45 protein-coding genes and 1 tRNA gene (2 of these 46 only partly in view) are annotated in these 57,671 nt (G+C 65.1%); 30 read left to right on the top strand and 16 right to left on the bottom strand.

Annotation, left to right across the window (positions count from 1 at the left end):
• The 8 genes in view from DBO33_RS34335 to DBO33_RS34370 are tightly spaced (at most 8 nt apart) and all read left to right on the top strand, a layout consistent with a single transcriptional unit that may run on beyond the window.
• Positions 1–1,316: the 3' portion of an AMP-binding protein gene (locus DBO33_RS34335; protein ID WP_107658747.1), read on the top strand. It extends 172 nt beyond the left edge of the window; the window shows 1,316 of its 1,488 coding nt (coding positions 173–1,488); its start codon lies off the left edge, out of view; the stop codon is at positions 1,314–1,316.
• A complete protein-coding gene (locus tag DBO33_RS34340; RefSeq protein ID WP_107658748.1) occupies positions 1,309–1,569 on the top strand; it encodes an acyl carrier protein in 261 nt (86 codons plus the stop codon). Before DBO33_RS34335 ends, DBO33_RS34340 begins: the two co-directional genes overlap by 8 nt.
• A 1-nt stretch (position 1,570) precedes the next feature.
• Positions 1,571–2,185 (top strand): GNAT family N-acetyltransferase, encoded by a 615-nt coding sequence (locus tag DBO33_RS34345; RefSeq protein WP_107658749.1) that lies wholly within the window; start codon positions 1,571–1,573, stop codon positions 2,183–2,185.
• Positions 2,182–3,222 (top strand): C45 family autoproteolytic acyltransferase/hydolase, encoded by a 1,041-nt coding sequence (locus DBO33_RS34350; RefSeq protein ID WP_107658750.1) that lies wholly within the window; start codon positions 2,182–2,184, stop codon positions 3,220–3,222. Before DBO33_RS34345 ends, DBO33_RS34350 begins: the two co-directional genes overlap by 4 nt.
• 8 nt (positions 3,223–3,230) lie before the next feature.
• Entirely contained in the window at positions 3,231–4,406 is a 1,176-nt protein-coding gene (locus DBO33_RS34355) for an acyl-CoA dehydrogenase family protein (protein WP_107658751.1), read from the top strand.
• Entirely contained in the window at positions 4,403–8,122 is a 3,720-nt protein-coding gene (locus DBO33_RS34360) for a type I polyketide synthase (RefSeq protein WP_107658752.1), read from the top strand. Before DBO33_RS34355 ends, DBO33_RS34360 begins: the two co-directional genes overlap by 4 nt.
• 2 nt (positions 8,123–8,124) lie before the next feature.
• Positions 8,125–9,129, top strand: coding sequence for an AurF N-oxygenase family protein (locus DBO33_RS34365; RefSeq protein ID WP_234391204.1), 1,005 nt, complete (start codon positions 8,125–8,127; stop codon positions 9,127–9,129).
• A complete protein-coding gene (locus tag DBO33_RS34370; RefSeq protein ID WP_107658754.1) occupies positions 9,126–10,343 on the top strand; it encodes a CynX/NimT family MFS transporter in 1,218 nt (405 codons plus the stop codon). The genes DBO33_RS34365 and DBO33_RS34370 overlap by 4 nt, the downstream gene beginning before the upstream one ends.
• Before the next feature lie 50 nt (positions 10,344–10,393).
• Here the strand turns inward: DBO33_RS34370 and DBO33_RS34375 are convergent, their stop codons facing one another.
• Positions 10,394–11,329, bottom strand: coding sequence for an alpha/beta hydrolase family protein (locus DBO33_RS34375; RefSeq protein WP_107658755.1), 936 nt, complete (start codon positions 11,327–11,329; stop codon positions 10,394–10,396).
• 162 nt (positions 11,330–11,491) lie between these two features.
• On the opposite strand from DBO33_RS34375, the gene DBO33_RS34380 reads away from it, so the two are divergent.
• The gene (locus DBO33_RS34380; protein ID WP_107658756.1) at positions 11,492–12,049 is read left to right on the top strand and encodes a TetR/AcrR family transcriptional regulator; all 558 of its coding nucleotides are present in this window, start codon (positions 11,492–11,494) and stop codon (positions 12,047–12,049) included.
• Between the two features lie 65 nt (positions 12,050–12,114).
• On the opposite strand, the gene DBO33_RS43235 is transcribed toward DBO33_RS34380, so the two are convergent.
• Entirely contained in the window at positions 12,115–12,360 is a 246-nt protein-coding gene (locus tag DBO33_RS43235; protein ID WP_159080667.1) for a hypothetical protein, read from the bottom strand.
• Positions 12,361–12,804: 444 nt separating this feature from the next.
• Positions 12,805–13,218: a hypothetical protein gene (locus DBO33_RS34390; protein WP_159080668.1), complete on the bottom strand. Its 414-nt coding sequence runs from the start codon at positions 13,216–13,218 to the stop codon at positions 12,805–12,807.
• Positions 13,219–13,639: 421 nt separating this feature from the next.
• Here DBO33_RS34390 and DBO33_RS34395 point away from each other — a divergent pair, with 421 nt between their 5' ends.
• Both DBO33_RS34395 and DBO33_RS34400 read left to right on the top strand, forming a co-directional pair.
• Positions 13,640–14,008: a hypothetical protein gene (locus DBO33_RS34395; protein WP_159080669.1), complete on the top strand. Its 369-nt coding sequence runs from the start codon at positions 13,640–13,642 to the stop codon at positions 14,006–14,008.
• 267 nt (positions 14,009–14,275) lie between these two features.
• The gene (locus DBO33_RS34400; RefSeq protein ID WP_234391205.1) at positions 14,276–14,809 is read left to right on the top strand and encodes a hypothetical protein; all 534 of its coding nucleotides are present in this window, start codon (positions 14,276–14,278) and stop codon (positions 14,807–14,809) included.
• Positions 14,810–14,895: 86 nt separating this feature from the next.
• On the opposite strand, the gene DBO33_RS34405 is transcribed toward DBO33_RS34400, so the two are convergent.
• The gene (locus tag DBO33_RS34405; protein WP_159080670.1) at positions 14,896–15,948 is read right to left on the bottom strand and encodes a DUF4236 domain-containing protein; all 1,053 of its coding nucleotides are present in this window, start codon (positions 15,946–15,948) and stop codon (positions 14,896–14,898) included.
• A gap of 253 nt (positions 15,949–16,201) precedes the next feature.
• On the opposite strand from DBO33_RS34405, the gene DBO33_RS34410 reads away from it, so the two are divergent.
• The 3 genes from DBO33_RS34410 (at position 16,202) to DBO33_RS34420 (ending at position 19,425) form a co-directional block, all read left to right on the top strand.
• On the top strand, positions 16,202–17,086 hold the full coding sequence (locus tag DBO33_RS34410) for a hypothetical protein (RefSeq protein WP_107658761.1): 885 nt from the start codon (positions 16,202–16,204) through the stop codon (positions 17,084–17,086).
• 201 nt (positions 17,087–17,287) lie between these two features.
• Positions 17,288–17,650, top strand: coding sequence for an RDD family protein (locus DBO33_RS34415; protein WP_159080671.1), 363 nt, complete (start codon positions 17,288–17,290; stop codon positions 17,648–17,650).
• Between the two features lie 161 nt (positions 17,651–17,811).
• Positions 17,812–19,425, top strand: a complete 1,614-nt coding sequence (locus tag DBO33_RS34420; protein WP_199856843.1) for a peptide ABC transporter substrate-binding protein — start codon at positions 17,812–17,814, stop codon at positions 19,423–19,425.
• 49 nt (positions 19,426–19,474) lie between these two features.
• Here the strand turns inward: DBO33_RS34420 and DBO33_RS34425 are convergent, their stop codons facing one another.
• From DBO33_RS34425 to DBO33_RS34465, 9 genes are all read right to left on the bottom strand, one after another.
• On the bottom strand, positions 19,475–20,749 hold the full coding sequence (locus tag DBO33_RS34425) for a serine hydrolase domain-containing protein (protein ID WP_107658764.1): 1,275 nt from the start codon (positions 20,747–20,749) through the stop codon (positions 19,475–19,477).
• A gap of 105 nt (positions 20,750–20,854) precedes the next feature.
• Positions 20,855–21,175, bottom strand: coding sequence for a MerR family transcriptional regulator (locus DBO33_RS34430; RefSeq protein ID WP_234391206.1), 321 nt, complete (start codon positions 21,173–21,175; stop codon positions 20,855–20,857).
• Positions 21,176–21,184: 9 nt separating this feature from the next.
• On the bottom strand, positions 21,185–21,559 hold the full coding sequence (locus tag DBO33_RS34435; RefSeq protein WP_107658766.1) for a DUF1048 domain-containing protein: 375 nt from the start codon (positions 21,557–21,559) through the stop codon (positions 21,185–21,187).
• Complete coding sequence (locus tag DBO33_RS34440; protein WP_107658767.1) at positions 21,556–21,888, bottom strand: PadR family transcriptional regulator; 333 nt, start codon at positions 21,886–21,888, stop codon at positions 21,556–21,558. The genes DBO33_RS34435 and DBO33_RS34440 overlap by 4 nt, the downstream gene beginning before the upstream one ends.
• A 128-nt stretch (positions 21,889–22,016) precedes the next feature.
• Entirely contained in the window at positions 22,017–22,421 is a 405-nt protein-coding gene (locus DBO33_RS34445; RefSeq protein WP_107658768.1) for a hypothetical protein, read from the bottom strand.
• Between the two features lie 442 nt (positions 22,422–22,863).
• Positions 22,864–23,919, bottom strand: a complete 1,056-nt coding sequence (locus DBO33_RS34450; protein ID WP_107660842.1) for an alpha-hydroxy-acid oxidizing protein — start codon at positions 23,917–23,919, stop codon at positions 22,864–22,866.
• Positions 23,920–24,322: 403 nt separating this feature from the next.
• Positions 24,323–26,386: a CocE/NonD family hydrolase gene (locus DBO33_RS34455; RefSeq protein ID WP_234391207.1), complete on the bottom strand. Its 2,064-nt coding sequence runs from the start codon at positions 26,384–26,386 to the stop codon at positions 24,323–24,325.
• A gap of 221 nt (positions 26,387–26,607) precedes the next feature.
• Positions 26,608–27,360 (bottom strand): transporter substrate-binding domain-containing protein, encoded by a 753-nt coding sequence (locus DBO33_RS34460; protein WP_199856844.1) that lies wholly within the window; start codon positions 27,358–27,360, stop codon positions 26,608–26,610.
• Between the two features lie 147 nt (positions 27,361–27,507).
• The gene (locus tag DBO33_RS34465) at positions 27,508–28,404 is read right to left on the bottom strand and encodes an aminoglycoside phosphotransferase family protein (protein ID WP_107658770.1); all 897 of its coding nucleotides are present in this window, start codon (positions 28,402–28,404) and stop codon (positions 27,508–27,510) included.
• Between the two features lie 224 nt (positions 28,405–28,628).
• On the opposite strand from DBO33_RS34465, the gene DBO33_RS43240 reads away from it, so the two are divergent.
• The 7 genes from DBO33_RS43240 to DBO33_RS34495 all read left to right on the top strand — a co-directional run bounded on the left by DBO33_RS43240 (position 28,629) and on the right by DBO33_RS34495 (position 34,783).
• A complete protein-coding gene (locus tag DBO33_RS43240) occupies positions 28,629–28,868 on the top strand; it encodes a hypothetical protein (RefSeq protein ID WP_159080672.1) in 240 nt (79 codons plus the stop codon).
• Complete coding sequence (locus DBO33_RS34470; protein ID WP_159080673.1) at positions 28,861–30,219, top strand: RNA polymerase sigma factor; 1,359 nt, start codon at positions 28,861–28,863, stop codon at positions 30,217–30,219. The genes DBO33_RS43240 and DBO33_RS34470 overlap by 8 nt, the downstream gene beginning before the upstream one ends.
• Positions 30,220–30,356: 137 nt before the next feature.
• A complete protein-coding gene (locus tag DBO33_RS34475; RefSeq protein ID WP_159080674.1) occupies positions 30,357–31,424 on the top strand; it encodes a hypothetical protein in 1,068 nt (355 codons plus the stop codon).
• 369 nt (positions 31,425–31,793) lie between these two features.
• On the top strand, positions 31,794–32,606 hold the full coding sequence (locus DBO33_RS34480) for an SAM-dependent methyltransferase (protein WP_234391208.1): 813 nt from the start codon (positions 31,794–31,796) through the stop codon (positions 32,604–32,606).
• Positions 32,607–32,714: 108 nt separating this feature from the next.
• A complete protein-coding gene (locus DBO33_RS34485) occupies positions 32,715–33,194 on the top strand; it encodes a hypothetical protein (RefSeq protein ID WP_107658774.1) in 480 nt (159 codons plus the stop codon).
• Between the two features lie 15 nt (positions 33,195–33,209).
• Positions 33,210–33,947, top strand: coding sequence for an ABC transporter ATP-binding protein (locus DBO33_RS34490; RefSeq protein ID WP_107658775.1), 738 nt, complete (start codon positions 33,210–33,212; stop codon positions 33,945–33,947).
• Positions 33,944–34,783 carry an ABC transporter permease gene (locus DBO33_RS34495; protein ID WP_107658776.1) on the top strand — a complete coding sequence of 280 codons (840 nt, stop codon included), beginning with the start codon at positions 33,944–33,946 and terminating at the stop codon, positions 34,781–34,783. The genes DBO33_RS34490 and DBO33_RS34495 overlap by 4 nt, the downstream gene beginning before the upstream one ends.
• 13 nt (positions 34,784–34,796) lie before the next feature.
• Here DBO33_RS34495 and DBO33_RS34500 read toward each other — a convergent pair whose 3' ends face one another.
• Complete coding sequence (locus DBO33_RS34500; RefSeq protein ID WP_159080675.1) at positions 34,797–36,131, bottom strand: cytochrome P450; 1,335 nt, start codon at positions 36,129–36,131, stop codon at positions 34,797–34,799.
• A 1,316-nt stretch (positions 36,132–37,447) separates the two neighbouring features.
• On the opposite strand from DBO33_RS34500, the gene DBO33_RS34505 reads away from it, so the two are divergent.
• Entirely contained in the window at positions 37,448–39,355 is a 1,908-nt protein-coding gene (locus DBO33_RS34505; protein ID WP_107658778.1) for a M61 family metallopeptidase, read from the top strand.
• A 180-nt stretch (positions 39,356–39,535) separates the two neighbouring features.
• On the opposite strand, the gene DBO33_RS34510 is transcribed toward DBO33_RS34505, so the two are convergent.
• Positions 39,536–40,312 (bottom strand): hypothetical protein, encoded by a 777-nt coding sequence (locus DBO33_RS34510; RefSeq protein WP_159080676.1) that lies wholly within the window; start codon positions 40,310–40,312, stop codon positions 39,536–39,538.
• 525 nt (positions 40,313–40,837) lie between these two features.
• Here DBO33_RS34510 and DBO33_RS34515 point away from each other — a divergent pair.
• From DBO33_RS34515 to DBO33_RS34545, 7 genes are all read left to right on the top strand, one after another.
• Positions 40,838–49,306, top strand: coding sequence for a type I polyketide synthase (locus DBO33_RS34515; RefSeq protein WP_107658780.1), 8,469 nt, complete (start codon positions 40,838–40,840; stop codon positions 49,304–49,306).
• A gap of 35 nt (positions 49,307–49,341) precedes the next feature.
• Positions 49,342–50,910 carry an NAD(P)/FAD-dependent oxidoreductase gene (locus tag DBO33_RS34520; RefSeq protein WP_159080677.1) on the top strand — a complete coding sequence of 523 codons (1,569 nt, stop codon included), beginning with the start codon at positions 49,342–49,344 and terminating at the stop codon, positions 50,908–50,910.
• A 335-nt stretch (positions 50,911–51,245) separates the two neighbouring features.
• Positions 51,246–51,722, top strand: coding sequence for a PaaI family thioesterase (locus DBO33_RS34525; protein ID WP_107658782.1), 477 nt, complete (start codon positions 51,246–51,248; stop codon positions 51,720–51,722).
• A gap of 14 nt (positions 51,723–51,736) precedes the next feature.
• Entirely contained in the window at positions 51,737–52,582 is an 846-nt protein-coding gene (locus tag DBO33_RS34530; protein WP_199856845.1) for an SDR family oxidoreductase, read from the top strand.
• 28 nt (positions 52,583–52,610) lie between these two features.
• Positions 52,611–53,975, top strand: a complete 1,365-nt coding sequence (locus DBO33_RS34535; RefSeq protein WP_234391209.1) for a cytochrome P450 — start codon at positions 52,611–52,613, stop codon at positions 53,973–53,975.
• Between the two features lie 223 nt (positions 53,976–54,198).
• A complete protein-coding gene (locus tag DBO33_RS34540; RefSeq protein ID WP_107658784.1) occupies positions 54,199–54,804 on the top strand; it encodes a hypothetical protein in 606 nt (201 codons plus the stop codon).
• 3 nt (positions 54,805–54,807) lie between these two features.
• On the top strand, positions 54,808–56,040 hold the full coding sequence (locus DBO33_RS34545) for a DUF6545 domain-containing protein (RefSeq protein WP_107658785.1): 1,233 nt from the start codon (positions 54,808–54,810) through the stop codon (positions 56,038–56,040).
• Positions 56,041–56,122: 82 nt separating this feature from the next.
• Here DBO33_RS34545 and DBO33_RS34550 read toward each other — a convergent pair.
• A tRNA-Ala gene (locus DBO33_RS34550) sits at positions 56,123–56,195 on the bottom strand.
• Positions 56,196–56,317: 122 nt separating this feature from the next.
• On the opposite strand from DBO33_RS34550, the gene DBO33_RS34555 reads away from it, so the two are divergent.
• A protein-coding gene (locus tag DBO33_RS34555) for a DUF222 domain-containing protein (protein WP_107658786.1) crosses the window boundary here: on the top strand, positions 56,318–57,671 show its 5' portion. Its footprint extends 104 nt past the window's final position; only the first 1,354 of its 1,458 coding nucleotides appear in the window; its start codon is at positions 56,318–56,320; its stop codon lies beyond the right edge, outside the window.

Genomic DNA, 57,671 nt, shown 5'->3' on the forward strand with positions numbered 1-57,671 from the left:
GCATCCTCGCCGCGAACTGTCTGGAGTGGGTGCTGCTCGATCTCGCCGCGCTGCGGTGCAAAGCGGTGACCGCGGGGCTGGAGCCCGGCAAGTTCGAGCCCGACGAGGCGCTGCTCGCCCGCTACGACCTGAAGCTGCTGTTCACCGATCAGCCGTCCACCGCCGCCGGTGTCCGGCCGATCAGCGAGGCTCGCGTGCTCGCCGAACAACCGGCCGACCCCCGGCCCGAGGTCCGGTACGACAGCGCGGAGGCGACGACCCTCAAGTTCACCTCGGGCAGCACCGGCGTGCCGAAAGGCTTGGCGGCCAGCGTCGGCAGCATCGACAGCTCACTGCGCGCCGTCCAGGCCATGTTCGCGCACGGCCCCGGCGACCACCTGTTCTGCTTTCTGCCGCTGGCCCTGTTGCAGCAGCGGTACTGGATCTATTCGGCGCTGTGTTTCGGCCACGACGTCACGGTGAGCACCTATGAAGCCGCTTTCACGGCGATGCGGCAGGTGCGGCCCACCGTCGTGATGGGCGTGCCGGGCTTCTACGAGACCGTGAAACGGCATCTGGCGGCCCAGAGCGATCCGCAGGTCGCGGCCAAGGAGATGTTCGGCGACCGAATCCGCTACCTGTGGACCGGTTCCGCACCGGCCGGCCCGGACATGCTGCGGTTCTTCACGAACCTGAGCCTGCCCATCTACGAGGGCTACGGCATGAACGAGACCTGCATCGTCGCCAAGAACTATCCGGGCGCGAGCAAGGAAGGCAGCGTCGGACGCGTCGTGCCCGGCAAGGAGGTGCTGTTCGACGCCGACGGTGTCATCAGTGTGCGCAGCGACTTTCCGGTGGCGCGGCGGTACGAGTACGGCGCGACCGCGCATTCGATGGGCGCGTTCGCCGCGGATGGCACGGTCCGGACCGGCGATATCGGCTACCTGGACGAGGACGGCTTTCTGTATATCCAGGGGCGCGCCGACGACGTGATCGTGCTGGCGAACGGGAAGAAGATCATCGTCCGGCCGATCGAAGAACGCATGGCCGCGAGTCCGGCGATCGAGCACTGCGTGCTGTTCTGCCCGGCGCAGACCCAGCTCGTCGCGGTCGTCTCGCCGACCAGCGAACCCGCCGATGACGCGGCGATCGCCGAACACCTCGAGCGCACCAACCAGGAGCTCGAACGCGATGAGCGCATCGCCAGAGTGGTGATCGCGCAACCTCGGTTCAGCATCGAAAACGGACTGCTCAGTTCGCAATACAAACCGAAGCGTCGGCAGATCCTCGAGCAGTATCGACGGGAAATCGGCGAGAAAGGACGAACACATGCCTGATCTGGAAAAGGCCGTGCACGACAACTTCCGGAAGGTGATCGCGTCGAACAACGCACCCGGTGCACTCGATCCGGATCTCGACATGGTCGACGACTACGGGCTCACCTCGCTGAACAAGGTCCTGTTCCTGACCGCGGTCTGCGACGACACGGGCATCTCGCTGGCGAGCTTCACCGAGGAGGACGTGGCCGCCATGCGCACCCTGCGCGATGTGACGGCCGCGCTGTCCCGGCACTCCGAAAGTGCGGTCTGACATGGGATGGGCTGAGCTGGCGCCCGCGCGGCTGGAGAACGACCACGTCCTGCTCCGGCCGATCGAGCCGACGGACCGGGCGGCTTTGTGCGCGATCGCGCTCGATCCGGATATCTGGCGGTACTTCGTCTCGCTGGTGGAGACCGAAGCCGACTTCGACGCGTTCTTCGATGCGGCACTGGACGATCAGCTGGCCGGGCGCCGAGTGGTCTTCTACATCATGGACAAGGCCAGCGGCCGGGCCGCGGGCAGCATGAGCTACGGGAACATGGCCGAGCGGGACGGCAGGCTCGAGATCGGCTGGTCCTGGCTCGGCCGGGACTTCCGCGGCAGCGGGCTCAACCGGTGGGCGAAGTACCTGCTCCTGGAACACGCCTTCGAGCGACTCGGCGCGGAACGGGTGGAGTTCAAGACCGACGTACTCAATGAGCAGGCCCGCCGAGGTCTGCGCAATATCGGAGCTGTCGAGGAGGGCGTCCTGCGCAGCTTCAATCCGATGCCCGGGGGTCGGCGCCGAGACGCCATCTTCTACAGCGTGCTGCGTGGCGAATGGCCCGGCGTCAAAAGCAAACTGGCGGCATATCCGAAGGTGCAATTGGCGGGCGCCGTCGAATGAGCGCGGTCCTGCGGACTCCGTTCGTCCGAGCCGAGGGTGATTCCTTCGCCCTCGGCTATCAACACGGCCAGGCCAGAGCCGCCGACCTGCGGGCCTTCCTGGACGACGGATTGTGCCGGCTGAACCGGATCCTGCCCGAGCCGGTGTCGCTGCGGGAGTTACGGCCGACGATCGACGCCTACCTGGCCGAGATCTCCGCTGCGACACCGGATCTGGCCGAGGAGATCCGCGGGCTCGCCGCCGGCGCGGACATCGACCCGTACGAGGCGGCGTTGCTGCAACTACGCCGGGAAATTCTCGGGTACCAGAAGATTCCGACCGCCGGGGACTGCACCACCTACGCGCTGGCCGGTGCCGAACCCGTGCTGGCGCAGACCGTCGATCTCAACGGCAATCTGGACGATCAGATCAGTGTGTTGGAGATCGCGCGGGCCGGGACATCCCGGCGCGTCCTCGTGCTCAGCTTCGGCGGCCTGCTCGGCTACCTCGGTCTCAACAGCGACGGGCTTGCGGTCGGGTTGAATCTCGTGCTCGGTGGCACGTGGCATCCGGGTGTGCCGCCCTACCTCGCCATCCGGCATCTGCTCGACAACGCGGGCTCCGTCGAGGAAGCGGTGCGCGTATTGCGGAAGCTGCCGCTGGCGAGTTCGCGCAACATCGTATTGTGCGACAAGGACACTGCCGCCTATGTCGAGGTGCTCGACTCGGATTTCCGGGTCGATTACGGCCTGAATACCGCGCACACCAATCATTTCCTGCATCCCGACCTCGCGCCCCGGGACGAGATCAACGTGTTCGCCCGCAATTCGTCGGTCCGCAGGCTCGAGCAGTGCCGGACCCGGCTCGCCACCGTGCCCGCCGATCCGGAAGACCATTTCGCCGTGCTGTCCGCACCGCCGATCAACGTCACGGACAACGGTGACATTCGTCGCGAACGCACCGTCGCCGCCGTCGTGCTGTGTCCGGGTCGCGGTCGCCTGCATCTGCGGCCGGGTGACCCCGCGGTGAACGCCACCGAAATCTTCACGCTGTCCTAGGAGCAACGATGAGCTTCGATGCGGGCATCCTCGCCCTCCCCTTCTACGAGCCGCGACATGTGCAGCGCGCGAGGCAGATCGAGAGCTGGTGCGCCGAGCACAGTGAGTTGTGGGACGACCCGGCCGACCCTGATGCGACCGGGCTGAGAATCCTTCGGGCGCTGGGTGAACACGGCTGGCTGGAGGCGCTGGATCCCGCTGCGGGACCGGAAGGCTCGGCGGCAGGCGACTGCCGCTCGCTGTGCCTGCTGCGCGAGGCGCTGGCCTACGCCGACGATCTCGCCGACTTCGCCTTCTCGATCCAGGCCCTGGCCGCGACGCCGATCGTGCGGCACGGCACCGAAGAACAGCAGCGGCGTTATCTGGCGCCGATGGCGAAGGGCACCCTGTGCGGCGCGTTCGCTATCTCCGAACCGGAGGTCGGTTCGGACGTCGCGGCGATCGGCCTGAAGGCCGAGCGGGTGCGCGATGGTTATGTGCTGAACGGCAAGAAGGCTTGGATCGCCAATGGTGGTATCGCGGATCTGTTCTGCGTCATCGCGCGGACCGGCGAGGGCCCAGGCGCACTGGGCTTGACGGCGTTCCTGGTGCCTGCGAACACCCCGGGACTGACGGTGGGGCAACGGGTTCCGCTGATCGCCCCCCGTTCCTTCGCCGATCTCGAGTTCGTGGACTGCCACCTGCCGCAAGACACCGTGCTCGGCAGGCCGGGCGGCGGTTTCGTGATCGCGATGGAAGTACTCGAACGGTTTCGGATGACCGTGGGCGCCGCGGCGATCGGGTTCGCGCGCCGGGCCACCGACGCCGCGCTGACCCACGCGAAGAACCGGTCGATGTACGGCGCTCGGCAGTTCGACCTGCAACTCGTGAAGGCGACGTTCGCGGAGATCGAGGTGGAGTTGAACGCCGCGGCCTTGCTGGTGGCCCGCGCCGCATGGGAGGCCGACCGCGGCGATCCGGCGGCGGCGAAACACTCCAGCATCGCCAAGCTGTACGCCACCGAACACGCGCAACACATCGTGGACGCCTGCGTGCAGGTCTTCGGTGCCGCGGGACTGGTCGCCGACAGCGTGCCGGAGCGGCTGTACCGGCAGATTCGGTCGCTGCGCATCTACGAGGGCACCTCCGAGGTGCAGAAGCTGATCATCGCGGGCTCGCTGGGCGGCCGGGGGCGGGCGAAATGAGCGCGTTCCTGTCGCGGCCGCCCCGCCGCTCGGCGCGGGTGCGGCTGTTCTGCTTCCCGCACTCCGGCGGCGGCGCATCGGTTTTCCGTGGCTGGCAACAGGAGCTGCCGGGTTGGGTGGACGTGCTACCGGTGCTGCTGCCCGGACGGGAGGAACGCGCGGACGAGCCGCCGCTGGCCGATCTGGACGCGTTGACCGACGCGGTGGTCGACGCGCTCCGTCCACATCTCGACGCGCCCTTCGCGCTGTTCGGGCACAGCCTGGGCGGCCTGCTGGCATATCGGGTGGCGCTGCGGCTGCACCGCGACGGCGCACCCGCCCCGGTCGCGCTGCTGGTAGCAGGTCTGGCGGCACCGCACCGGCTCACGCCGGACCCCATGCACGAACTGCCCGACGACGAGCTGCTCGACCGGATCTTCGAGATGGGCGGCACCCCAGCGGAATTGCGCGATGAGCGCGATCTGCTGCGCGCGGCGCTGCCTGCGTTGCGCGCGGATGTCACGATGTTCTCCACCTACCAGCATCGGTCCGCCGCGCCGGTGGAGTGTCCGGTCGTGGTGTTCAGCGGCCGGGACGACACTATGGCCGCACCGGACGATGCCGACGCATGGGGTGAACTCGCCGACGAGACCGTGCGAACGCGCGTATTGCCGGGCGGCCACTTCTTCGTCCGGACCCATCGCCGCGAGTTGACCAGGATGATCACTGCCGAGTTGCGCCGCGTCCTGCCGCCGGTCGACCGGCCACGGTCGGCCGGCGTCCCGGAGCCCGCCCGACGCGGGCGCATCGAACCGGTAGCCGTCGTAGGGATCGGCTGCCGTTTACCGGGAGCCGATGACCCGCAAGCACTGTGGCGGTTGCTGGTCGACGGCGTGGACGCGGTGACCGAGGTGCCGGATCGGCGCACCGAGCATCCCGCCGTGTTCGGCCGGCTGCCCGCGGTGCCGTCCGGATTCCGCCGCTTCGGTGGATTCCTCGACGACGTCGAGGGTTTCGATGCCGCCTTCTTCGGTATCTCCCCCCGAGAGGCCGACCGGATGGACCCGCAGCAACGACTGCTGCTGGAGGTGGCCTGGGAAGCCTTGGAGGACGCCGGGATTCCGCCGACCGCGCTGGCGGGCACGCGCACCGGTGTGTTCGTCGGGCAGATGGGCCGGGACTACTGGGAATTGCAGGCTCGGCAGAGTTCGCTCGACCTGCACGCACTGACCGGCGGCGGGCTGTCCTCATTCCTGTCCGGCCGCATCTCGTTCGCGCTGGATCTGCGTGGCCCGAGCGTCTCGGTCGACACGGCGTGCTCGTCATCGCTCACCGCGGTGCATTTGGCCTGGCAGAGCTTGCAACTCGGCGATTCGGACCTGGCGCTGGCGGCCGGGGCGAATCTGGTGCTGCTGCCCGAGCTGGCCGCCATCTACGAGCAGGTCGGGTTGATGTCGCGGCGGGGCCGCTGCCGGTTCGGCGACGCCGCCGGTGACGGCTTCGTCCGTTCCGAGGGCGTCGGCGTGGTGGTGCTCAAACCGCTGGCGCAGGCCCGCGCCGACGGGGATCGCGTCTATGCGGTGATCGCGGGCAGTGCGAGCAATAACGATGGCAGCGGCGGTGGTTCGCTGGTCGCCCCGGCCCAGGAGGCGCAGGAACGGCTGCTGCGCGACGCACTGGACCGGGCGGGCATCGATCCCGCTGCGGTGGATTATGTGGAAGCCCATGGCACCGGCACCAATACCGGTGACGCCATCGAGTTGCGGGCGCTGTCGCGCGTATTCGCCGGAACGCGGCCAGCGGAGCGGCCCTGCCTGGTCGGCTCGGGGAAGACCAATATCGGCCACCCCGAGGGGGCGGCCGGCATCTCGGGGTTCATCAAAACGGTGCTGAGCCTGCATCATCGGCTGATTCCGGCGAATCCATTGCTTACCGAGCCGCATCCGGTGCTACTGGAGCCGGACACGCCGCTGCGGATGCCGACCGAACCTGTTGCGTGGCCCGAGGATTCGGCTCCGGTCGCCGGTGTCACGTCGTTCGGCCTGTCCGGAACCAACGTGCACGTCGTGCTCACCGCGCCGCCTGTCGATTCGATACCGGACGACGACGATGAGCCGCAGCCCTTGGTGCTGCCCCTGTCTGCGCGCGATCGTGCTGCGGCGCAGGTGCTTACGGCCGCCTACGCGGACCGGCTCGACGGTGCGGATCCGGTCACTGCGCGACAGGTATGTGCCGTCGCCGCGCGTGGCCGGGCTCATCACGAATGGCGGTCTGCGGTGGCCGCGCCGGACGGCGACGGGCTGGCCGAGGCGTTACGAGCCCAGCTGCCCGATGAGGTCACGCAGCGGCCAACCGGTGGAGTCCGTGTCGCCTTCGTCTTTCCTGGACACGGCAGCCAGTGGGTCGGCATGGGCTGCGAACTGCTGAACACCTCGGCTGCCTTCCGCACCACAGTCGAAAACTGCGACGCCGCAATCCAATCCGCGGCCGGTTGGTCACTGTTGAAAGTGCTCGCCGACGACGACGGAGCGGAGCTGGCGAAGACCGCCGTGATCCAACCGGCCGTGTGGGCCATGCAGGTCGCCTTGGCGCAGCATTGGCGCTCCTGGGGCATCGCACCTGATGTGGTCATCGGTCACAGCTTCGGCGAAGTGGCCGCCGCCACGGTTGCCGGGGCCATCGATCTGCCTGTCGCCGCCGAACTCATCTGTCGCCGAGGCGAACTCACGTCGCAGGCGGACGGCCTGGGTGGCATGGTCGCCGTGGCACTGCCGGCCGACGAGGCGGAGGCGGCGTCCGCTCGTTACGGCGATCGGCTCGTGGTGGCCGCGCGCAACAGCCCACGGCTGACCGTCCTGTCCGGCGAAAGCGATGCGCTGGACGGGTTACTCGCCGATCTGCGGGACACCGGGGTGCGCGCCGGGCGGGTACGGATCAACTTCGCCTCGCACAGCCGGTTCATGGATCCGCTGCAACCGCAGTTGATCACCGCGTTAGCCGGGCTGCGGGCCGAACCGGTGACCGTGCCGTTGCGGTCCACCGTCACCGGTGAACGCATGACCGGCCCGGATCTCGACGCACGGTACTGGGCCGACAACCTGCGGTCCACCGTTCGGTTCGCCGACGCGATCACCGCCGAAAACGCCCTGGGGCCAACAGTTTTCCTCGAGATCAGCCCGCATTCGGTGCTGGTGCAGGCCATCGAGCAATGCCTCGGCGACAGTGCCTCCGGTACGGCAGTGGCCGGATTACGCAGGGAGACCTCCGAAACCGCCCGCCTCGCGGAGATCGCCGCCCGCCTCTACACCGCCGGTGTCGATCCGGACTGGACCGGGATCTATCCGACGTTCAGCATTCCGGACGAGATGCCCACCTACCCGTGGCAGCGGCGGCGTACCTGGTTCACGCCTGCCGAGTCGGTGGCTGACCCACCGGTCTACTCGCCGCCTCCCCCCTCGGCACCGGAGATCCCCGCCGGTGGCGGCCTGCTGGACAGGCTGACCGCCGAACTCGGTGCGGTACTCGGCCTTCCGGCGCAACGGATTCCACGCCGACGTCCATTGCGCGACGTCGGATGTGACTCGCTGGCCGCCGTCGAGATCCGTGCCAGGCTGGAACAACGGTGGGGAACCGAGATTTCGTCGAGCGCGGTGCTCGCCGCCAGCGTCGAAGACCTCGCCGACGCGATCACCGCTGACCACCCGGATGCGGGTGGCCGCAGAGAAATGGAGGGATAGCCGTGACTGTGCCGCAATATCCCGGAGGCGGTCCTGCCACGCCGTCGCTACCGGAGCACGACCCCGACGACCCGGTCGAGAACGCGGTGATCAGCAGGCTCACCGGCATCTGGCATCGGCGCGCGATGGTGAAGCGCCCCGAGCCCGACCTCGATGAGCTGTTCGAACCGGCCCGACCCGACTATCCGGAGGGTCTCGTCCCGTTCCGGGAGCATCCGACCTACCGTGCGCTGGACCCCGGCATCAAGGCGCGCATGCTCGGCTGGGGCTGGGTGGCTTTCAACAAACACATCATGGACACCGAACAGCACGTGGTGAATCCGACCTTCGCCCTGGTCATCGAGGACACCTTCGACACCGGCCTCGACATGGACATGCTCACCACCGCCATGACGCAGGCGATGCTCGACGAGCAGTACCACACCCTCATGCACCTCAATGCCAGTTCGGTGATGCGGCGCCGCCGCGGCTGGCGGATGCCCGAGACGGCACTACCGCTCGGGCACAAGGCCGCTCGGCTCCGCCAGCGCATGGCCAGGAGCGAGCAGGGCTGGCAGCGCGATCTCAGCGCCCTCGCCTTCGCCACGGTCGCCGAGATCTCGATCAACTCCTACCTCGATCTGATCGCCGAGGACGACGAGATCCAGCCGATCAACAAGGTCACCGCGACCATGCACAACCGTGACGAGTACTGCCACTCCTCGATCGCCGACGAGGTGGCCAAGGCCGTCTACCACCGGCTCGGTCCGGCGCAACGCGCTCTGTTCCGCGAGGCGATGGTCGACGGGCTGGAGGCGTTCGCCGCGAACAACTTCCCCACCTGGCATCGCATCGTCGATCTGGTCGGCGTCGAGGGCGGGCACGAGATGCTGCGGGAGGTCGAGCACGACACGTCGACCAAGCGGTTGCTGTCCAATTTCAGTGGGCTGCACAAGTTCTGCAGCGAGCTGGACATTCTCGAGGAACTCACGTTCGACTGGTCCACGGTGACGATCGAGGGACAGTGAGGGCCGAATCAGAGGATGACACAACGGCGCTCGCGGCCACATCCGCCGTGGCGGTGCCGATCTGGTTGGTGGCGGTCGGCGTCTCGCTGGTCGCGCTGAATCTGCGGCCGCCCATCACGGCGATCGCGACGCTGATGCCGCAGGTGCAGCAGCAGGAGGGCTTCAACAGCACCGTGGCCAGCCTGCTGGTGGCGGTGCCGATCGCCTGCTGGGTGGGCTTTTCCGGCCTCACGCCACGGATCGGGCGCGAGCTGGGGCTCAACCGCACGATCGGCTTCGCGCTGCTGGTATTGCTGGCGGGCTTCGGGATTCGGCTGCTGCCCGGCGTGGTGGCGCTGTTCGCGGGGACCGCGATCATCGGTCTGGCCATCACCGTGGGCAACGTGCTGGTTCCGGCCGCGATCAAGCGCGATCACCCGGGGCATGTCGGACTGCTGACCGGGCTCTACACCATGTCCCTGTACACCGGGGCGGCCGCGGCCTCCGGAATCACGCTGCCGCTACAGGACGTCACCGGCCTCGGCTGGCGTGCGACGCTGGGTTTGTGGGCGGTGCCGGTTGTCGTCGCCTGGTTGGTATGGCTGCCGCAGTTGCGCGTCCGCAGCGACGTCGGCGCCGGTCCTGCGCCCGAGGGCGCGCCGCGTAGCCTGTGGTTGCAGCCGCTGGCCTGGGCGGTGACGATCTTCTTCGCTATGCCCGCGTTGCTGTTCTACACCGTATCCGCTTGGCTACCAACGATTCTCGTGGATGCGGGCATGGACGCTTCGTGGGCGGGCGGCATGCTCTCGGTGGCCAATTTGGTTGCCGTTCCCTCGGCGCTCGCCATGTCCATTGTGGTGAACCGGAGCGAACGACAGGTCTGGGCTGCGACGTCGACGGGGGTGGTGTTGGCCATCTCCTTTGTCGGACTGTTGATTTCGCCGACCGGCGGGGCGATCGTGTGGATGGTTCTGCTCGGCGCGGGGTTGGGCGCGGGCACCGCGATCGGGTATTCGCTGCCGCTGCTGCGGTCGCGTGATGCGCAGACGACGGCGAAGCTGACTGCGATGAGCCAGATCGCCGGGTTCGCGCTGTGTGCGGTCGGTCCGGTGCTGGCCGGTGCGCTGCACGATCTGACCCATGCCTGGACCGCTGTGCTGGTGTTGTTGGTGGTGCTGGCAATCGTGCAGATCGTGTCAGGGGCTCGGGCGGGAACACCGCGTTTCGTGTCATGAACCTTGGTGTCGAGAGTCCCTTGGAAGTTTCGCGATAACTCGGTGACGTCTTACTTGTTGTCGATCTTTCCGATCGGGTCGGCGGCCGCCGCTAGATCGGACTGCACCTGCTTCCACGCGGTGTCATCGATGCCGAGGGCACTGCGGAGGTAGGCCCAGGACGCCGTGCGAATCAGCGCGACGCGCTCGGGGCTTTCGTCGGTGGTGTCCTTGGCGTTGTAGGCGTGGACTCCGCCGAGCGAGTGGTCGCCACCGAACACAGTGAGCAGGCTCTGCGCGCCAGGGCTGTAGGTGTACACGTCGGTGAACCAGTCGGGGCCGCGGGTCGAGAGGTGGGATTGGTCGTTGTCGCCCGCGATCACGAGGGTCGGCGTGGTCAGTGCGTCGAAGTCTGGGTGCATGAAGGGGAAGTTCTGCGCGGCGAACGGCGTCAAGTCGTCGCCGGCCAGGCCGGTCGTAGCAAGCAGCACACCGGCTTTGACGCGGTTGTCGGTCAGGTCGGGGCCAGGTTGTCCATCCGCGCCGACAACGCGTGCGCCGAGCAGCATGCCGACGGTCTGTCCACCCCAGGAGTGTCCGGCGACCGCGATGCGCTCGCGGTCGATGCGATCGCCGAGACCTGGCACAGCGGCGACGACATGATCGAGTTCATCGAGCACGCGCCCGACGTCCTGGACTCGGATGCGCCAGATCTCCGAATACCGCGGGTCGGCGGGGGTGAGGCCGAGGGTGCGTGAGTCGAGGAACGTGGGCTGCAGGACGACGAACCCGTTGCCTGCCCAGAAATCGACCAGCGGGTCGTACCCGGACATCGACTCGCCGAAGCCGTGCGCGAGCACGATGACCGGGAGGTCCGCGCCGACGGCGGGCGCCGACACGCGCACCTGGAGGTCGTCGCCGCGCTGCGGTGCGGACAGGACGACCGGCTTGACGCTGATGATCGGCGTGGTCAGCGCGGGGACGGCGCTCGTGGCAGGTGTGGACATGGGGATGTTTCCTTCGATCGGCGATGAATGCCGCGGCCGGGCTGCGGCAGCTTCCGACGGCATGGCACACCGGATAAGGTGTTAATCGGAACGCTGCTCCGAATATACGGAGCGGTGTTCCGCTTAGCAAGAGCGACTTGAAACCCTGCGAAAGGAGGCGGTGTGGAGTCGACCGCCAAACGCGCGGACGCCCGGCGCAACGAGAAGGCGCTGCTCGATGCCGCGGCATCGGTCTTCGTCACCGACGGAGTGGACGCACCGGTACGCCGGATCGCTGCCGCGGCGGGCGTCGGCATGGGCACGATCTACCGCCACTTCCCCACCCGCGCCGATCTTGTCGTCGCGGTCTATCGGCACCAGGTCGATGCCTGCGCCGACGCCGGCCCCACGCTGCTCGCGTCAGCGGCGTCACCGTTCACCGCGCTGCGTCAGTGGGTGGACCTTTTCGCGGACTTCCTGGTCACCAAGCACGGGCTCGCCGCGGCGATGCGGAACGACCCCGATACTTTCACCGCGTTGCACGCACTGTTTCTCGATCGCCTCGTGCCGGTGCTCGACGACCTGCTCGCCGCCGCGCGAAACGCGGGCGAGGTCACTGCGGAATTCACCGCCTACCAGCTACTTCGAGCGATCGGCGACATCTGCGCCGGCGCGGAGATGGTCGACGCTCAGTATGACCCGCGCCTCACCATTCGACTGCTACTAGATGGATGCCGGTAGGGACGAGGCGGGGCATCCCACCCGCTCGAACTCGGCGGTGGTCAAGCGGGCGCCTGCGACCGGATCTACGGTTTGTCCGGACCGATCCGGCGCGGCTTGATCATGCGCCGCGTGCCTGCGGCCGGAGCATCGTCGTCGGCTCGTTTCCGCCGCAGTGCGCCGAGATCGATGACACTCGCGTCCTGTTCGGCTAGGCCCTGATCGCCCTCCGGAGCGGAGTGCCACGTCGAGTCCGGGCCGATCGGCCACGCCCCCGTCTCACGCTGCAATTCCGATCGCATCACGGGCCTGGTCGGGGCGGAATCGTGCACGGAACCGCCTTCCGAACGCCACGTTTTACGCGGGCGCTCGCTCGCGTCCTCCGTCATCCGCCGCGGACGATGCGGCAGCCGAATGAGTTTCGACGCGCCGTCTCCCGCTTCGGAGCGACCGGTCTCACCCGTCTTCATACCTTCCAGCTTCCTGTGCACCCGTTCCACCGCATCGAATCTGTTCTCACCCGGCCCCGGCGAGGAGCCGCGACCAGGCACTTCCCGCTCCGACATCGAGCTACCAGCCGACGAATGCCGTGGCACTCGTCAGCGCCACTGTCGCCGGTACCCCGAGCTGATCTCTGAACTTTGTCCTGATTGCATAGCTCACACCCGTATTCTCCCTCAGAACCGTCGCCCGCGTTTCCTGCCCTGTCCCCAGTGCCTATGCAACCGGGCCGGCGCGACCTTCGCCCGGTAAGCGGCCACCGCGATCAGCGCTCGTTACGGCACCAGCAGATACCACTCCGCGAACGTGCCCCGAATGGGCCAGGAGACCGCCATTACCTTGGCCGGCCCCATCCCCACCCACAGATCGGTCGTTTCGGTATCACCCTGCGCCGCGTCGGTCCGGACGTAGACATCCTGAGTGCGCAGACCCGCCGAACCCACCCAACCCAGCTTCACTCGGTTGCCGCACGGCCCACCCAGATAACCCCGCGGCGTCACATGCGCCAGCACATGACCGGGACGAGCCGGGGCAGCCTCCAGCGCGATATCGATCGCGCCCGCACAGAGCTTCGCGTCACCGAACGAGTAGAGCGTGCTGCCGATCGTCGTGAACTGCGGCAATGGATCCGCCTGTGCCGGGGCCCCCGCCACCCAGGCAACCAACGCCCCGATCACCGCCGACACCATCCCCGCCACCATTCGCCGCGCCCACATCAGTCGATACCCCTTCCCACATAACACCATTCGTGGCAGCGCCACTCACCTCAGCCGGAAACCCCGATCGCACACCGTCGCGTATCGGGGTTGTTTCACGAGTCAGCGTAGCGAAACAACCGACTGGTGGCGGCAAGTTAAGCCCCAGCTAATCCTTTCTGAAGTTCAACTCCGCCAACAGAATTCGCTGGATCCTGACGATCGATGGATCCCCCGAGTATCAGGGGCAGGACAACTCGGGACTTTCTCCGACGTCGCGCCTTTCCTAATGTTGTCGCCAACCCGTCGACAGCACCGGTGCCGAGTCGGCGAACTCGATCCCGGGTTTGAACAGATGTCGCCCCAAGCGTTTCGCGGACGCGCCGGTCCGCCATGTCACCCATTGAAAGGAATCATGCGAAACTCCGTATTGGTTGCCCCGCTTTTCGCGACCGCCCTCATGTTGGCTGGGACGAGTACCGCAGCGGCCGAAACCACCGCCAATGCCGTGGGCGGCGCCGAGCAGATCACGGTGTCGGTGAATTCCGACGAGAAGTACTGGGTCGGGCTGGTGCAGGTCGACGGGCACCATCAGGACTTCGTGCTCGGGCCGGGCGGCGATGGGATTGTCGGCCCGTCGTACGTCATCAAGAATGTGCGACCAGGTAGTCACCACGTGGTGATCACCGTCGGCATCAACGGTGGTTTCGGAGATACGATGCTCGACCGGAATATCGAAGTCACCAAAGCGGACGCTCCGCCGACAGGTTCCGCAGGTCGATGATCGGTTAGTTCACTTCCACCCGTTTCGAAGGCTCATGCGCATCGCGTATGAGCCTTTGCGCATGCCACGAATGTCATCCGGATGTCGGTGGAGCAGTCCTCCGATAGGAGGACGCGGCCGGAACGTCTCGGGCTTTACGTTTGATTCCGGACAGGACGGGCCCGAAATGCCGCCCGCGGCACCACGATTGCCGAGCTGCCGAATACATACATCAGACAGGTGGAGACCGAAATGCCGGACGTTATTCGTGACAATCCGGTCGCGACCATGATTGTGATATCCGAGGTCGGGCTGTGGGTATTGCTGGCGGCGGGAATGATCGCGCGATACCTGTTGCGGTTGCGGTCGGTGGGCGCGGCCTTGCTGTGGGGAATTCCGCTGCTCGACGTAGCCCTGATCGTCGCCGCCGCCGTCGATCTACACCGCGGCGCCCAACCGGGCCTGATCCACGGACTCGCCGGGGTGTACCTCGGTGTCAGCGTCGCCTTCGGTCCCGCGATCGTGCGCTGGGCGGACGTGCGTTTCGCACACCGATTCGCCGGAGGTCCGGCGCCGGTAAAGCCGGCGAAAGGAACACCCGAAAAGGTGGCGGCCCTGTGGAAAGAGTGGAATCGCGCCGTACTCGCCGCGGCAATCGCCTCGGCGGCGCTGGGCTTGATCATCGTCACCGTCGCAGAAGGCGAGCAGGCCACCAGCCTGTGGTGGTGGGTCGGCCGCTCCTGGACCGTCGTCGGCCTGTGGCTGGTATTCGGTCCCCTGTGGGAAGAAATGTCCTCACCCCGCAAAGCGAAGCAGTCGTAATCTGTCGCCGAACTTGCGCAGACTTTCCCTGAACTCGTTGTAAGACAACGGTATTCAACGCGGCGATGCGGTCGCTCCAGGCCGTATCAGCAGGGCCGGCGTGTGAGCACGGCCGCGAACCACTCTGCTACCTCGGGGCGCGAGCAATCGATGATCCAGTGCAAACCGTGTGGACTGGTCAACGTCAGGTGCCCGTACTCCATGATCGGCAGAAGGGGGTTGTGGCGGTATCGACGATCGGGGCCGCCGCGTACGTTGACGAACTGCCACGTTGTATCGACCTGAATCCCGTCGCGGGGTGGAGGCTCGGGTTCGATCACCCACTTTCGGTGGCACTCCACGTGCAGATGCCGGTAGTCGACATCGCTCCAGCTGTCAGCGGAACGGACGAGGATTCGATCGGGCAGGAACAGGAGTGCTTGGCGATCGTGGGAGATCGTCGGTACGGCGATATTCGTGGCGAGGATGCGGGGCGGTTTCAGGCTGCGCGTCACCGTCTTGCGGCTGATCTGAGTCTCGGCGCCGCCGCTGACCTTGTATCCGTAAGTGCCTGCGACAGAGACAGATGCCTCGACGCGCCATGCTCCGCCGAGCGCGACGAATGAGCGGTAGCCGTCGGTGAGTTCGTTGAACCAGTCCGAGATGGGGCCGGTCACCTCATAAGCCACGGTGACCGTCCGATTATGGCGGTCCCACCACCACAGCCACACCAAGCCGGGGACGCCGGCGGCGAGCACGGTGATCGGCATCCACAGCAGTTTCGATGTTGCGGCGACACCAGCGGTCAACACCAGGGCGATTGCGCCCCAGGGCAATAGCGCGTTGTAGCGACTGGCGGCGCTCAACTGGTCGAGCAGTACGCCAGGTCCGGTCGGCACCAGTTGAGTTGCGTCGAAACCGGTTTCGTCGGCCGCGTCCATTCCGCGGAGTTGCGCAGGCGTCACATCAGCTTTTGCACGAGGCGGCGAGGACAGCATCCGCCGGTAGTGGAGGCCATGTGCACTGATATGCACGTAGGTCCCCCGCGGCCCGCTGCCGACCCGGAACCCCCGAACACCAACGCTGGCACCGACACCGGACTTGGAGACGTTGATCCGGAACGGACCCGCGTTCACCGACTTGCGCGAATAGAACCCCACCGGTACCCCCGATCCCGTAGCGCGTTGTCCAGATTCTATGCCGCCGACCAGCCTGCGCGGCTCGCAAAGAGCACGATCCGTTGCGCCCGCGAGCGGTCAGCTGAACCAAGTACGGGCGGCGCTGAAGTCGGGGATGCGTGCGTCCACTCCTTGACTTCAGTGCGTGAGACTGACACCATTAGTCAGATAAGCTGACTAATATCGCAGCAGAATCCTCGGCGACGGCGTCGCCATCAGCAAGGGATGATCGACCATGGGGTGGTCAGAATGGCAAGAGACCAGCGTCGCGTGGCACATGCAGCCCAGGGAGATCACCGCAGCCGGCGATGAAGACGTACTCCGCGTCATAATCCGAGACAAGAACGACGACTTGCACGAGGCGGTCTACCTCGGCAACAGCTACTGGGCGTCGAACGAGAACATCGGCCAACCCGGCGGCACGAGCCTGTCCGGAGTACCGGCCTTGGCCTGCATCCCCGATCGGCGCGACCTGTTCGTCAATGGCGGGTTCTCGCTGCGGCACCGCTCGTCCACCAGGCCGCAGTCGTGGACCCGATGGGAAGACCTCGGGCCGGTTTTCCCACTGCCCGCAGGCATCGGCGCGGGCCCCGCAGTGTGCCGGAGTCGTTGGCGGATGGACATCTTCGCGCTGTCGGCCACCGGCCCGCCGTTCGAAATGCTGCACATGTACTACGACGACAACCACGGATTCATGGGCTGGGAATCCCTCGGCGGCGAGTGGTACGACGCACCCGACGGCGGGTTCCGCACCCCGGCGGCGACCACGTGGGGCCCCGATCGGATCGACGTTTTCGCCGTCGGCCGGGACAACGAAATCCACCACCAGTGGACCGAGAACGCCGGCGTCGACTGGTCCGGTTGGTACGCGATCGGCGGCGTCACCGAGCACGGTCTCGCGGCATGCTCCTGGGGTCCGGGCCGCATCGACCTGTTCCACCGAGGCACGGACGCGTCGATCTATCACGCATGGTTGGACGCGGACGAGGCCGGCTGGAGCGGCTGGGAGGACATGGGCGGAGTCACCGATCACGCAGTGGCACTCGGCAGTCGCGGCCGCGGTCGTTTGGACCTGCTGCACATCGGCACCGACGACAAGATCTACCTCAAGGAATTCTGAGCGTCTCTGCAAACCGACGTGCAGCGATCATCTGTCCAGCCACTGGTTTTCACTGCTGCAATCGGACCACCGAACACCGGCACAATGTGTCGAATGAGCGCACCGTATACCGAGCCCTCCGTGTCCCCCGCACGAGCCGCCCAGCGACCGCACGGGTGGCTGCCGGAACAGGCGAGGGACAACCGGCTGGCAGTGGCGGCGATGACCGACGGCTTCCTAGCCCTTCTCGGCGGTATCGCGTTGGTGCAGAAGGTTTTTCCCCCTACTGACGGTGTCGCCGCGTTTCTGGCTACGTTCATTCCCTGTGTGCTGGCAGCGTCATTCGTCAACCATGTCTTCGGCACGCTGCTGTTTCGCGGCAGTGTCGCCAAACTGCTGTTCGGTATGCGCGTGCTGCGCTGGAAGGACGGCCGCCGCCCGCGCTTCTGGCAGACGCTGGGGCGGTGGTTGTTCGGCTTCGTGGTCATCGTTTTTCAGTTCGTCCTGGAAGGCGCGAGCGTGGGGCAGGCATGTGGTCTGCGCACCGTACGCAGACGCGACGAGAGGGTTGCGATGCCGCAATGATGGCCCTGGACGATCACGGCTGCGGTGGCCGCAAGACGACATGAACTAAACCTTCACTCCAGCCCCGGGTGCGGATTTCGAGGACAACGACGCACGAAATAGCTACTGTCCGACGTTATTACGGGGGCCGCGTTCGATTCGGCCACTCGAGGACGGAGAGTGTGTTGAGATCCACCAGATGGACTGCGTTACTGGCGGCTGTCGTATTGGCGACCGGGCTGGGCCTGACGGCCTGTTCCTCCGATGGAGGTGATGCGGCGGAGGGTGTGGTCACCGTCAACGGTGGTGAGCCGCAACATCCGCTCGTTCCGACCAATACCAATGAGAACCAGGGCGGCCGCGTGGTCGACCGTTTGTTCGCCGGCCTGAAGTACTACGACCCCGACGGCGTGGCGCACAACGAGGTGGCGCAGTCGATCGAGTCGACCGACCGGCAGCACTATCGGATCACTCTCGCGCCGGACTGGAAGTTCACCGACGGCTCCCCGGTGACGGCGAAGTCGTTCGTCGACGCCTGGAACTATGGCGCGCTGAGCACCAATGCCCAGTTGCAGAGCTGGATATTCGCCTCGATCGTCGGCTACGACGAGGTGTCGGCGGCTCCGCCCAAGGCGCAGACGATGTCGGGGCTGAAGGTGATCGACGATCGCACATTCACGGTCGATCTCACCCGCCCGTCGATCGATTTCGAACTCTCGCTGGGATTCACCCCGTTCCGTCCGCTGCCCGCGGTGGCGTACCAGGACATGAAGGCGTTCGGCGAGCGCCCGATCGGCAACGGCCCGTACAAATTCGCGGGTCCGGATGCCTGGCAGCACAATGTGCAGATCGATCTGGTGCCGAATCCGGATTACCGCGGTAAGCGGCCGGCGAAGAACAAGGGCCTGCGGTTCGTGATGTACCAGTCCTTCGATACCGCCTACGCCGATCTGCTGGCCGGCAACCTCGACCTGCTCGACACCATCCCCGACAACGCGCTGACCAGCTTCAAGAACGATCTCGGTGACCGCGCCATCCAGAAGAAGACCGCGCGCTACGAGCACATCGGATTCCAGCCCACCGTGCCGCATTTCGCCGGCGAAGAAGGTGTGCTGCGCCGCAAGGCGATATCGCTGGCCATCAACCGGCCGCAGATCTCCGAGGCCATCTGGCACGGCACCAAAGTCCCGGCGCGCGACTTCACCTCCGCCAGCTTGCCCGGTTATAACGACAATCTCCCCGGGGTGGAACTGCTGTCGTACAACCCGGACGAGGCCAAGAAATTGTGGGCGCAGGCCAACGCCATCGCGCCGTGGACCGGCCGGCTCGAGATCGCCTACAACTCCGACGGCGGCCACCAGGCTTGGATCGAAGCGGTCGCCAACAGCGTCAAGAACACCCTCGGGGTGGAGGCGATCGGCGCACCGTATCCGACGTTCAAGCCGTTGCGCGACGCGATCACCAGCAAGTCCATCCGCACCGCGTTCCGTAACGCCTGGCAGGGCGATTATCCGACGATGCTGAACTTCTTGATCCCGCAGTATGTCTCCGATTCGGCAAGTAACGACATCGGTTACGTCAACCCCGAATTCGACAAGCACATCACCGCCGCGCTGGCCGACCCCACCCCGGAGGAGTCCTACGCACACATCGCAAAGGCGCAGGCCATCCTGTTCCAGGACATGCCCGACGTTCCGGTGTTCAACGACAACAACAACGCCGGACATTCGGACAAGGTGCGGCAGGCGAAGCTGACCTGGAATGGTCTTTTCGCTTACGAGGCTGTCGAAAAGTAGTCGTCGGTTGGGTGGGGCCGCAAACGCGACCCCACCTGAACGGCCGACCTCAACCGAGGCAGGATCGCACGGCCTCGGCCAGGCTCGATGCCCGCGGGTCGTCGGGTCGGAAGTTCCACAGGTTGGTGACGTAGCCGAAGCCGACACCGGCATCGGGGACCGCGAAGCCGATCGATCCGCCCGAGCCGGGGTGGCCGAACGACCCAGGGCCGGCCATCGGCATGGGTGGGCAATCGCGCCAGAACCCGAGCGACATGTTGAACGAACGGTTCGCCGGGATGTTCAACTCGGGCGGCAGTCCGTGCATCCGCGACTTGTCGGTCTGGACGGCTGTCGCCCGTTCGACGGTTGCCGGATCGAGCAACCGCACGCCGTCGACCTCGCTGACCGTGGCGGCATACATCCGAGCCACCGAGTGCGCGTCCGCAATTCCGTTCGCCGCCGGGAACTCCGCCGCGCGCCAGGCCCGCGTGGTGTAGTACGCGGACGCGGGGTCGGCCGCGTTGTCCAACGCGCCGCCGAGCGAACCGGCGCGCATTTGCACCGAGTCCGGACCCCAAGCGGAAGTGACCCATGCGGTGACCGTGTCCTTGTCGAGCCCGGAAGCCTCGGCCATTCCCGCGAGCAGCTCCTCCAGACTGAACGGAGCGGCGTACTCGATCCGGGCCACGTGCTGCTCTTGTTCCTCGGGCAGCCCGATCCAGGCGCGCAGTCCGAGCGGCGCCGCGACCTCGTCGGCGAAGAACGTGCCGAGCGACTTGCCGGAGATCCGGCGCACCACTTCCCCGACCAGGAACCCGAAAGTGACGCCGTGATAGGTGTGTTCGGTACCAGGCTGCCACAACGGCGGCTGCGCCTCGAGGGCACGGATGACCGGATCCCATTCGCAGGCCTGCTCAAACGTCAACGGGCCGTCGACAACCGGCAGACCGGCTTGGTGAGACAGCAACCAGCGCACCGGAATCCGCTCCTTGCCCGCATTGCCGAACTCCGGCCAGTACTGGACTACCGGCGCGTCCAGGTCCAGTTCACCGCGCGCCGCCAGGATATGGGCACAGATCGCGGTAGCGCCCTTCGTGGTTGATGCGACCTGAACGATGGTGTTCTCGTCCCACGGGCGGTTCACTTGCTGATCGGCGAGGCCGTCCCACAGGTCGACGACGCGGCGGCCGTTCACGTAGACGCAGCACGCCGCACCCGCGACGCCGTGGTTTGCGTCGAAGGTCGCCCGGAACGCGTCGGCTACCTTTCCCCACCCGTCCTCGACACCGTTCTCGCGGGCGAGGTTTCCTTGCCCTGATGTTCTGTTCGTCGTGCCTACCATTGTTGAAATCCATTTCTAGAGAACTGAAGAATGCTGGAGCATTTTGGGCCGTATAAGACTGGGGCACAACATGATTGCGCACCCCCGGTGATGTGCCGGGCAGACCTACCGAGATTCGAGCACGCGCTCGATGCCGGAGAGGTAATCGAGGAGATCGCCGATTTCGGCGAGGGGTACGCCCGCCCCGGCCAGCGTTCGTACCTGCACCAGCCGTAGTAGTTCGGCAGATCGGTACCGACGAAGTCCCGAGATGTCACATGCCGGTTCGTCGACCAGCCGACGCTGGTGATAGTCCTGCACTGTCATCACCGTGACACCGGCGAATGCCGCCGCTTGGTCGATCGTGAAGCCTTCCCGCATATTCGGCGTCTTGCTGGGCTTCTGCTGACTGTGGACGTGGACAGCCGCGGCCTGCCGTGTCGTCATCGACCAGCCCTAACTTCCTTCTCCGGTGCCTTCATCCGTAGCGCGCTCGATAGCACTGATCAGCCGTGCCCGTTCCCGCTTTCGCCACGAATACTCCTCGTAGTTCCGCGCGAATGTCTCGATGAACTCGACCGGGTCCTCCCCCACGACATCGCGGACCGGAACTCCAGCCGCCGCGCTCTGCTCGAACAGATCGGCAAGGTCCTCGAGCATCGAAACCCCGCCTCCCACACCGAAATGCATCAGGTATCGCTCGAGCGCGTCGACGGCTGTGCGATAGCCCGCGGGAAGCTGCTCCTTGCGTGCCTTGTACTGCCACCACCGCCGTTTTTCGCCGATGTCGCCGACCACTTTTGTGATGAGCTTGGAGACGACCATGGTCATCTGCCTCCTTCTACCTGAAGCTGTTCGAGCCGTTGTGCGAGAAAATCCCAGGTCCTGCGGAACTCGTCCAGGTATTCGCGCCCCTGGGTGTTGAGGGAGTACACCTTTCGTGGCGGCCCCTTCTCCGATGCGACCTTTTCCACGTCCACCAGGCCCTTTTTCTCGATCCTGACGAGCAGGGCATAGATGGTGCCCTCGGCGATATCGGCGAACCCCTGTTCCCGCAGCCATGCCGTGATCTCGTAGCCGTACGCGGCCCGCACCGACAAAATCGCCAGGACGATGCCCTCCAATGTGCCCTTGAGCATCTCGGTCATCTGCTTGCCCACGGATCACCTCCCACTATTCAGTGTTACTAGCTACCGGTAGATAGTAACACTGAATAGTGGTGTGGCAAGGTCTCCTCGGAGGTTCGATGACCGTCCGGCGGTGCCGCTGTTGCGCAACTAGGCGGCGGTCAGGCGACGTCGAGGGCCGCGGTGATCTTGCGAGCCATCGCAACCACCGCGGGGCTGGGCTCGCCCTTACCGGACCCGACAGCGGCCTCGACCGCAACCAGCACGGTGCCGCGGAAGTTGTCTGCCTCACTTGCATCCTGCTTGCCGAGCAGGCTCACCGCCGCGGTCAGCGCAGGCAGCACCTGATCAGCCAGCTCGGCAACCGACTTACCCGGCAGGTGAATGTCTTTCGACTTGGCCGAAAGCACATGCCCGACCAGACCCGTCGCCGAGGTCAGCGCAATAGAAGCCTGCGCATTGCCCTTATGCGGCGCACCGGCAGCCGCCAGCAACGCCACCGCCCCATAAGCAGCAGTCCGCACAGTGGCCTTGTCCTGATCGGTCAGGGTGATGATGTTCGACATGTCGTGTACTCCTCGAAATCGGTTGTGGCAGAGACCGAAACCTTGTCGTTCCCGGTCGCTGTGTTCGATGTACACACTGTCGCCGCACCAACTGACACGGCCCTGACATCCACCTGACACCCCCGCTGACACGGCGATCGACCATCTACCCGCGTCGTGGATCACCGCCTAGACATGCTGGATTCGCGCCTACGTGCCGGAGTCGAAGTACTCGGCCACAGCGGGTGCGATGCACCTGCCGTTCAGCGGAGAAAGGTCTCCCTCGACGCTGCGCGACATCGACCAGCAGGTCAGCCAGCCGCTAAGCGTCGTTCCGGAAGCCGGCCAGTCCGGGCCCTAGGCTCTATTCACCGCATAATCTGCGGTGAATAGAGCCGCTATTCACCGCACCGTCGACGGTAGCGCCCCGCCCGCTGACTACCTCGGAAGACCGCTAGCCGGTTCACCGCCCGGTAGGCAGGATTATCTCGGGGCTGAGGTCGGCGATGGTGGGGTAACCGTCGAGGCCCATGAGCAGGTCCGTTTCCTGTAGGAGTGCGTTCAGGACGTTGACGATGCCGTCGGTACCGCCGCATGCGAGGCCGTAGATGTAGGGGCGGCCGATGCCGACTGCGGTCGCGCCGAGGGCGAGGGCCTTGATGATGTCGGCGCCGGATCGGATGCCGGAGTCGAACAGGACGGGCAGCCCGTCGGCGGCCGCGACGACGGCGGGCAGAAGATCGATCGCCGCGAGGCCGCCATTGGCTTGTCTGCCACCGTGATTGGAGCAGTAGATGGCGTCGGCTCCCCCATCTTTGGCGCGCCGGACGTCTTCGGGGTGGCCGATGCCTTTGAGGATCAACGGCAGCTCGGTCAGTGAGCGCAGCCAGGGCAGGTCGTCCCAGGTGAGACGGTTGCCGAAAATTGTGTTCCAGGTGTCCAAGGCAACCGAGGGATTGTCGTCGGGTGCGGTCGGCAGCAGCCGCTGGAACACCGGATCGGTGAGGTAGTTCGCGAGACACTCGCTGCGTAACCGGGGAGAGTCGGTGAGCGACGGGTCACGCGGGCGCCAACCGGTGTGCCAGCAGTCCAGGGTCACCACCAGCGCCCGGAAGCCGGCCTTCTCGGCGCGCTGCACCAGGCTTTGCGCCAAGTCGCGATCGGTCGGGGTGTAAAGCTGGAATATGCCGGGGGTGTCGCCGAAATGCGCGGCGACGGTTTCGAGCGGGTCGACGGCCATGGTGGACGCCATCATCGGCACTCCCGTGCGGGCCGCGGCCTGAGCGGTCGCGACTTCGCCGTGTCCTTGTGGATCGCACAGACCGATCACACCGACCGGGGCCAGGAACAGCGGGGTCGGCAGGCTCATGCCGCACAATTCGACCGACAGCTCACGGTGTTCGCTCGCGCGCAGCATCCGAGGCAGCACACCGATGCGCTGGAACGCGGCCACGTTGTTGGCTTGGGTGGATTCATCGCCGGATCCGTGCGAAACATACGACCAGATATCGGCCGCCATCGTTGTGCGCGCTTCCTCTTCGAGTTGGGTGTAATCCGCGAAATTCGTCACGCCGTTCCCTTCTCACTCGGTGCGCCAATACAGTCGTTACGATGCACGGTCGTTCAATCGAGGCCGTCAGGTCGACGCAGATAGCGCGCATCTGCGTCAAGGCGATCACCAATGCCTTTACTGTCGGGCCCGCCCAATACGTTGCCTTCCACCGAATGACCGCCGGAACGGATGACCAATTTCGATCGAAGCCTAAACCGAGCACGCTGAATACAGTCCGACCTGCAGCGGCCTGCCGTAAGCAAAATCGACGGGGGGTGCTAGCGCTTCACCTCGAGTCGTCCGATCCTGGTCTGTGCCGAGGGCAGTCTTCGACCAGCAATCGCCCTACCCGCACCGAAGAATGCCCGGCTCACCACGGCGCACCGCTGACCGGAACGTTGATGAAGCTCGGCTCGTCGGGATTCAGCTCGATGTGCTGCGGACGTAATTGACTCTCTGCGAGGAAAGGGGTGAGCGCCATGCCCTTGGGGACGTTGCTCGCAAAGACGTCCACCCGTAGGCGGTGTCCGGGTTGCAGAACGGCGTCGGTCGGTGTCAAACCGATGTCGATGATGGTGGGTTGGCCGGGAACCAGCGGCTGACGACTTTCCATCGTGAGCTTCGGATACGGCACCGTGAGATCACCGTTGGCAGCGTATTGATTCCGCTCGGGGTCGAGGGCGCGTAGCGAGGCGGTGAGTTGCCCGGTGGCGAGCACGGTGGAACGGCCGTCCGGCGCAACGTCATTGAGGGTGGCGCTCCAGTAACCGTCGGTGGCGTCGAGGACGGTGTTCAGGTGCACGGCAGTCGGTCCGGAAACGAGAGTGGGTTCGGATACGGGGGCCGTGGTGAAGGTCAGGCCGTTGAGTTCGTGGGGTCGTGCGTCTTTCGTGCATCCCGACAGCAGCACCGATACGCCCGCAGTACCTACCGCGGTGTCGTTCGAGCACAAGCTCGTGATTCCTGGTTCGACCGTGACCCGTTGCGGGGCAGCGGCATTCGTGGATATGAGCGATCCGTCGTACACGCTGGTGGCACTCGTTCCACTCGGCGTGCCGCTCAAGTACATGCGCCGGTGTTCGACCCCCGGACGCGGATAGACATCGGTCGTCGACCAGGCGCCGCCGAATTGCTCGGTGGTGATCGGGCCATAGGTGTCGATGCCGTTGTCGATTCCCTTGAGCCACTTGTCGAACCAGGCGCGCTGCAGTACGTCCAGGCGCGGCGGGTGCCCCGGCTGACCGGAGTCGATGCCTGGATTGAGGTGATACGTGTTACCCATCAGCAGCTGTTTCTGACCGGGCGGTACCGAGATGCGCTGGTATATAGACGTTTGGGTGTTGGTGAATACGTCGTGCCAGCCACCGACCACGAAGGTAGGGATCCGGATCCGTTCCGGTTCGGCACGCATGCCCGCACGCAGCGCACTGTTCTCATCGAGAACCGCCGCCACGCTCGGCGGCATCGCGCCGACATCGAAGGTGGTCAGCGCACCGATCAGCAAGTCGAAGAAGGTGAACGGGCTGGCGACCCGGTCCGCCAGCCACTTCCAGTCGAACCTGCCCTGCGCGATCGACACCAGATCGGGTAGCAGCTTGGTGAAGTTCACCCCGGCCAGCCAGCCCGGAGTGAACGCGACGTTCAAACCCCCACCGGGAGCGAGGATGTCGCGCATCAGGTCGCTGCCGGGCTCGACCGGAAAGATCGCCTTCAGCGCGGGCGGCTGTTTGTCGGCGGCCTGGATCTGATTGACCGCCGAATACGACACTCCTGTCATGCCGACGTTCCCGTCCGACCACGGTTGCCTTGCCGCCCAATCGATCACCTCGACGGTGTCCTGCTGTTCGCGCGCACCGAAGAACGACAGCGTGCCCTGCGAGAATCCCGTTCCTCGCACATCGACCACGACCTGGGTGTAACCGGACTGGATGAGCGATCGATCGACGGTGAAGTTGCGCGGCAGGCCACCGCCGAGCATCTTCGTCAGCTCCGTGACGCCGTCCAGCGGAGTGCCCGACAGATCGAAGCGGCGGAACAACTCGATCACCGCGTCGGAAAGCACCGGTATCGACAGCGCCGAATCCGCGAGCATAGAAGCAAGTTTCGTGTACGGGGTCAGATTCACCAGGGTCGGAGTCGGGGTCTCGACAGGGCGTCCTGTCGCATCCGCCGGGCGGTAGACGTTGGCTTTCAACACCGTTCCGTCGCTCATCGTCAGCGGGATATCCCAGTCGATGTGCACATGCGGGTACAGCGGCGGGGCCTGATATGTCGCTGCCCATGCGGTGCCCAGTTCACCCGCATCGGGCTCTGCCTGCGCGAGAACATTCGACGAGAACGGCACAGCGAGACCGACAACCGCGGTCGCAGCGGCCATCCGCAACAAAGCGCGGGAGCGCCACCGCCACATGCGAAGTCGAGCACGGTCAGCCATAGGAATTCCCTCCGAGGCGAGCAGTAGTACCGCGAGCAAACGTCACGGTCACGCGAAATAGCCACTGCCCCAACGGACCCGAGCGACTGGGCGCTGACAGACATGCCAGAGCCCGCATGGAAGTGGCCTAGATCACGTTAAATGTTAAAGGTGACCCAGGCCATGACTCGCTTGGTCAGTTTTCATGACCGCTCCGCCCACCGCATCAGCCCAACAGACGGCTACTTGCTGACGTCGGTCCCGAAGTACTTCTCGGAGATCTTCGCCAGCGTGCCGTCGGCGCGCAGGGTATCCAACGCCTTGTCGACCTCGGTCATCAGCGCATCACCCTTGCGGGCCGCGAACGACTGCAGGCTGGCGGCACCGGTTTTTCCGGCGATCCGCACACTGGTATCGCCGGTCTTCTTGGTGTATTCGGCAACGGCGAGGTTGTCGTTGACAACCGCGTCCACCCGGCCGATCTTCAGCAGCTGGATGGCCTGCACAAAGCCTTCCACCGCCTCGATTTTCGCCCCTGCGTTCGCGGCGACCTTGGCCCAGGTGGTTGTCGCGGACTCCGCGCAGACCTTGCCATTGAGATCGGCGAGCGAGGCGATGCTGTTGTTGTCCGTCCGGGTGACAATCACCCCCTCGGAGAAGGTGTACGGCTGCGACAGCGCGTACTTGTTCTTGCGCTCGTCATTGACCGTCACCTGATTGGCGATGAGGTCGAAGCGTTTCGACTCGAGTCCCGCGAAGATCGCATCCCACGGAATCATCACGAATTCGACCTTCTTGCCGAGCTTTTCGGCGACCGCCTGCACTACCTCGATGTCGTAGCCGGTGAGTTTGCCGTCAGAGCCTTGATAGCTGAAGGGCGCGTAAACACCTTCGGTGCCGATCTTCAACACATTCGGGTCGGCACCGCCGCAGGCGCTGAGCCCGGTGGCGGCGACGATGATGAGCATGACGGCGGCGAACAATTTGCGGCGCACGAGAGTCCCTCTCCTCGGTGCACGGACAACAGACACATCCACGCACCACACAACCCGACTCAGGTAACTCCGAGGCGATCTGCCGACAGTATCCCCATCATGGTGCGCCGAGTGCCTGTACGCGGAATTGGGACTCGTCGGCATCCATCAAACGCCATGCAGAACACGATCGAGTGCCGCCCGACCTGCAGGTCCCCAGTGCGGCTTGCCGCCGGGCAGGCCCCGATCTCCGTTCTGCCCCATGAGCATCAGGAAGAGGCTCTTCATAGCTGCCAGCCCGCGGGCGCGCCGGATCGCCGCCTCATCTGCTCGCGCGTACCTGTCGAAGAACCGTGCGGCCGTGCCCGCGGGTAGCAGCACCCATGCGGCAGCGAGATCCCACGCCGGGTCGCCGGCGAACATGTCACCGAAGTCGACGATGCCCGTGAGCGTTCCATCCGCGACGACGACGTTCGCGGGATGGAGGTCGCCGTGCACCCACACCGGCGGACCCGCCCACGCTGGGGCCGCGACGGCGTCATCCCAGACGGTGCGGACGTCGGCAGCGATGTCGTCGGCGCCAACGGCTTGAAGGAAATTCTCGAAGCCGGCCGTGCAGTTCCGGGGATGGGTACCACGATCTCTACCGCTCGGCGCCTCTGCGGGTGCCGCCACATGCAGCGCCTGGAGAAAGCCCGCCAGTGTGTCGGCGGCATGGACGCCGCGGCTGATTGTTCCGTGGTCCAGCGGCTCGCCGGGCACCCACGTCATCACGGTCCAATGCTTGGGGAAGCGCTCGGACGGTTCACCGAACCGCACCGGGATCGGCACCGGAAGCGGCAGGCGCGGGGCCAAGACAGGTAGCCACCGCCGCTCTTTGAGCTGGAATTCCGGGGTTCGATCCATGCGCTGCATGCGCACAGCCAACTGGTCGCCGAGGCGCCACATCTGGTTACCCCAGCCGCCCGCTACCTCGCGAATGGTCAGCCCCGCAAGGTCTGGATGTTGCTCCCGCAGCAGGTCGCGGACCAGGTCAGCGGTGATCTCGATCTCCGTGTCGGCCATGCGAATTCACTGTACCGAGGCGGCAGGCGGCACCACACAAGCTGGTACGCGCCGCGCGCAACAAGCACACTGCGCGGACGGACGCACCGAGTGGCCGCCGGAACGCTTCGGCTGCCGCAGGCTGGCCCGGCGATATTTTTTCAAGATTCTTTACAGTAAGCCGGATTTCGGGTCCGGATAGCTACACCTCCTTTGCGCCCCCATCACGACGGGACGGAAAGGACATGGCGGTGGACGCAATCAATGTCAAGATGATCGGACTTCGGGTCAGTTTGCTGGCGGCACTAATTGTCACCGGTGATCTGTTGCCGGCCAATGGAATTCCTCGGGATCTCGCACTGCTGGCCGGACAACTGGCGATAGAGTTGCTGCTGTCCCGAGCCGATACAGCCACGAGACGACCACCCCGAGACAACCTCGACGATGCTGCATCGGATGGGACGGGCGGTGGAAGTGATGACTAACCGATCACCTGCCGATAGCGAGCAATTGGCCGCTGCGGTGGTCGCCGGTGACCGCGCTGCCTGGACCCGGTTGTACTACCTGTGGACGCCTCGGATCTATGGATACTTCCGGGTTCGGCTGCAAGACGATCTGGTAGCCGCCGAAGATCTGGTGCAGGAGACCATGATCGAGGTATGGCGGTCACTCGAGATCCGGCAGACAGCACCGCGCGAGTTCCGGCCCTGGATCTTCCGGATCGCCCACAACCGGTGGGTCCGCTATTTCAAAGCCCGCAAACCCGAACAGTCTGCCGGTCTGGCGATGGATACCTTCAACCCCGGCGATTTCGCCATCGGCGCGCTGCGGGCGGTGGAGATGCGGCAGGACTGGCCCTGGTTCATCGATCTGCTCAACGATGCGATCGAGAGCATGCCCGAGTACTACCGCGAAGTACTGCGCACCTCGCTCGCGACCGACGCCACCGGCGCCGATCTGGCCGACCTGCTCGGCCTCTCGGCCGAGGACGCGACGAAGTGGCGCTCCGAGGGCACCAAGATGTTCTTCAACGCCGCCGCGGTGACCCTGATGGCTCGCGGCACCGCAGGCACCCCGTGCCGAGGTTTCACCAGGCAGCTCACCCGGGCCGGCTGGTCCGACGGCCCGCTCGGCGAGTCCCTGCGGGAGAAACTGGCCAGGCACGTCGGCAAGTGCCAGGCCTGCCAGGAGCATCGCACGACACTGAAGAAGACGCTCGAGCTGACGCCCGTGTTCGTGCCTGTGCTCGTCCCGTCGTCGGTGTTCGCGGCCATCGCCGCGGCCACCGACCCCGACGAACAGGGCGACGACCGCAACCAGAAGCGACAGACAGCAGCAACAGCTGCCCCGATCCTGGCCGCGGTGACCAAAAAGGATCAGCCGCCAGCCCCACCAGTAAAGAAGTCTCCGGTGGGCGGGGCGATCGATGCGATCGGCAATTTCTTCGGCGTGCTGGTGATGATCGGCCTGACCATCACGCTGCTCCAAAAGTTCGCACCGGAGTTCTTCGAAAAGTTGCCCAGCACCCGTCCGGCAACGGTGCGGCTGGATATGTCCGTAGACGCCGGCACCCGCGTGCACGTCGCCCCGCTCGGCACGACGTGCAGTCCCGTTGCGGGGACCTGCTCTTCGCGATTGCGGCCGGGCACGCAGGTGACACTGACCGCCGAACCCTCGGAATACACCGAGGGTGCGCTGACCTGGATGGGTTGTCCCACCGGTCCCGATGCCCGATATCCCTGCACGTTCGTCATGACCAGCAACGTGACGATCTGCCTGTTCGAAGCCCCCTACGACGGAGGACCGCCCCTCGCGTGGTGCCGCGGCCAGCGTTAACGAACAGGGCGGTCGGTCGTATTTTCCAGGAAACGCCCGAATACCGGTGAGTCCGGCCGACACTCGGGAACGCTCGCGTCTCGAGGCGGCCGATATGCGACACTGTCGCCGTGCAGCCCGAGCGCAGGATTCACTTCGTGGGCAGCTTGCCCGCGCAGTTGGACAGTCCAGAGAAGGCAATGGCGTTCGCCGTCGATACCGCCGGTGAATACCTCGACGGCATGGTTCCGGGCGGTGAAGCGGATCCATATCGTGCCCAGTGGTACATCAGACCCATCATCGACCGGTTCAACGACATCCCGGCGCTGGCGCCCGCGCGCCGCGGTGATTGGTCGACGCTGCGGTCCCGTGACACCTTTCGCCTTCGGCCCGGTCGATCGCTGACCGAAGCCGACGTCGACGCCGCGCTCGGCTACGCGGAGGAGGCCAGGCGTGCCATGGACGCGTTCGCTGAGCTGCGCCGAACCGATCCCGGACTTCGCTTGCAGGTGGGCATACCGACGCCCTTTGTCATCGGTTTCATCGCCTTCGAGGCGCGGATGCTCACGTGGCGTCGAGGCTCGCTGGGCCGTAGTGACCGAGGCTTTCCTTATTACCGCCCGATTCTCGACGCCACCGTCCGGGAGATCGTCCGTATCCACGAGGCGTTGCGGGACAACGTCGTATTCCAGCTCGAGCTGGCCGCGGAGACCCTCCTCTGCAGCGGGCTACCCGCGGGCCTGCGGCAGGGCCCGGCCACTGCGGCAGGTCGAGCGGTCGGACGCCTTGTCGCACGGGCGCCGCATGGTTCCCGTTTCGGTGTGCACCTGTGCTACGGGAGCCTCGAAGACAAGCCGGTCGTGGCACCGCGATCGGCGGCCCCGGTCGTGGCACTGGCCAACGCGATCGCGCGATACTGGCCTGCCGGGCGGCATCTCGATTTCGTTCACATGCCCATCGGCGATGGCAAACAGGCCCCGGTTCAGCCGCGGTACTACGCTCCCCTGGCACGCCTCGAATTGCCTGACACCACGCGTGTTGTCGCCGGACTTGCGCATCCGGCGCAGCCGCTCGCGCAAGCACGACAGGGGCTGGCAGCGGCGGAGTCGGCCTTCGGCGGCCGGTTGGACGTCGCGGCACCGTGCGGCTTGGGCCGCTACAAGACCGTCGAGCGGGCGCAGTCCGCAGTCGCACACGCAGTCGCCTTGGCTGAAACCGAGACCTGAGGGCGCAGGAAAAGTCGCCGAACGATCAGATTGACTCGAATCGGTGTGCGCCAGCGGATATTTCGGACATATGGGCCCATGTGGTCCCTACGGCGGCGTCGGTCGCTGTGGGCACCAGCCGTATCGGCGCCGACTGTTCGCCGATGCCCTCGGCTGCTACCGAGGGCGGGAGTAAGTGCTGGTAGGCCTTGTCGTAAAATGTTGGATCATGTTGTCTCGGAGCATGATTCATCGAGGACCCGGACCGGGCGGCCGGTTCGGTCGGGTGGCGCGGCGCCTCGTTCGCACAACTCATACTTCCACCAGATCCGGGCACCAGATCTCTGGAGGAGCACCCGTCCGGGGTATCGATCGGCTACGGTTACACCTGTGGTCGAAAGAACCGAAGGGCCCGCGTCAGACGACAACCGAACGCCGCAACCGTTCGAGCATGGTCAGCTGAACTCTGCCCGGGTGTATGACTACCTGCTGGACGGAAAAGACAATCGCGAGATCGACCGCGACATGGGCAATGAATTGCTCTCTCGCGCACCCGAACTCAAGACGTTGGCCTGGTTCACCCGGAGTTTCATGCTCAAGGCAATCCAGCTGGCCGCGGACGCCGGAATCCATCAGTTCATCGATCTCGGCTCGGGTATCCCGACCTCGCCCAACGTGCATGAGGTGGCTCGCGAGATCGACCCGACAGCGCGAGTGGTGTACGTCGACTACGACCCGGTCGTGCACACCCACTGCGACGCGCTGCTGGCCAAGCCGGACGGTGTCACCGCACTGCTGGGCGACGTTCGGCACCCCCACGACATCCTCGAACAGCTGAAGAACCGCACCCTGATCGATTTCGACAAGCCAGTGGCTGTCCTGTTCATCAGCGTGCTGCACTATGTGATGAACTCCGAGGACCCCGCCGGGATCATCACCGCCTTCCGCGATCAGTTGGCCCCGGGCAGCTACCTGGCGATGACTCATGGCTCGCTGGATTCCGCCCCGGAGATACTCCAGGTGCTCGCCGGCACCAAAGGCACTTCAGCCCAAGTCGAGTTTCGGTCAGCAGCACAGACGGAGGCATTGTTCGCCGGCTTCGAGTTGCTCGAACCTGGTGTGGTGCCGGTACAGCAATGGCTGCGCCCCGACTTGCCGGACACTCGAATGATCATGCTCGGGGCAATCGGCCGCAAACCGTGAATTATCCGTCGCAAACAGGAGTAATCTCGAACCCGCCAATTTGTTGTTGGCCGCCTGCACATTCGAACGTGCGTCAGGTGCTGTCCCAGTCGATCCGAGGATAAACTGATGAAGACCCTCAAAACTTTCGCTGGTGTCGTGTCGACGATCGCATCGGTCGCCGCAGTTACGACAGGCGCCGCTGTTGTCAATGCCCCTATCGCCTCCGCCGCGCCCGGAGAACTCATTACCGCAGAGGTCCCCACCGTGGGCCAACTCGACGACCAGGTCGCGTTCCTGATCGAACTCCCCGGCTCCGACGCAGCCAAGGCCGACCATATGGAAGGCGGGATGGGGGCGGTCGTGGTCGCGCGCACCCTCTACAACCTCGGCTGGTACCGAGCTCCGCTCGGGTCGAACGAAATCACCGGTCCCGAAACCCACAACGGCGACGTGCACACCGCTTGGCTGCGCAGCAAGTCAGTGGGAAAACCGGATCTGGTTGCGGAAGTGACCTGGAAGCGGATCGGCGGTGTCTGGAAGCTGTCCAACAACTCTGTGTGCACGGGCGTCCAGGCCGTGGGCCTCGCTACGGGCTGCAACTTCTGACCGGCTCCGAGCGCCGTGATCGAGATCCGTGACCTCACCCTGAGCTACCCGGGCGTGACCGTCCTCGAAGTACCCGAACTGACCGTCGCGGACGGGGCACTCACCTACCTGATCGGACTCAACGGCACCGGCAAAACCACGCTGCTGCGGTGTATCTGTGGCGTCATCGCGCCTGCGGTCGGCACCGTCCGGGTCGACGGCACCCTCATCCGGGCCCATCACACCACACCGGCGACTCTTGGAATGCACCTCAACTACCGTGCCTTCGACCCACGTCACACCGCACGTCGGCACCTACGCTGGATCGCCCGCGCTCGTGGACTTCCCACGGGCCGGGTCAGCGACGTCCTCGAGATCGTCGATCTCGGCCGAGTCGCCGATCGTCGGCTCGGGCACTACTCGCTCGGCATGCTGCAACGGGTCGGCATCGCCGCCGCATTGCTCTCCGAGCCGCAAACCCTGCTGCTCGACGAACCGCTCAACGGCCTCGACATCGCGGGCATCCGCTGGATACGCGAACTGCTGCGCGAGCTCGCCGACGCCGGGACCTGTGTCCTGGTCGCCACGCACCTGCTCGACGAGGTCGAACGCAACGCCGACCACATCGTCATCGTCGGAAACCAGCGCGTGCTGGCCGACCAGCCGTTTGCCCACCTCATGAACACCCTGCGGCCTGGCGAGACCAACCTCGAAGACGCCTACCTACGCATCGCCGGGCTGCCTACCGACGTCGCGATCGGTGTGGCCCCATGAACAACCCCGGTCCGGCCACCCTGATCCGCCGCGGCATCGCCGCCGAATGGACCCGCACCGCCGGACGCAGCTTCCTGTGGGCCGTCGCTGTCCCCCTCACCTTCCTCCTGCCACTGGTCGTCACCTTCGGCATCGCCGCCGTCGCGGAACGACTCGCCAGCCTGCCCGGACAGAGTTACCTGGCCACGGTCTCCACCACCAACTCCGTGTACTGGGTGATCACCATGTCCGTGTCGGTCATGATGGTTACCACCGCCTACGCCCACGCCACCCAATGGCGCGGTCAGACAAGCGATCTCAATGCCTTCCTGTTCCCCCGGTCTTGGACGGCCGCGTTGGCCCGGTGGATCTACTACGGCGCCATCACGGCAATCTCGACGGTGCTGCTGCTCATCGTCGTCATGGTCACGCTGCCGAACCTGTTCCCCCAAATCTATGGGAATGTGGACATCACCGACTCCGCAGGCATCCGGTTCCTCTGGACTGTCCCGTGTTACGCGTTCGCCGCATGCGGCGTAGGCGTCGCGGTCGGGTCAGTGATTCGCACTCCGTCCGCCGCCGTCGCCGTGCTGCTGTTCTGGGCCTATGTAGGTGAGAACTCCATCAATCTGCTGCCCCGCGGGTCCGCCATCCAGGCCTACGCCCCGTTCCTCAACGCCGTCGCCGCAACCGGCCAGGAAGTCGCCTTCATTCCGCGCTTCGGCCGCAATGGATCTCTGGTCTACTTCATCCTCGTCGCCGTCAGCCTCTTCGTCATCACAGCCGTCCTACCGATCCTCATTCGCCGGATCTCCGGACGGCGCAGCACGGCGCTCGCTAAATCAGGCGCAGCCTGAGCCGAGCCCGTCGTCACAACTTTCGGTCGCGCGACAACACAGAGATTGGACGAACCTCGAGCGGAAGCCTGCCCATCGAGGGGATCGGACCCAGGGCTCGCGGCAGCTTCTTGGTTTTGACCGGCTGGAACTCCCACTTCGACAGCAGACTGTGCAGAATCGTTTGCAGCGCCACCCAGGCGTAATTGTTACCGATACACATCTGACTGCCCTCGCTGAACGGAACGAAGGTCTTACATTTCGACCCGGAGCCAGAGGTCGGCCACCGATCGGGGTCGAAAGTGTCCGGATCGGGGAAAAGGTTCGGGTTGCGGTGAATAGCCGCGATGCTGTATCCGATATCGGTCCCAGCCGGAAATGTGAACCCGTCGAGTTCGACCGTGCTGACGCTACGTCTCGTCTGCAGCAGTGGCGAATGGGTCCGCGTGACCTCGTTCAGGAACCGGTTCAGGTAGTCGAGTTGGTCGAGGCTCTGCGGGCTGAGGTCTGCTGCGGCGGCGATCTCCTGCTGCAGTCGCGAAGCAACCTCCGGACGATGTGACAACTCGTACATAGCCCAGGTCAGCGTGGCGGTCGTGGCGTCGATCCCGCCGAAGAGAATGGTCACCGCCTGCTCTGCCAGGAACTTGTCACTACGGTGTTCGTCACCGAACGAATACAGCAGGATGTCGAGCAGGTCGTTCCGGCGCTCACCGCTGTCGCGCCGCGCGACGAGCAGCTGTTGACAGTAGTCCCGCAGTTGCGTTCCAGCCGACAGGAATTTGCGGTTCACCGGCAATGGCAGGCTCGCCAGTTTCTTGGGCAGCACACTGCCCACTATGGCGCCTGCGCCTATGTCCGCGATCAGGCTCGAAATATGTTGCAGCTCTTCGGCATCGGGTTCGTGCGAGAACAGCGACCCCAGCAGGCTGCCGATCACCAACCCCAACAGCGCGGAACGGGTCTCGACAATCTGGCCCGGCTGCCACGTACTCGCCAGCGCATCCGCGTTGCGCTTTATGCTGGGCGCGTAGGTTTCCAACGCTGCCTTGTGGAACGCTGGTTGCAGCAGACGACGAAGATCCCGGTGTTGCTGCCCATCCGCAACGATCAGCGAATCCCCGAATATGAGACGGATGCGTTCGAAGAGGAGCCCTCGCTCGTAGGCATCAGGGTTCTCTACCAACACCCGGTGCAGTAGCTCGAAATCGGTGATGACATAGACAACGAGACTGCCGATATCGACACGGACTATTTTCCCGACGCTGACCAGATCCACCATGAACTGGACCGGGTCACGCAATATCTGGTAACCGTGTCCGAGAACCGGCAAACGCCCGGGCGCACTCGGGACGTCACGAAGTTCCACTGCGTATTGCCTTTCGTTCGGCAGGTTCGAGACCAGAGACTTCGGGTGATCGGATCACAACACAGACAGCAGCGACCGCACCGCAGTCGACCGCGTGGACCGGTTGTTCAGCGAGCTTGCCGGTGGGCATCAGAGGAGGAGCGCTCGTCGGCGGCATGACGCTGGGCGACAGCCCCGCCGATGTCGTGGGACGCCCCGGCTAGGAAAAGCGGTCCCCCCGACTCGGTCGGTCATAGCCAACTCCTGGATCAGCGTGTCGGGCAACGATCTCCTCACAACTTCGACAAACCTGCCTCGGTCTCAGACTTTCTCCGGTAGTCCGCACGGGGGCTCCCGCACGGATAGGTGACGACCGATCTGAAACACTGAGGCCTGTTGTCCGTCAACACGTTACATTAGCCGGGATATCGGCCCGGCTCCGACTTTTTGCCGAACCACCAACGGTCCGAGCGCCATTCACAGGAGAAACCACAGCTTCCCGCCGGCGTCGACCGCGGTCGTATAGTTCGCGTGAGTCTTGCGAACAACCTCACCGCAGCTCGTCCAGGTTCTCCCGCAGCTGCCCGCACCGATCATGCGTGCCGCGTTGCCGGGCAGCAGGCAGGCTCGGCCATGATCGACCCGATACCTCTCGCCAGGCGCGGATAGCCCACGGCGTGACCAGCAATGAGGCGACCGTCCAGTCGGCACTCGCAGAATCTTATAGTCGTTGCCCGCCAGCGCCTTTGCGGGGACGGTGTCCAACCTCCGCAATCGGCCCATATCCGCGGGGCGCAGCCGCATATGGCACGTACCGCACGTTGGTCGGCCGTCCAGATCCGTTGCCTGACAAGAGATTCCAACACTCGACCGCAGCCGATGAGTGCCGTTTCACACCACTTCCGGACGAACGCACGCCACCGAAGGCACAGTCGGTCCCACCAGAAGCCCCACCGGTTGCTACCGATGAGTCCGGTGACGCACTCGTCGGACCTTCCTCGCAGTCGGCGACCACACCGTCCGACCGGTATGACGTAGCCCACACTCGCTCCTCGCACACTGCGATACCAACCCTCGTAGGATCGACACTCAGTTCAGTAACTAAGGGACGCCAGCCGACCCGAACAAACTATTTGCAGCGTTGACGCCGGAGGAGGGGATGGGGCAGGCGGTCGTGGCGACCGCACCGTACGCGAACTTGTTGCCGCTATGAGCTGCATTGTTTATAACGGCAATCGGTAGGTCCTATCCTTGGCCGATGAGCATCAGCCGCCGGGGGCGGGCATTGCGTCTACTTCGTAGTGTCGACCAGATCGTCTGTGACTCGGGGAGTATCGTTGTCCAAGATTCGTATTATCGGCGCTGTCGGCGTCGTCGTTCTTCTTATCCTGGCAGGCTCGCTTTACTTCGGCTTGCGCGACAAGCCTGACGACGCCCCGGCGAATCGGAAAGCGATCTCGGTGGCGGTCGACATGACCAATCTGCCGCAACGCGTGATTCAGGTGAAGCAGACGATCCCCGTGCAGCCGGGCGAGGTCGAGTTGCTTTTTCCGCAGTGGCTGCCCGGCAACCACTCGCCGTCCGGTCCGATCGACAAGATCGCGGGCATCACCTTCACCAGCGCCGGGAACAAGCTGGAGTGGAAGCGTGATCCGGCGAACGTGTACAAGTTCAAGGTTACGGCGCCCGACGGCGTGGAATCAATCGACGCGAGCTTCCAGTACATGACTCCCACCGATTCCACGCAAGGGCGCGTGGTGATGACGCCGAATATGCTTAATTTGCAGTGGAATGCGGTGGTCCTCTATCCAGCCGGTGCTCCGGTCAGTGAGATTCCCTTCACCGCGAGCGTTACCTACCCGCCAGGATTCACGGCCGGAACCGCACTGGAGGTCGCCGGCAAGGACGGCGACACCGTGAATTACCAGACCGTTCCATTGGACATCCTGGTCGACTCGCCCGTGTATGCGGGGCGCTATCACAAGGAGTTCGACCTGGCTCCCGGCGCGAAAACCCCGGTGCGGCTGCAAGTATTCGCAGACGCGCCGGAGCAGCTCGAAGCCAAACCCGAGCACATCGAGCAGCACAAGGCGCTGGTACAACAGGCTCTGGGACTGTACGGCGCACAACACTATGACCACTACGACTTCCTGCTGTCGTTGTCGGATCAGCTCAGCTCCAACGGGTTGGAACACCAACGATCCAGCGAGAACGGCCAGCCCACGGACTATTTCACCGGGTGGGACCCCGCGGTGGGCAGCGCCGATCTGCTCGGGCACGAGTACACCCATTCCTGGAACGGCAAGTTCCGACGCCCGGCAGACCTGTGGACACCCAACTACAACGTCCCGATGCAGGACAGCTTGTTGTGGGTCTACGAAGGACAGACGCAGTATTGGGGCAACGTGCTCACCGGCCGGTCCGGCTTGCGACCCGCGGAAGTTTCTCGTGACGCGTTGGCTTCGGTAGTCGCCGCCTACACCGACAACCGGCCCGGACTCTCCTGGCGCACTTTGCAGGACACCACGAACGATCCCATCATCGCTCAGCGGCGTACGAAGCCGTACCGGTCGTGGCAGCTCAGCGAGGATTACTACCAGGGCGGGCAACTGGTGTGGCTGGGAGTGGACGCGCGGATCCGCGAACTGACCGGCAACACAAAGTCACTCGATGATTTCGCTCGCGCGTTCTTCGGTGTCGACGACAGTAAGTGGGAGACACAGAACACCTACGACTTCGACGAGGTCGTCTCGACGCTGAACGGCGTGGTCGCCGACGATTGGGCGAAGTACCTGCGCGATCGCATCGACGGAAAGGAACCCTTCGCCTCGAGCGTCGAGAAGACGGGGTGGAAGTTGGTCTACGACAACAACCCAGGTGCTTTGCTCACGGCGCAGATGAAAAAGGCTGAAGGCGCCGTCAACTACACCTACTCGATCGGTCTCAACGTGTCCGGTGCAGGCAAGGTCACCGACGTGCGATGGGACGGACCCGCATTCAAGGCAAAAGTCGGCACCGGGATGACGGTGGTTTCGGTCAACGACGCCCCTTATTCCCAAGCCACCATGGAAGCCGCGATAGAGGCGGCCAAGACCGACCCTGCCCCGATCCGATTGCAGGTGAAAGACTTCGATCAGACGCGGACCATCGAACTGAACTATCACGACGGCCTCCGTTACCCCCATCTGCAACGCATCGAAGGCACCCCGGACTACCTCAGCCAGATCCTGGCCGCGCGGAACTAACGCCGCACAGCCAAGCCGCTAAGTGGGCGTTCGACCGACCATGATCCGCAGTCGGTCGAACGCCCACTTCAGATTTGCTGTCTTGTAGCGCTTTTCGATTCATGGCAGAACGGTCGCCGCCGAGGTCGTCTCCAGCTCAGGACTAAGATCGGTCGGCGTCGGGACCCTGACCAGCGGCCGTCATTCGATGCGCTCATCGGGTGGGCGGGTATCTTCCGGGTCCGATTCGAGCCTTGTGTTCGCGGGTTTGGCGACATGTTGCAGGGCTTGGAGCAGCTGTTCGATCGCCGACTTGGGGAAGACCAGTTGATAGCCCTCGGTGTGGCTGCGGGCCTTTTTCAATTCGATGCCGAGCCGATCGAACTCGGTCACGAGATCCACGACAGGCCGGTGCTTGCGAGCCAGGTTCTGCAGCGCGCTCACGCCGCTCTCGACGTCGTCGTCCGCTGCCGCCGGGGCGGGTTGCTCGCCGGCGGGCGATCCGAGCGGGGCGGCATGGTACAGAGCCGCCGTCGCACTCCCGGGCGGCAATCCCAGCGCCTCGAGCGCTCGGTCGTATTTGGCCGCCGTGGTGGAGCTGATGGTGTCGACTTGTCCGCTCTCGATGCGAGACTGGACATTCCGGGTGGGACCACCCAAATCGTGAATGCGCTGGTGGGTTATCAGCTCATCGGGAAGATTGCGCTGCCGGAACGCCTTCAACTGCCGGCCGAACCGTTGCCCCTCCGACTCGACGCTATGACGCTTCGCGGTCTCTTCGGCGCCCATGGCGAACACCATACCATTTGCCTGTGCAGAGCTACCCATCGTGCACATGCACACCGCTTCATCGTGCACACGCGCATCGCTCATCCTCGGCCGATTCGGGCCGCGACTGCGCGTTAGACGTGCAAAGTGGCCGATGTCGAACTGGCGGACTACAGTCCGGAGGGCATTGCCTTCAACCAATGAAGCCATGCAATCTTCCCTGCTCAAGCGGTGTTTCTTGGCAGAGAACCGACTGCGAAACGGTGCAGGTTGCCGAGCATCGTGCACAGTGATGCACACTGATGCGTTGACATGGACACTCCGGGTCGTTACGTTCGTCTACTAGCGCAGGTCTTGCTACCAGACGTGAGGTAGACATCGGTATGTGGACGTTCGGCACGATTGAGCAGACTCCCGGTGTAACTACGTTTGCCTGCGCTGATCAGCCCGATCGCCCCGTTGCCCTTGCCTCGCCGTGGCCTCGGCGCTCGAACAACGCGAATCGACGATGGAAGTCTGCTTCTTCGTTCGGTATCGCGGCTTGCTGCTCGTATAAGCCTGTCGTGTCCGATCTTTCGAGCCATCGACAGCAGTTTCTCCTCCCGAGATTGATGAACGTTTCTCGAGGGGCATCGATTTCTACGACGTGCCGGGGACGGCTTCGTCCGTCAATGGCGGCAAATCGGCCATACCTTTTGGCGCATTGATGCATGGATAACGAACAAAGGTAACGCGATGAGTTCTATTGAGAGTTCCACGATCGAGGACGTATCGACCGCAACCGAGGGCATTGCCGTGGTGGGGATCGGTTGCCGGTTCCCAGGACAAATCGCGAGTGCCGACGACTTTTGGCAACTCCTGCTCGACGAGCGGGATGCCATTCGCGATGTCCCGGCGGACCGGTGGACGAAGGAAGCCTTCTACGACCGCGATGCGGCCCGTCCGGGGCATCTTCGGACCCGTGCGGGCGGATACCTCGACGACATCACCGCGTTCGACGCGCACTTCTTCGGAATCACCCCACTCGAGGCGCAGCGGATCGATCCGCAGCAGCGCCTGTTTCTGGAGACGACCTGGGAAGCGCTGCAGGATGCCAATATCGTTCCGGAACGCCTCGCCGGCAGCAGGACTGCCGTCTACGCGGGAGTCTCCGGCCATGATTACGGGATCATTCAGCTCAATCCCGAGAATCGTTACCTGCTCGGCGGCCACACCATGGCCGGTATCACCAACTGTATTGTGGCCAACCGCGTCTCGTATCTGCTCGACCTGCGCGGCCCGAGCATGATCGTGGACACGGCCTGCTCGTCCTCCTTGGTCGCCATTCACCTTGCATGCCGGAGTATCCGCTCCGGCGAGGCGACGATGGCGATCGTCGGTGGCGTCGGCGCGAATATCTTGCCCGAGACCACCATTGCGTTCAGTCAGGGGACATTTCTGTCGCCCGACGGCCGGTCCAAGTCGTTCAGTCGGTCGGCCGATGGTTATGTGCGCAGCGAGGGGTCGGGCACGGTCATCCTGAAGCCGCTGTCGGCGGCCATTGCCGACGACGATCATATCTACGCGGTGATCCGCGGTAGCGCGACCAATTCGGATGGCCGCACGAATGGCATGACCGTGCCCGGCGAGGAATCTCAGACGCAGATGATCGCGGATGCCTGTCGTGATGCGGGTATCGCTCCGTCCGACATCGGTTATGTCGAAGCGCATGGCACGGGAACGCCGGTCGGTGACCCGATCGAGGCGCGCGCACTCGGAAAAGCGCTGTCGGCCGGGCGTAACGGGAACGGGCCGTGCATCGTCGGCGCGGTGAAGTCGAATTTAGGGCACCTCGAGCCTGCGGCCGGAATCGCCGGAATGATCAAGGCGTGCCTGATTGTCAGCAAAGGTGAGATCCCCGCGAACATTCACGCGGCGGAGCCGAACCCGGCGATCCCGTTCGACGAGTTGGGCCTGCGGCTTGCTACCGCCCGTCAACCGTGGCCAGCGGGTAGGCCGCGCCTGGCGGGTGTGAATTCGTTCGGGTTCGGCGGATCCAACGCCCATGTGATCCTCGAGGGTCCGCCGGAACGGGCGCCGAAGCCGGACAAGGTAACCGAGCGTGCGGCGCACGAGCCGGTGCTGTTCAGTCTCAGCGCCAAGTCGAAGGACGCGCTGCGCGCGTACGCCGACAGTTACGCGGACTTCCTCGACGACCCCGCGACAGCTGCGGCGCTGCCCGCCATCGCGTCCACGCAGGCACAGACACGTTCGCATTATGACCATCGCCTTGCCATGGTGTGCTCGTCCGTGGACGAGCTACGCACTGCCCTGCACGACGTGGCGGCGGGCTCGTCGCCCGAGTCGGTGCGCAGCGGTGTCAAAGGGCACGCCGCTTCGAGTGTGACCTTTGTGTTCTCGGGTCAAGGCCCGCAGTGGTGGGGCATGGCGCGCGAGCTGCTCGCCACCAACGAGGTGTTCCGCGCGACCGTCGAGCGCATCGACGCCGAGCTGAGCAAGCACGCCGACTGGAGCGTCATCGAGGAGCTCGGCCGCGACGAGGCCGACAGCCGCATCGGCGAAACCTTCATCGCCCAGCCCGCCGTCTTCGCCGTGCAGCTCGGCCTGGCGGCCGTGTGGCAGAGCTGGGGCATCGTCCCCGCGGCCGTCGTCGGCCACAGCATCGGTGAAGTCGCCGCCGCCTGCGTGTCGGGGGCGTTGTCGTTCGAGGACGCGGTACGGGTCATCTTCCATCGAAGCCGGGTGCAGCAGAAAGCATCCGGAAAAGGGAAGATGCTCGCGGTGGGTCTGCCACGAGACGCGGCGGAGGACCGAATCGCCGCGTATCGCGGGCGGGTGGCCGTCGCGGCGTTGAACGGCCCGGAGTCGACCGCCCTCGCCGGCGACCCCGACGCGCTCGAAGAAATCGAGCGTGAGCTCAATAACGACAAGATCTTCTGCCGCATGCTCCAGGTCAGTGTGGCGTTCCACAGCCACCACATGGATCCGCTGCAGGACGAGCTGATCTCCTCGCTCGCCGGGCTGGAGTCCGGCCCGGCGACGATTCCGATGTACTCGACGGTCACCGGAGCCATCGCCCCCACCAGCGCCCTTGATGCCGAGTACTGGTGGCACAACGTGCGCGAACCCGTGCAATTCGCGCCGACCATCGATCGCCTCATCGAGGACGGGCACCTGACGTTCGTCGAATTGGGCCCGCACCCCATTCACGCGACCGCCATTGCGGAGCTGCTCGACAAGCGGCAAGTCAAAGGAACCGTCGTCGGGTCACTGAATCGCAAGCACAGCGATTGCGTCACCCTGTTGAACTCGCTTGCTTCGCTGTATGTGGCAGGTTTCGACCCGGATTGGGACACCCTGTTCGACGGTGTCTCCGAACGTGTGCCGGTGCCCTTCTACCCGTGGCAGCGCGAAAGTTATTGGCTGGAAGAGGCAACGTCACGCGGCAACCGATTCCCGTCGCTGGGGCATCCGCTCGTCGGGGACGGGAGCCGCGTCGCAGTCGCCGACGAGCCGGGCAAACACGTATGGGAACTGAAGCTCGACCCGGTCCGATTCCCGTGGCTCGACGATCACCGGGTCCAAGGGCCCATCGTCTTTCCCGCGGCGGGACACCTGGACATGGTGATCGGCTGCGCGGAAGATGCGTTCGGTGCGGGCTCGTACTCGCTCGAGAATGTCGAGTTCCGGCGTGCCCTCTTCGTTTTCGACAACCGCCCGGCCTCCTTGGTCCAAGTGGTGCTGACCTCGGCGCTGCAGTTTTCCGTGTACAGCCGTCAGGACGGCGACAAGGACTGGAGTTTGCATTCGCTGGGGACCCTGCGCCGCGATGCTCCCGCCGCCGCGCTCCCCAAACCGCTCGCGGAACTCCAGGCCGAATGCACCGCTGAGGTCGATCCCACGAGTTTCTACGCCGACCTGCAACACAATGGCCTGTCCTTGGGCGCGACGTTCAAGGCGGCCATCAAGTTCACGCACGCCCCCGGCCAATCTCTGGCGCAGCTCGAGACGCCGTCGGCGGCCGCGGACGAGGCGCCGCGCCATGCGTTCCATCCCGGACTGCTCGACTCGTGCATCACCTCGCTCGCCATGGTCTACGACGACGTCCTGCCGAGTAATCGTCCCGACGGCGAAGCCAAAACGCTCTTCCTTCCGGTCGAGGTCAAACGGTTCAGCTATTACCGGAAGCCCAGCGGTACCGTGTACTGCTACGGAAACGCACGCCTGCACGGGGACCCGATGTATCGCGAGGGCGATTTCTTCATCGTCGCCGACGACGGAACGATCGTGGCCGAGTTCGAAGGCATGCGGCTCAAGTCCATCACCCAAAGTACCGATGCGGGCGACGACCTCCTGCAGTCGTTCTACGACTTCCGTTGGCACCCGGCACCGGTACCCGCGAAGACCCGCATCCCAGCCGATTTCCTGCCCTCGGAAGAAGACTTGCACGTAGCCGTCGATCCGTTGATCGCCGAGCTGCGGGACTGGTCGGTCAACAACCACTACCACGCGGTGACGGAAGTGGATATGGATCGGCTGTGCATCGATTATGTGACCGAGGCCTTTTACCAGCTGGGTATGAACTTCTCGATCGACCGGCGCTTCACCCTGGACGAGGTCGCGCGGGAGCTCGGGGTGCACGAGAAACATCGGCGGTACCTCGGTCGCGTACTCGAACTGCTGTCGCTGCAGGGGATCATCGAAGACGACGCCGGAACGTGGCGGGTGCTGATCACGCCTGCCAGGGTCGATCCCGGACGGATACTTGCCCGGCTGCGCGCGGAGCATCCGGAATGCGCGAGCGAGTTCGCGGTGCTGGAGCGCTGTGGCACGAAGCTGGCCGCCGTCCTTCGCGACGAGGTCAATCCGGTCGAACTCATCTTCCCGGAGGACGAGTTCGAATCGGTCGCCGATCTCTACGGGACCTCGTTCTCGTTCGAGAAGACCAATCGCATCGTCCGCCGCATCGTCGCGGAGTTGCTGCGGGCGCTGCCGAGTGACCGACCGGTGCGCGTGCTCGAGATCGGTGCAGGCACGGGCGGCACGACCGGTCATGTGCTCGCTGAACTGCCTGCCGAGCGTGCGGAATACGTGTACTCGGATATCTCGGAGCTGTTCCTCGCCAAGGCGCGCCAGCGGTTCGCCGACAGCGATTTCATGGACTATCGAATCCTCGACATCGAGTCCGACATCGAGGCGCAGGGCTTCGATCCGCACTACTTCGACCTCGTCGTGGCGTCGAATGTGCTGCACGCCACCGCGAGTCTGCGGGTCACCCTCGACAACGTCAAACGTCTGCTGACGTCGCAGGGGCAGCTCCTGATCGTCGAGGGAGCGGTGTCGCCGCACTGGGTCGACCTGACCTTCGGGATGACCGAAGGGTGGTGGAGGTTCGCCGATTACGACCTGCGGCCGGACTACCCGCTGCTGTCCGATGCGGCGTGGCGCGACTTCCTGCCGACCGCTGGCTTCGAGCACGTCCAGGTCTTCTCCGAGCGAGCCACTGCGGAACAGTCCGGCAACTCGGTGATTCTGGCGCGCGGGCAGGCGCTGGACCTCGAGCCGTATCAGCCGCGCGTCGAGCCGGGTGCCTGGGTCGTCCTCGCGGACGCGGACGGTATCGCCGAACGCTATCTCACCATGCTCGGGGAGGCAGGCGCCGCGAGTGTCGTCGTCACCCGCGGCGCGGCCTTCGAGCAGGTCGACGCGCGCAGTTTCCGGGTGCACCCGACGAACAGCGCGGACATGCAGCGCGTATTGGAGCAGGTGCGCGAACACACCGGAGGTGTGGCCGGCGTGCTGCATCTGTGGAACCTGGATTTCGCGGGGTCGGATCTCACCACCGAACTGTTGCCCGAGCTGGAACTGCATGGCGCCTACAGCGTGATCGCGCTGGCGCAGGCGGTTCAGCAGCTGGAGTGGACCAAGGCGCCGCGGTTCTGGGTGGCGACCGCAGGGGCACAGATCATCGAGGAGAGCGACCGCGTCGCGCCCGCACAGCTGCCGAGCTGGGGAATTCTCCGGGTGCTGTTGAACGAGCAGGTCACCCTGCCCGCGAAGATCATCGACTTCGACCCGGCGACGCCGGACGCCGGTCATCGCGCGGCTCAGCTCTTCGATGAGCTACTTCATGTACAGGCCGCGGACGAGGAGGTCGCCTTCCGCGCGGACAAGCGCTTCATCGACCGCCTCGAGCACGTCTCGCTCGCCGAGTTCGAGGCGTCGGTGGCGACGCTCGCCCGCGTGTCGGACGAGACCCCCTTTGCGCTGGCCGCTCCCGCCGAACCCGGGGTCGAGCAGCTTCGGTTCGAAAAGCAGGCCGCGCCGGTCCTCGGTCCGGGCGACGTCGCCATTCGGCCGCTCGCCACCGGCCTGAACTTCCGGGACGTCATGCTGTCGCTCGGGGTGCTGTCGGAGGGCGCGACCTTCGGTGGGTTCTACGAGAACAACCTCGGTGTCGAATGCGCCGGAGTCGTCACGCAGGTGGGATCCGAGGTCGAGGGCATTGCCCCGGGGGATCGTGTGGTCGCCTTTGCTCGCGGGTGCTTCGGCTCGATGGTGGTCGCCGATGCCCGACGGGTCTTCACGGCACCGGCGGACCTCTCGGCCGCCGATGCCGCGACGCTGCCGATGGCCTACCTGACCGCCTGGTACGGCATGGTGGAAGTGGGCAGGCTGCGCCGCGGCGAGCGGGTTCTCATCCACGCCGCCGCCGGCGGAGTCGGGCTCGCCGCGGTGCACATCGCACACCTGCTCGGCGCCACGGTCATCGCCACCGCCGGTAGCGAGGAGAAGCGCGAATACCTTCGAACGCTGGGTGTCGAGGACGTTTTCGACTCCCGTTCGCTGGCGTTCGCCGACGCGATTCGACAGCGCTACGACGGGGTCGATCTCGTGCTGAATTCCCTTCAGGGCGAGACCATTCCGAAGAGCCTCGAGCTGCTCCGCCCCCGCGGGCGATTCGTGGAAATCGGCAAGAAGGACATCTACGACAACTACAAACTGGGTCTGAAGCCGTTCGGCAACAACCTCATCTACGCGGCGATCGACATCGACCGCCTGCTGCTGGAAGATCCGGCGCTGTGCCGCGAGTCCATGACGAAGGTGCTCGACGGTGTCGCGGCGGGCACGCTGCCCGCGCTCCCCCACACGGACTTCGGCGCCGACGACGTGGTCTCCGCGTTCCGATACATGGCGGGCGCCAAGCAGATCGGCAAGGTCGTTGTCGAGTTCGAGCCGGAGACGGAGCTTCTCGTCTATCCGGCCGCGAGCGCGGACCAGGCGTTCGTTGCCGATGGCACCTACCTGGTCACGGGCGGATACACGGGATTCGGTCTGTGGACCGCCCAATGGCTGGTCGACAAGGGCGCCCGCACCGTGGTGCTGGTCGGCCGCCGGGCCCAAGTCGATGCCGAGAACGAGTCGGTGATCGCGGCGATGCGGGAGTCCGGCGCAGAGGTGGTGCTCGAACGGGCCGACGTGTCGAGCGAGGCCGAGGTCGTCGGCCTGCTGGAGCGGCTGGCGGAACTGCCGCCGCTGCGGGGCGTCTTCCACGCCGCGATGGTGCTCGACGACGTGGCGCTGACCCAGATGACGGAGGAGCAGTTCCTTCGCGCCGTGCGGCCGAAGATCGACGGCGCGTGGCATCTGCACAACCACACGCGCGCGCTGGACCTGGACGCCTTCGTCATGTACTCGTCGATGAGCTGGTACATCGGCACGCCTGGTCAAGCCAACTACGCAGCGGCGAACGGATTCCTCGAAGCGCTTGCCGCACACCGCCGCGACCTCGGACTGCCTGCCTTGACGATCAACTGGGGCGCCATCGGGGAGGTCGGGTTCATTGTGCGCAACAAGCTCGACACGCTCGCGCGGATGGGCTGGAAGGCGATCTCACCGGACACAGCGTGCGGCTTCGTCGGGCGGTGCCTGGCGCAAGGTGTCAGCCGCGCAAGCGTATTCGGCGTGGACTTCGTGATGATGAGTCAGGTGATGCCGTCGTTCCGCAGCTCGCTACGGCTCGCCCATCTCGCGGTCGACGGCGCATCGGGCTCGGCCAGCACGTTCGGTGCCGAGAGCCTGCGCGCCGAGCTCGTCGAGCTTGCGCCGGATGAGCGCGAAGCGCGGCTGGTCACGGCACTGTCCGAGCAGGTCTCGCGGATCTTCGACATGCCGGTCGATCGCCTGGCCCATGACGTTTCCCTGACCGACCTCGGCATGGACTCGCTCATGGCAGGCCAGATCCGCAACGTGCTGGCCAAGCAACTCGACATCGACTTCCCGACCATGGGCCTGATGCGCGGGCCCACCCTGGTCGAGCTCGCCACCGATGTCCTCGCCCACGTCTTCGACACCGGGTCCGTGGCGCTGCCCGCATCCGGGGCGGAACCCGCGGGCCCGGAGCGCTGGATCCGCGCGACGAAGGGCCGATCCGACACGGCGACGCTGCGGGTATTCACGCTGCCCTTCGTCGGCGGCAGCGCCTCGGCCTTCACCTCGTGGGCGAACAGCCTGCCCGACACGGTCGACGTGGTGGCAATCCAGTACCCGGGCCGGGACAACCGCATCGACGAGGTGCCGATCGACTCGATGCCCGCCTTCATCGCGGAGCTGGCCGATGCCATGCTGCCGTACCTCGACCGATCCTTCGTCATCTATGGGCACAGCATGGGCGGACTGATCGCCTACGAGCTCACCAAGTACCTCGAGCAGCAGTTCGCCGAGGTACCGATGAAACTCATCATCGGCGGCTGGCCCTCGCCCGAGCTGGTGGAGGGTTACGTGCGGAACCTGAAACACCTCCGCGACGGCTTCGACCTGGACCGCGAATCGGACAGCCGGATACTCGAAGTGTTGCGAGACAACGGCCTGTTCGCCGAACACTTCGACGACGAATCGGCAGTCAAGCCGCTGATACCGGCGGTACGGGCGGACCTCAAGATGCTCGGCAACTATCGCTTCGACAACGGTGTCACGTTGCGTGCTCCGATCACGGTCCTGCGCGGTGCCGAGGACCCGCTGTTCGAGCCGGCCCAGCTGCGCGGCTGGGAGCAGCTGACGATCGGCGGCTTCTCGCTCACCACTGTTCCCGGTGGCCACCTGTTCATCCAGAACGCGAGCGCGCAAGTGATGGAAACGATCGCCGAGGAGCTGTCGGCCGAGAACGCCTTCCCGAGTTTCACCGGTCTCGTGGTCACCGACTAGCTCCAACGGGGATGAACAGCATGAACGGAAGAATCATGAATCAAGTCGAACGTTACGACGTCGTGGTGTGTGGCGGGGGTTTGGCCGGACTGACCGCGGCGAGGCAGATCAAGCGGGCCATGCCCGACTGCACCGTGCTGGTGCTGGAACGCAGCACCGGCGACATTCCCGACGCCGCCTACAAGGTGGGTGAATCGGCGGTCGAAGCCGGTTCGCACTACTTCGCCGAACAGCTCGGCCTCAGTGGGCATTTCAATAGGCAGCAGCTGCCCAAGCTAGGGCTGCGTTTGTTCTTCGGCGATGCCCGCGGCCCCTTCGAGGCCCGGCCCGAACTCGGTTCGCGGCGCTTCCCGCGCGTGCACTCGTATCAAATCGACCGCGGCATCCTCGAACGAGAGTTGCGGCGCGGCGATCGTGAACTCGGTGTCGATCTCGTCGAGCTGGCCAAGGTGACCGATGTCGACCTGGCCGCAGACGACGAGGATCACGTCGTCCACTACGAACTGGAGGGCGAAAGCACCGAACGCACGGTGCGGGCGCGCTTCATCGTCGACGCCTCGGGTCGCCACCGGCTGATCCAACGCAAACTCGGCCTGGGCACGCCGAGCGCGCACAAGATCAACGCGGCCTGGTGGCGCTTCCGCGGTGAATACGACGTAGAGAAGATGGCGGCGGCCACCAGTCCGACCTGGACGCCGAAAACCCAGGAGCGCCGGTGGTTTTCCACCAATCACCTGATGGGTACCGGCTACTGGGTGTGGATGATCCCGCTGTCGTCGGGAAATACCAGCGTCGGCATCGTGACCGATGAGAACGTGCACCCGTTCAGCACTTACTCGACCGAGACGAAGGCCCGCCGCTGGCTCGACGAGTACGAACCGACGCTCGCCAAGTTCGTCGAGAAGGCCGAGATCATCGACTTCCTCAAGGTGCGCAATGCGAGTTACTTTTCCAAGCAAGTGTTTTCGCACCATCGATGGTCCTGTGTCGGCGAAGCAGCCGTATTCCTCGACGCCTTCTACAGCCCGGGCTCCGACTGGATCGCCTACACCAACACCATCACCACGCGGATGATCGAACTCGACCGCAAAGGCCAACTGACCGAGGCGGTCGCCGACACGTACAACCAGCTGCTGCTCGAAGATCTTTGGCCGAGCTACTTTCCGGTCTACCTGAACAACTACCCGATCTTCGGACACGCGCCTGCCATGTTCACCAAGGTCATTTGGGACACCTCGTTCTACTGGGCACTGCCCGCCCAGTTGCTCTTCCGCGGCCTGATCGCCAACGAAGACGCGGCCGCCGAATTCCATCCCATCGCACAACGATTCCATGGCATCCAGCAGCGCATGCAAGCGAACCTGCGGGCCTTCGCGACGCAAACCCGTCCGACGGACGAGTACATGTTCCTCGAGTACAGCAAGGAACCTATCTGCACCCAGCTGCACTTGGACCTGATCACCGACAAGACCGCCGACCAGTGCTTCCGCGACATGCGGCGCAACGTCGACCGTTTGGAATCGTGGGCGGGGTCGTTCGAGCGAGAACTCGCCAAGAGATACGAACTTCCCCAGCCAGAGCCGACCGTGACCGCCGTCCGGTGACGGCAGGCGGGAGGCGAGCGGCGGCGTGTGGAACCGCCCCGAGTTCATTCGTCGATGTTTCGCACTGGAAACGACAGCGACGCTTAAACTGATCATGCTGGCGGAGCGTAAGTTTCGCGCCGCGGAAGGGGGAGCCAGGAGCTCATGCCAGAGCGGTACGCAGCCGTCGTTCGGGCTCGAGCGACTGTGCGATGCCAGCGCCACCCGGCTCGGTGCGCAGCGGGCCGAGGTACCCGGCGCCGGGCACGCCGTCGCACGTGCACCGGGGTTCAACACGATATTGGAATCATTTCTGACAGCGGCGCAACGCAGCCGCGATAACGAAGGATGCACTCATGAGCGATGAAGCGATTCACGGGCACGAACAGATCCTCGAGCACACATTCGCAATGCTTCGCAGCTTTCCCATCCCACCCGGAGTCAACCTCCAGCTACCGCCGCCGTCGACGAAGACCTTGGACATGCAGTTCGAAGAATACGTTCCTGCTCGATCGTTGACCGCGACAGTGGCAGTGCCGCAGCGGTACGCGAACGCCGTCGGCCTGCTGCAGGGGGGATTTCTTTCGGCGATGATCGATGACCTCTTCGGGGCACTCAGTTACCTCACCGCGCGCGGTCCGACGACGAGTTTGGACATGACGACGCATTACCTGCGCCCGGTATTCGCCGGAGAACGGCTGAGGTTGCACACCGTGGTCGTCAAGGGTGGACGGACGGCCATTTTCCTCGCCGCGGAAGCACACAACGGATCCGACAAGCTGGTGGCGACGGCGACGTGCACGCTGCAAGTTCTGCCGGTGCCGACTTCATAAAGCAGAGGAACCCCATGACTGTGAGTCAGCCCTTCGACTACTCGGGCCGCAGCGTTTTCGTAGCGGGCGGTACGAGCGGTATCAATCTCGGCATCGCACACGCCTATGCGAAGGCGGGAGCCAGTGTCGCCGTGCTGTCCCGTAAACAGGCGAAGGTCGACGCGGCCGTCGCCGAACTGCGCGAGCACGGCGGCTCGGTGCTCGGATTCGTTGCCGACGTGCGTGAGTTCGACGCCGTCGCCGCGGCGTTGACCTCAGCGCGGGACCAATTCGGTGAACTGGACGTCCTCGTCTCCGGTGCGGCGGGCAATTTTCCCGCGCCGATCACCGCCATATCGTCGAACGCATTCAACGCCGTCATCGGCATCGACCTGGCCGGCATGTACAACGTGCTGCGGGCGGGGTACGAGCACCTCCGCAAACCCGGCGCGTCGGTGATCACCATCTCCGCACCGCAATCATCGATCCCCATGCCGATGCAGGTGCACGCATGCTCGGCGAAGGCAGGGGTCGACATGCTGACCCGAGTGTGTGCGATCGAGTGGGGCGCAGCCGGTGTCCGAGTGAATGGGGTCATTCCCGGTCCGATCACCGGTACCGAGGGGATGGCGCGGCTGGCGCCGACTCCACAGATCGAGCAGGTCATCACCGATACGGTGCCGCTGGCCCGATTCGGGACCACGCAGGAGATCGCCGACTGCTGCCTCTGGTTGAGTTCGCCGATGGCCAGTTACGTCACCGGAGCACTCATTCCTGTCGATGGTGGGTGGTCGCTCGGCGGCGCGGCGCAGGTGTTCAACGAGATGCGCAAAATCGTCGACAATCCTGATCACCTCGCCAGCTATGGTTCGCGAAGCTAGGTTCGCGGACGGATTCGTCAGGTGCACAGTGCAATCCATAACGTCGATACCCACGGCCCGGGGGCGGCTGCCGCTGATCGGGCACCTACTGCCACTGGTACGCGATCCGCTCGGGTTCCTTTCCGCGCTCCCCGCGCAAGGTGAGCTGGTCCGTTTCGAGCTGGGACCGCTCGACGCGATCCTGGTCTGCGACCGGGGGCTGGTGCAGCACGTCCTGCGCCACGACCGAGTCTTCGACAAGGACGGCGGACCGCTGTTCGAACAAGGTCGGCGCGCACTCGGCGACGGACTTGTCACGTGCCCACACAGCCGGCATCGACGGCAGCGCCGCATGCTGCAACCGGCCTTCCACCGCAGTCGGCTGCCTACGTACGCGGCGTCGATCTCGGCGCAGATCGACGCCATCACCAGCGCCTGGCAATCCGGGCAGGATCTCGACATCCTCAGGCAGACGAGGAAGTTCGCCGCGAACGCGACCGCGACCGTCGTATTCTCCGGAGCAGTGCCCGAATCCACGGCGGCGCAGACGATCGACGATATCGACGCCACCTTCGCCGGAGTCTTCCGCCGCAGCTTGGTCCCGCAGCTGCTGACCCGGCTGCCCACCCCGGGCAACCGCGCCTACCAGCGGTCCATCACGCGGCTGCGCGGCACCCTAGGCGACATCGTTGCCGCCCGCCGTGCCGCGGACGTGGACCACGGAGATCTGCTCTCCGCCTTGCTCGATGCCCGCGACACCGACGGAAAAGGCTTGTCCGACACCGAGATCAGCGATCAAATGATCACCTTTCTCAATGCGGGCACCCACACCACCGCCGATGCGCTCACCTGGGCGCTCTACGAGCTGGACCGGCACCCCGACATCGCCCGGCGCCTGCATGCCGAGGTCGACGGTGTGCTGGCGGGACGCGCGGCCACCTACGACGATCTGCCCCACCTGCCGCTCACCGGCCACTTCATCACCGAGACACTGCGATTGCGCGGACCCGCGTGGCTGCTCACCCGGCACGTCACCGAGGACACCGAGCTGGGCGGATACCGTTTACCGAAGGGCACCATCGTCGCCTACAGCAGCTACCTCGTCGGCCACAGTCCTGACGTCTATGCCGAACCCGATCGCTTCGACCCCGACCGCTGGGCCACCAGCGCACCGCCGCCGCAGAGCGCACTGATCCCCTTCGGCGGCGGCGCCCGCAAATGCATCGGTGATCTACTGGCCCTCGACGAGGCCGCTATCGCCCTGGCCACTATCGCCGCCCGCTGGCGCCTGTGTGCGCTGCCCGGCAACGATATGAGACCCGCCCTTGCGGTGACGCTGCACCCTCGACGCCTGCACATGCGCGCCGAAATCCGCACTCCGGCAACATCACCGACCCGAGCGGTCACCAGCTGAACAGCCGTTCCACCACACCAAGATCGTAGAACGCGTCGGGTGCCGACATGCTAGCCTGAGTTCGGGGACAAGGAATGATGTCGAGTTCCGTCGAATTGACCTTTCGACGATAAGCGCTGTGCGAGTGGCAATGACGCCGCTGTTGATGCGCGGTTGGTAAGACCCGATCTGCAAGGGTAAGGGGGAAATCGTGATTGGACCCCGATCTACATTCACCCGGTCGATGCAGCAGCACGAGCCAGAAATCGCTGACGCCACCGCCGTCGCTCCAGCCCGCGAGGCAAGTGGTACGAAACGGTTTCCGCGCAAAGTCTCCGCCTCCGCGTGGAAACTCATCCGAGGTCAGATTTCTACCCGTGCCCGGCTGCGTTCGATTATCGACCGGCTGGAGCTGCCGGCGGACTGGACGGTCGAGGAGTTCATCGCGGCGGTCGAGCACACACGCGGGCGCCGGATCGTGCGATTGATGCTGCCGCCGACCGCCCCGGTAGGGCTGTGCGGGCTGTGGCTGGCGTGCATGGACTGCGACGTGATCCTGCTTCGGCAGTCGTGCGATCCCGCGATAGACCTGCACGTGGCTCTGCACGAGGTCGGTCATATGTTGCTCGGCCACGGGCAGGACGCGTCGATCCCAACCGATGAGTTGACGAGACTGACCAGCGAGTTTGCCCTGGACCACGAGATCGACCCCGCCGCAGTGCGCGCCGCCCGTGGACTATCCAGCTACGCCTCGAGCGAAGAGTATGAAGCGGAGCTGTTCGCAAACCTGATCGGCTCCCGGGCGCGAAGGATCGGACCACGCCGCGACCCGATGGTGAAAGAGCTGTAGTGCATGTGGCCGGACGAACACCTGCCGACCTGGGCCACGTTGCCGGCGACGGTGTTCATCGTTGCCATCGCGATCCTCCGGCCCGTCCTGACCCCGCGCACCACCATTTTCGGCAGCCTGATCAACACCGTGCTCGGATTCGATGCAGCAGCAGCCATCCTGCGTGAGCCGGTCATCGCCCGCCAGGTAGCCGAAGTTGTCCCCGGTGGCCTACCCACGGTTTTCGATATCTGGCACTGGCTGACCGTGACGGCCTGGGCGTGCGGACTCGGGATGGTGATGTTCCGCGAATACGGCCGGGTGCATTTCCGAATCCGGTTCAAGATCGTGATCGTGCTGTCGGTGGTTGTCGGCGTCGTATTCCTGGCGTTGAGCAGTCCGGCGCGAGTGCACGGAATGGCGTCCATCGCGGATTACGGGGGTTGGCGATACGGCGCCTACATCGGGTTGTATTCGATTCTGCCGCTAGTAGTTTCTTGCTACTTGTGCGCACTGAGATATCGAGTTATATCGTGGCGGGCGACCACGCGGTGGGAATTGGTCATGGTGGTCGCCATGGCATGTTTCGGCGTTGCCAACTTTCTGCCCGTGTGCTCGATCATTGTTTCCGCCGCGTTGGACACGGCAGGGGTCGGCAGCGATCTGACCCAGCGCACGTACGACCTCGTCTCCGATGGACTCGCCTCAGGCGAGCCAGGACTGTTTCTCTTCGCCGCACTGGTTGCGGTGACGGCCCGATCCACCGCACAGGCCGTCGCGCAGCTGCTGCGACTGGATCGCGACTCGCGCACCGCGCGACGGCTGTATCCGCTCTGGCGGGACTTGACCGCCGCCGCACCCCAGGTCATATTCCGGCCGAAGTGGGCCGACGATTGGAACGCTCCAGCGCAGGAGCGTCTACACCGCCGACGGATCGAAATCCACGACGCGGCACAGATCGTCGCCAGATACGTGCTCCCCCTGCCGGCCGCCATCGACGACCTGATCGAGACCACCGTCGCCGAGAGCGACCAAGAAGACCTACGACTGGTCGCCGAGCTGGTCATCGCCGCCGACCAGCTCGCCGGAAACGATGGCGAACCGGCATCCGAACCGACCGTATGCAGGTCGGATGTGCCCGACCTACAGACACTGCTTCGCTTGTGGCAGCCCGCAATTCAACTGCTCTCGACCGACCCCGCAGAGCGTCCGGAAGCCTTGGTTAGCCGCGGTGGCAGTTATCGGCGGACTCGGTAACGAGAAACTTCAGACGTCCGGTGAGGTCTGGCAAATGAAACAGGTCGGGCCCGGCAATGCCGGGCCCGACCTGTTGAGAAAGTGGAGCTAAGGGGACTCGAACCCCTGACCCCCACACTGCCAGTGTGGTGCGCTACCAGCTGCGCCATAGCCCCGAGTGGGTTGCCTTCAGGTTTCCCTGACTGCCTGAGCGAAGTTACACCACGGGTGTGGTGGCAGCCAAATCGCGTTGAATCGGGGGTAGCGGCGGGGGGCTGACGGTCGTAGAATCGAACGCATGTTCGAAGGAAGCGGTTCCTCGGTGCTGGACTTTCAGGCCATGAGCGATGAGGGGTTGATCGAGGCCCTTCGGACGGCGCATGGGGCTTCGGCGGCGGCGCAGGCGGCGGAGGTGTTCGCGGTGCGCGAGTTGTATCGGCGGCATCGGGCGGTGAGTGCGGAGCCGGGGCCGGGCGGGGTGCGGGCGGGCGGGTTCGCGGCGACGGAGGCGGCGGGGGCGCTGCAGGTCGATGAGGGGTCTGCAGCGGCGATGATCGATGTGGGTTTGGCGCTGGAGGATTGGTTGCCGCGCACGCGGGCGGAGTTCGCGGCGGGGCGGATCGACCTGGCGAAGGTGCGGGTGATCATCGACAGCACGCGTGCGGTCGCCAGGGACGTGCTCGGCGAGTTGGAGCCGCGGTTGCTGGAGACGGCGGGGCGGACCACGCCGGTGCGGCTGCGACAGGCGGCGCGGCGGTGGGCGGCGCGGCTGGATCCCGGTGGGGCGCAACGGCGGCGGGAGCGGCGGCAGGATGATCGGGACGTGCGGATTCGCGCGTTGCAGGACAGTATGGCTGTGTTCGACGGGGTGCTGCCTGCGCCCGACGCGCAGACGGTGGCGATGCGGCTGCGGGAGATGAGCTTGCAGGTGTGTGCGGCGGATCCGCGGACGATGCCGCAGCGGCGGGCCGACGCGCTGGTGGCGTTGGCCGATGGGTCGGGGCGGCTGCTGTGCGGGTGTGGGCGCGGTGCGCGATGTCCGAAGGCGGCGGTGGTGGGAGACGCGCCGCGGCGGCCGTTGATTCAAATCGGGATTCCGGCGGACAGCTTGCTCGGCATGCAGGACGCACCCGCGTTTCTGGCCGGGTACGGGCCGATCGATGCCGGGTTGGCGCGGATGCTCGCGGAAAACGCTCGGTTCCAAGTGATTCCGGAGCAGTCGGATGCCGACGAACAGGTCGACAAGGAACAGGTCGCGCGGTCACAGACGGCACGACTCGAGCATGCGGCGCGCTTGGATCGAGAGGTGCGGGCACTGGATGGCATGTGCCGGTTCCCCGGATGCACGATGCCGGCCGCCGAATCCGAACTGGATCAACGAAACTCGGCCACCCGCGCCGAAGTGACGGCGCTGTGTCCGCGGCACCATCGCTTGAAAACGTTGGCGGACAAGAGAAAAGTCCCGTGGGAAACCTGGCTGGCCGATCCGGATCGGTTGCAGTGGACCACGCCGACCGGTGATGTGCACACCACCACGCGTGAAGGCGCCCGTTATCTGTTCCCGCACAAAGACATCGATGCGCCCACAAGCCGGAGCGACAACCCATCGCAGACCGAGCCCGTACGCCACGTTCCGGACGATCTCGCCTACC

The sequence above is a fragment of the Nocardia suismassiliense genome, from assembly GCF_900269665.1.
GTDB classification, from domain to species: Bacteria; Actinomycetota; Actinomycetes; order Mycobacteriales; family Mycobacteriaceae; genus Nocardia; species Nocardia suismassiliense.

Coding starts and splice junctions, on each gene's coding strand:
- DBO33_RS34340 (WP_107658748.1), top strand. CDS start 1,309: ATGCCTGATCTGGAAAAGGCCGTGCACGACAACTTCCGGAAGGTGATC.
- DBO33_RS34345 (WP_107658749.1), top strand. CDS start 1,571: ATGGGATGGGCTGAGCTGGCGCCCGCGCGGCTGGAGAACGACCACGTC.
- DBO33_RS34350 (WP_107658750.1), top strand. CDS start 2,182: ATGAGCGCGGTCCTGCGGACTCCGTTCGTCCGAGCCGAGGGTGATTCC.
- DBO33_RS34355 (WP_107658751.1), top strand. CDS start 3,231: ATGAGCTTCGATGCGGGCATCCTCGCCCTCCCCTTCTACGAGCCGCGA.
- DBO33_RS34360 (WP_107658752.1), top strand. CDS start 4,403: ATGAGCGCGTTCCTGTCGCGGCCGCCCCGCCGCTCGGCGCGGGTGCGG.
- DBO33_RS34375 (WP_107658755.1), bottom strand. CDS start 11,329: ATGTCCACACCTGCCACGAGCGCCGTCCCCGCGCTGACCACGCCGATC.
- DBO33_RS34390 (WP_159080668.1), bottom strand. CDS start 13,218: ATGGTGTCGGCGGTGATCGGGGCGTTGGTTGCCTGGGTGGCGGGGGCC.
- DBO33_RS34395 (WP_159080669.1), top strand. CDS start 13,640: ATGCGAAACTCCGTATTGGTTGCCCCGCTTTTCGCGACCGCCCTCATG.
- DBO33_RS34400 (WP_234391205.1), top strand. CDS start 14,276: ATGATTGTGATATCCGAGGTCGGGCTGTGGGTATTGCTGGCGGCGGGA.
- DBO33_RS34410 (WP_107658761.1), top strand. CDS start 16,202: ATGGGGTGGTCAGAATGGCAAGAGACCAGCGTCGCGTGGCACATGCAG.
- DBO33_RS34415 (WP_159080671.1), top strand. CDS start 17,288: ATGACCGACGGCTTCCTAGCCCTTCTCGGCGGTATCGCGTTGGTGCAG.
- DBO33_RS34425 (WP_107658764.1), bottom strand. CDS start 20,749: ATGGTAGGCACGACGAACAGAACATCAGGGCAAGGAAACCTCGCCCGC.
- DBO33_RS34430 (WP_234391206.1), bottom strand. CDS start 21,175: ATGACGACACGGCAGGCCGCGGCTGTCCACGTCCACAGTCAGCAGAAG.
- DBO33_RS34435 (WP_107658766.1), bottom strand. CDS start 21,559: ATGACCATGGTCGTCTCCAAGCTCATCACAAAAGTGGTCGGCGACATC.
- DBO33_RS34445 (WP_107658768.1), bottom strand. CDS start 22,421: ATGTCGAACATCATCACCCTGACCGATCAGGACAAGGCCACTGTGCGG.
- DBO33_RS34450 (WP_107660842.1), bottom strand. CDS start 23,919: ATGGCGGCCGATATCTGGTCGTATGTTTCGCACGGATCCGGCGATGAA.
- DBO33_RS34455 (WP_234391207.1), bottom strand. CDS start 26,386: ATGGCTGACCGTGCTCGACTTCGCATGTGGCGGTGGCGCTCCCGCGCT.
- DBO33_RS34465 (WP_107658770.1), bottom strand. CDS start 28,404: ATGGCCGACACGGAGATCGAGATCACCGCTGACCTGGTCCGCGACCTG.
- DBO33_RS43240 (WP_159080672.1), top strand. CDS start 28,629: ATGGCGGTGGACGCAATCAATGTCAAGATGATCGGACTTCGGGTCAGT.
- DBO33_RS34470 (WP_159080673.1), top strand. CDS start 28,861: ATGACTAACCGATCACCTGCCGATAGCGAGCAATTGGCCGCTGCGGTG.
- DBO33_RS34485 (WP_107658774.1), top strand. CDS start 32,715: ATGAAGACCCTCAAAACTTTCGCTGGTGTCGTGTCGACGATCGCATCG.
- DBO33_RS34495 (WP_107658776.1), top strand. CDS start 33,944: ATGAACAACCCCGGTCCGGCCACCCTGATCCGCCGCGGCATCGCCGCC.
- DBO33_RS34510 (WP_159080676.1), bottom strand. CDS start 40,312: ATGGCTTCATTGGTTGAAGGCAATGCCCTCCGGACTGTAGTCCGCCAG.
- DBO33_RS34515 (WP_107658780.1), top strand. CDS start 40,838: ATGAGTTCTATTGAGAGTTCCACGATCGAGGACGTATCGACCGCAACC.
- DBO33_RS34520 (WP_159080677.1), top strand. CDS start 49,342: ATGAATCAAGTCGAACGTTACGACGTCGTGGTGTGTGGCGGGGGTTTG.
- DBO33_RS34525 (WP_107658782.1), top strand. CDS start 51,246: ATGAGCGATGAAGCGATTCACGGGCACGAACAGATCCTCGAGCACACA.
- DBO33_RS34530 (WP_199856845.1), top strand. CDS start 51,737: ATGACTGTGAGTCAGCCCTTCGACTACTCGGGCCGCAGCGTTTTCGTA.
- DBO33_RS34540 (WP_107658784.1), top strand. CDS start 54,199: ATGCAGCAGCACGAGCCAGAAATCGCTGACGCCACCGCCGTCGCTCCA.
- DBO33_RS34545 (WP_107658785.1), top strand. CDS start 54,808: ATGTGGCCGGACGAACACCTGCCGACCTGGGCCACGTTGCCGGCGACG.